The sequence below is a fragment of the Agrobacterium sp. SORGH_AS_0440 genome (assembly GCF_031453135.1).
Lineage (GTDB): Bacteria > Pseudomonadota > Alphaproteobacteria > Rhizobiales > Rhizobiaceae > Agrobacterium > Agrobacterium pusense.
This window is the reverse complement of record NZ_JAVIYR010000002.1, coordinates 1,024,848-1,081,908: the sequence shown is the minus strand read 5'-3', so window position 1 is coordinate 1,081,908 and position 57,061 is coordinate 1,024,848. Positions and strand designations below refer to the sequence as shown.

The following is a 57,061-nucleotide window of genomic DNA, read 5'->3' as shown; positions in this document are numbered from 1 at the left end:
GCGAGACACATCCATGAACTACCGCCACATTTATCACGCCGGCAATTTCGCGGATGTCCTCAAACATGCCGTTCTCGCCCGCCTCGTGCGTTACCTGCAGAACAAGGACAAGGCCTTTCGGGTACTGGACACCCATGCCGGCATCGGTCTTTACGACCTGACGTCTGAAGAGGCGCAGAAAACCGGCGAATGGCAGACCGGCATCGGAAAGCTGATGGAGGGTGATCTGCCCGACCCTATCGCCGAGCTGCTGGAGCCCTATCTTGCCGCAGTAAAGGAACTCAATCCTGAAGGCGGCGTCAAATTCTACCCCGGCTCACCGAAACTCGCGCGTATGCTGTTTCGCCCGCAGGACCGGCTTTCGGCCATGGAACTGCACCCGGATGACAGCCGCGCGCTCGCGTGGCTATTCGAAGGTGACTATCAGGTGCGGGTGACCGAGCTCGATGGCTGGCTGTCGCTTGGCGCGCATTTGCCGCCGAAAGAAAAACGCGGCCTCATCCTCGTTGATCCGCCATTCGAGCTGGAGAATGAATATCAGCGCCTGGCCGATGGCCTGAACAAGGCCTACCGACGTTTTTCCACTGGCACATATTGCCTGTGGTATCCGCTCAAGAAAGGCGCGCCGATCAAGGATTTCCACGAGCGGCTGCAATCCTTCGAGATTCCGAAGATGCTATGCGCGGAACTTTCCGTCAGGAGCGACCGGCTGGATGGGCTGAGCGGCTCCGGCCTCATCATCGTCAATCCGCCCTACACGCTGAAAGAAGAGCTGCACACGTTGCTGCCTTACCTCAAGACAAGGCTGGCGCAGGACAGGTTTGCCTCGCAACGCGCCTTCTGGCTGCGCGGCGAGGAAAAGCCGGAAGACGGCTGAGTTACCTCAACCCTTCCCTTTTCTGCGCCGCGGCCAGCTGTGATCTTTCGAAGAAGAGGATCACGAACAGCGCCATGATGAAGGGGATGATGAGGTAAAACAGGCGGAAGACCAGGAGCGCTGCGATGACGTCGGCCGGGTTCATGTCCGGCAGGCCGGTGACGAAGACGAGTTCCAGCACGCCCAATCCGCCCGGCGCATGCGAAATGAGCGCTGCGGAAAACGACACCAGAAATATGCCGAGAATGACCATATAGCCGGGATTGCCGGCTTCCGGCAGCGCGAAATAGATGATGCCCGCCGCGCCGATCAGCTCGATGGGGCCAATGACCAGTTGCTGCGCCACAAGCTTCGGCGCCGGGTATGGCAACACGAAGGAGCCGATCTTCAGAGGCTTCAGCCTGAGCAGGCTGCCGAGAACATAAAGGCTGACGAAAAAGAGCAGCACGACGCCTGTCGTGGTCGAGGCTTCGACCGGCAGTATGCCCGTGAACCTTTCAGTGATGTCAGGCTCGTAAAGCAGCACCAGTCCGATTAGCATGATCGTGCCGATGAGGAAGGTGAAAGAGCAGAGGCCGACGAGAACGCCCACTTCCGCCACACTTAGTCCCTTCGACGTATACGCCCGATATCGCACCACGGCGCCCGAAAACACCGACGCGCCGACATTGTGGGACAGCGCATAGGTGGTGAAGGAGGTGAGCGTGATGAAGAGCCAGTTCACCTTGCGGCCAAGATGCTGCAACGCGATGCGGTCATAACCGGCAAGCGCGGCATAGGCCAGCAGGGTGGAGAGACCCGAACACAACCAGTCCCGCACCCGAATGGCCTTCAGGCTGTCCCAGAGATCATCGAGCGACAGGCCGCGCAATTCGTGAAAGAGCAACCAGGCGGAAAAACCGATCGTCGCAAAGCCAACGACGGGCCAGATATATTTCTTGAATTTCATGCGGTCATGCCCGCCTATTTCCTCCAGCTTCACCCCAGCCTGTTCCGTCTTTTGCGGAGATTCGTTCGACTCTATTCGTTATGCGGCGAAGCTTTCAACCTTTTCATCAAAGATTGGCGGTTTGCCCCGTTCACAAGTTGATGTAAGACCGGATCGTCGCCTGCCGGCGATATGAGGTCGTCCATTTTCCGGGGAACGTACACGGAATGAAGCGTTATGCCGGTTTCATCGCCCTGGGCCTTCTGTCGCTCGGCGCCTTATGGTTCGCGCAGCAAAATCCGGCCCCAACCACACCGGCCGACCGGCAGACACAACCCCAATCGCAGACCGCCGGCAATTCCGGGCCGGACGCTCCAGGGCGCGCGGTTTCTCAAGCGAAGCCGGATAAGAGGCCTCCGCCGCGCGGAAGCGGCTTCGATTTTTATGTGCTCTCGCTTTCATGGTCACCGGCATTCTGCGCCAGTTCCGAAGGCTCTGGCAACCGACAGCAGTGCGGCAGCGACAGGCGTTACGGATTCGTGGTGCACGGGCTATGGCCGCAGAACGAAAACGGCTATCCCGAATTCTGCCGAAGCGACGAGCCTGAGCGTGTGCCGGACGCGATCGGCCGCACCATGTTCGACATCATGCCCTCCATGGGCCTGATCGGCCATCAGTGGCGCAAACACGGCTCCTGTTCCGGCCTGTCGCAGCGAGACTATTTCTCGGCGACGCGGGCCGCCTTCGAGGCCATCCGGCTGCCGGAGAGAATCGCTTCCGGCGCCGAAACAGCCACGCTTTCCGCCGATGCGATAGAAACCGCCTTTACCGATGCCAATCCCGGCCTGTCGAAACGCGGCATTTCCATCAGCTGCGATGGCAAGCGCCTCGAAGAAGTGCGCATCTGCCTTAACCGGGACATGACATTCCGCGACTGCCCGGAGCTTGACCGCAAGGGCTGCCGCGCGAGTTCAACCGAAATCATCCCCATTCGCTGATCAACCCACAGGGACCCAACCATGGAACTGCTCTATTCGCCCGCCTCCCCCTACTCCGCCAAGGTGCGCATGGCGGCCCGTCATCTCGACATCGACATAACCTCCGTTCGCGTTGACACCAACGCCGAGCCGGCCACGCTGATGGACAATAATCCGCTGGGAAAGATTCCGGTGCTGCTGCTTGATGATGGCGGATCGGTCTACGACAGCGTGGCCATCATGCATTATCTCGACCGTCTTTCAGGCGGCAAACTCTACCCCAAAAAGAACGGCAAGCGCACGGATGTGGAAATTCTGGAGGCGCTGTGCGACGGCATCATGGATTGCCTGCTGGCCATCGTCTACGAGCGCCGTTTCCGACCGGAAGAGAAAATTCACCAGCCCTGGATCGACAAGCAGTGGAGCAAGGTGGTGCGCGGGCTCGACCATCTCAACGCCAACCTGCCGAAGACCGGCAAGAAGCTGCACGGTGGCCATTTCGCGCTGGCTGCGATGATCGGTTATCTAGACCTGCGTTTTGCGGGCGAGTGGGCCGAAGGACGCGATGCGCTGGCGGCGTGGCCGGAAACCTTCGGCAAGCGTTTCGAGGCCTATACGGAAATGAAGGCCGCCGCCTGACGTGACCGCGCAGAACACCCGGCTTTTTGCCGGGCGTTCAACGGCAAATTACAGACACAAAAAAGCCGGGGCATGACCCCGGCTTTTCTTTGACCGATCCGGAAAGGATCAGAACTTGACGCCGATACCGGCCTTGACCGAGTGGTCGTCATAACCGCGCGAGAAGGCGTCGTTGCCGAGCGTGTAGTCCTTCTTCTGGTAATCGCTGTAGCGATATTCCAGACGGGCGGTGATGTTGTCGGTCACCATGGCTTCCACACCGGCACCAACCGTGTAACCGAGAGCCGTGGCGCTGTCCTTGTTGACGCCGTCACGAACCTTGTTGTCGGAGACAGCAAGACCGGCCGTACCATAGAGCAGGAACGGGTTCATGTCGTAACCAACGCGGCCACGCAGCGAGCCATTGACGCCCTGCTTGCCTTCGACCGAGCGACCTGCGACCGTACCGGCGGAACCGCGCTCGTCACCCATGTTGACGTCAGCTTCGGCACCGTAAACGATCTGGCCATTCTGCCAGTTGTAACCGCCGTACAGACCGCCGCCAGCGCCCTTGGCGTCACGGCCGTCGTTGCTGGAGCTGAAACGGCCCCAGTCGTAGTTGACGGTACCACCGAGGTAAGCGCCGGACCAGTCCTTGACCGGTGCTGGCTGGTCGTAGGAAACCGGTGCCTGCGGCACTTCGTTTACGGCGTCAGCGGCGTGAGCAGCCGAAAAGCCAGCGGCGGCCATGGTCGAAGCCATAAGGGTTGCTACGAAAATACGCATGTTATTCTCCTTTCAGGACCGCTCTGCACTCAAAACATTGTTTTCAGACGCGGCATAATTCGTCGGGTTGATCGCCCCTCTGGAAACCGAATTTGATGGGAGAATGCGGAGATCAAAGAGCCAAAATGTGAATTGTTTGGGGCAGACGCGTGACTAGAATTAGACGTTGCCTAATTGCCACAAGGGTTTTATTAACCCTAACAGAAGGCTAAACAAAAATAGATCGCCTTTAAACTTCGTTATATTAAAATTAAACCGAAATTGCATTGTGAATAAAAAATCGCCCAATTCTTTTCGGGCCGAGTGACAGCTTGCGATTTGCATTTATATCCAGCAAATAGGGCGTGTATGAGCAAATGCAGGTCCGCTGTGAAAGAAGATATACCGAAGACAGTCTTGATTACCGGGGCCGCGCGGCGGCTTGGGCGCGCTATCGCCACCGATCTGGCCAGCCACGGCTTTGCGATCGCGGTCCATGCCAATGAATCGATCGCGCAGGCGGAGGAATTCGCTAACGAAATAAGGCAGAAAGGTGGCAGGGCTGCAGCCGTTCAGGCGGACCTGACACAATCAGCCCCGACAGCGGCGCTCATCGAAAAGGCGTCTTCCGCCCTCGGCCCCATCGGCGTCGTCGTCAACAATGCATCTGTTTTTCTCGGCGACACGGCGGAAGCGCCTGACCCTGATATCTTCGATGCGCATTTTGCCGTGCATGTGCGGGCGCCTTCCCTCATCGCCGCCGCCTTTGTCGAACAATTGCCAGCCGATAAATCCGGGCTGATCGTCAACATCATCGACCAGCGTGTGCTTGCGCTCACGCCACGCTTTTATTCCTATACCCTTTCGAAATCAGCGCTTTGGACCGCCACACGGACGATGGCGCAGAGCTTCGCGCCGCGCGTCAGGGTGAATGCCATCGGGCCTGGGCCCACCTTCAAAAGCGAAAGACAGGCGCCCGAGGACTTTCAGGCGCAGATCGACGGCCTTATATTAAAGCGTGGTCCTGCGCCGGACGAGTTCGGGCGGACGATTCGCTTTCTTTACGACACGCCGTCGGTCACCGGACAAATGATCGCGCTCGACGGCGGCCAGCACCTTGGCTGGGAAACCCCTGACGTGGCGGAGATACCTGAATGAACGGAAAGAAGCTGCCTGATGGCGGTATTCTCTTCGATGACACCGACGACGAAGATGACGATGCAAGCCTTGCCGCAACGGAATCGGCCGAGGCTCCGCGCGACGTCGCCGGCATGGACTGGAATGCGGGATGGAAGAACGAATCCGGCCTGAGGGGCATGGACCTCATTGGCGAATTCGTCAAACACCTGCCCAATGCGCCGGGTGTCTATCGCATGTTCAACGAGGCGGGCGACGTGCTTTACGTCGGCAAGGCACGCTCGTTGAAGAAGCGCGTCGGCAATTATGCGCAGGGCCGCGTGCATTCCAACCGCATCGCCCAGATGGTGCGTCATACCACGCACATGGAATTCGTCACCACCCGCACGGAGACCGAAGCGCTTCTTCTGGAAGCGAATCTAATCAAGCGCTTGCGGCCGCGATTTAACGTACTTCTGCGCGACGACAAGTCCTTCCCCTATATTCTCATCACCGCCGACAACCGTGCCCCAGCGATCTTCAAGCACCGGGGAGCAAGGGCGCGCAAGGGCGACTATTTCGGACCCTTCGCGTCCGCCGGCGCGGTTGGCCGCACGATCAATTCGCTGCAGCGCGCCTTCTTGATACGCACCTGCACAGACAGTGTGTTCGAAACCCGCACCCGTCCCTGTCTTCTGTACCAGATCAAGCGCTGTTCCGGGCCCTGTACGCATGAGATCAGCGACGAGGGCTACGCGGAGCTGGTCAAGGAAGCCAAGGATTTCCTGTCCGGCAAGAGCCAGAGCGTCAAGACCGCAATTGCGCGACAAATGAACGAGGCTTCCGAAGACCTCGATTTCGAGCGCGCCGCCATCTATCGCGACCGGCTGGCGGCACTTTCGCACGTCCAGAGCCACCAGGGCATCAACCCCGCCGGCATTGAAGAGGCGGATGTCTTCGCCATCCACCACGAAGGCGGCATTTCCTGTATTCAGGTGTTCTTTTTCCGCACCGGCCAGAACTGGGGCAACCGCGCCTATTTCCCCAAGGCCGATCCTTCCCTGCCCGGCTCGGAAATTCTCAACGCGTTTCTGGCGCAGTTCTACGACGACAAGCCGGTGCCGAAACAGATCCTGCTTTCCGAAACGGTGGAGGAACAGGAACTGCTGGCGGCCGCCCTCGGTGAAAAAGCCGGGCACAAGGTCACGATCAGCGTGCCGCAGCGTGGCGAGAAGAAGGACATTACCGATCACGTGCTTGCCAATGCCCGCGAGGCGCACGGCCGCAAGCTCGCGGAGACCTCGTCTCAGGCGCGGCTGCTGAAGGGCTTTGCCGAGACTTTCGGCCTTGCCTACGTGCCTCGGCGGATCGAAATCTACGATAACTCGCACATCATGGGCACCAATGCGGTCGGCGGCATGGTGGTGGCGGGGCCGGAAGGTTTCGTGAAGAACCAGTATCGCAAGTTCAATATCAAATCGACCGACATCACGCCGGGCGACGATTTCGGCATGATGCGGGAGGTGATGACCCGCCGCTTCTCACGCCTGCTGAAAGAAGAAGGAAAGCCGGATCGCGAGCGCATACCGACAGCAGAAGAAGCTGCCGACATGCCCTTCCCCGCCTGGCCGGACGTGATCCTGATCGATGGTGGTCAGGGGCAGATGACGGCGGTGCGGGCCATCCTCGACGAACTCGGCATTCGCGACTGCGTAACCGCCATCGGCGTCGCCAAAGGCATGGACCGCGAGGCGGGCCGTGAACGTTTCTTCGCGGACGGGCGCAGCGATTTTTCCCTGCCGCCACGTGATCCCGTGCTCTACTTCATTCAGCGCATGCGTGACGAGGCGCACCGTTTCGCGATCGGATCGCACCGGGCCCGGCGCAAGAAGGAAATGGTGCGTAATCCGCTGGACGAAATCTCGGGAATCGGACCGGGGCGCAAACGTTCGTTGCTGCAGCATTTTGGAACCGCCAAGGCGGTTTCCCGCGCGGGCCTCAATGACCTGATGGCCGTCACCGGCATTTCCGAGACGGTGGCGCGGCAAATTTACAATCACTTCCACGAGAGCGGCAGCGATTGACGCAGAACGGCGGGGCTGACCTGCTAAAAAAACATAATCACGTGTTGACGCTATGCCCTAGCGGCGGCATCAAGGCAGCTGATCTCAGACTGACAGGTTTCCCCATGGCTTCGCGCGCATACAGCATTCCCAACCTCCTCACCTATGGCCGGATTCTCGCTGTTCCGGTCATTGTCCTTTGCTTTTACGTTGAAGGAAAACTGGAGAGTTCGGATTTTGCGCGCTGGACGGCACTGTGGCTGTTCATCATCGCCTCGCTGACCGATTTCCTTGACGGTTATCTGGCACGCATCTGGAACCAGACTTCGAATATCGGCCGCATGCTGGACCCGATCGCTGACAAGCTGCTGGTCGCATCCGTCCTGCTTCTGATGGCGGCCGACGGCACCATTGCCGGCTGGTCGCTCTGGGCGGCCATCACCATTCTCTGCCGTGAAATTCTTGTTTCCGGCCTGCGCGAATATCTGGCGGCGCTGAAGGTCAGCGTTCCCGTCACCCGCATCGCCAAATGGAAGACCACCATCCAGATGGTCGCCATCGCTTTCCTGCTCGCGGGTCCTGCCGGCGACAAGGTTCTGCCATACACGACCGAGATGGGCATCACGCTTCTCTGGCTGGCCGCAGCGCTCACCATGTATACCGGTTATGATTACTTCAAGGCTGGCCTCAAGCACATCGTGGACGAAGAATGATGACACGGATCGTTTATTTCGCCTGGGTTCGCGAGAAGATCGGCACGGATGAAGAGGAGCTGGACCTCCCTTCCTCCATCACTACGGCCGGCGAGCTGATTGCCTGGCTTGCGACACGCGGTGAAAATTACGAGGCTGCCTTCGAATTTCCCAATGTCATCCGCGTTGCGGTCAATCAGGAACACGTCGAGCATGATGAAAGCATCGTCGGCGCGCGCGAGATCGGCATATTCCCACCGATGACGGGGGGATGAGCGAATGCAGCCGACCGTCCGTGTCCAGGCAGAGGATTTCGACGCTGCGGAAGAAACCCGCCGGCTGACGGAAGGTGACAGGAGCATCGGCGCGGTTGTCGCCTTCACCGGGCTCTGCCGGGATGATGGCGGCACGCTCGCGGCGCTGGAACTGGAACATTATCCCGGCATGGCGGAAGCGGAAATGACGCGCATCGCCAAGCTCGCGATGGAACGCTTCGGCCTGCTTGGCCTCACCGCCATCCATCGCCACGGCAAGATCGCCACGGGCGAAAATATCGTCCTCGTTATCGCCGCTTCATCGCATCGACAGGCAGCCTTCGATGGCGCGAATTTCGTGATGGATTACTTGAAGACATCCGCGCCGTTCTGGAAAAAGGAACATGGCAAGGATGGAACGGCGGGCGAGTGGGTTGCGGCAAAGACAACCGACGATACCGCCAGGGAAAAGTGGCGATAACGCCTTGTTCTTCCCGCATGGTCCGGTGGAAGCGGGCACCGCTTTCGTCAATGCCCTAAGGCGCTTCAACCCTGCTGCGCATGATAACCAGCCAGCCGACCAGCATCGCGAGGACCATCGCATCCCGCCAGGCGGCCGGTCCGTAACCGACCCAGAAAGTTTCTGCAAAACCGACAGCGGCGGCTCCCAGCCCACAGATGAGCGGACTGGCATAACCGCCTGCCGCAGAAATCAGCACCACCTTCAGGCCAAAGACCAGACCGGCCCCGAAATCCATGGTGCCGTAATAAAATGTGGCCAGCACGCCCGCGATGGCGGCGACGAGACCCGCCGCGCAATAGGACATGAGAAATATCCGGCCTGCATTTACCCCGCACAAGGCTGCAGCAAAAGCATCGTCCGACACTGCCTTCCAGTGCCTGCCGAAAGCGGAGCGGCCAAGATAAAACGATCCGGCGAAAATGAGCAGGCTGAAGGCCGTCGTATTCAGCATTTGCATCGGCGTCAGCGTCACGGCGAAGCCGCCATCGGCCCAGAAACGTATCGGCTCCGATAAAAGCGGCGGAAGCCATAATTGCCGTATATCCGCGGCCAGCCTTGCACTCTCCGTCAGCGCTATCAACACCCCGATGGAAGCGACCGTCACCGCGTTGGGAGAGGCTTTCGCTAACGGCCGCATCACCACCCTGCCGATGAAACCCGCCGCCCACAACCCGCCGAACAGGCCCGCCCCTGCCCCCAGCGCCAATGTCGCCGGCAGAACAAGCCACAGGCGGTTCCAGCCGAAATCGGCAAAAAGCAGGCAGGTCTGGCCAGCAAAGGCGAATATGGCGCCATAGGTGACATCGGCGCGTCTGGTGACTGAAAAGGCGATGGCATAACCAAAGGCCAGAACCGCATAAAGCGCGGCGACCGGCACTGCATTCAGCAATTGTTGCAGGAAATAAGCCAAGCGCGTCCTCCCGCTGTGATTATAACTATTAAAACCAGTTTTGATAGTTATAATGTGCGGCATGACCTTTCGCTGGACAGAACATCGTTTCGCGGGCGGCGCATTGGCGCTGGATGTTGCCAATAGCGTGATCCTGCGTTCAGACGCCGCTAGATCGGTAGACCGCTTCGCCGTGGCCGGGCAGATCGCCACCTTTGCCGAAGCGGCGACACGGCTTGGTGCGGAGCGAGAAAGATTTCCCCCCCTCGTCGCGCCCGATGAAGAGAGACGGCCGGTTCTTTTCGATCTGCGCGAGGCAATCGACGATTATTTTCGTTCTTCCATCGCCGATGGCGGCGAGGACAACGGGAAACTGGCGCAGTTTCTCTTCGCTTGCGGCGCCGCCTTGCGCATGTTCCCGAAGGCAGAACATCTCGCCAATGCCACCGCCCACTCCGCACTGTCGCTGCTTGCGGACGAACCACGGCAGCGGTTGAGGATCTGCGGCAATTGCGGCTGGCTGTTCATCGACCGCAGCAAGAACAGAAGCCGGATCTGGTGCGATATGGCGGTGTGCGGCAACCGGCAGAAAGCCAGCCGGCACTATCACCGCAGGAAGGAGACGCGGTCATGAAAAGAACCGGCCTGCCATTGCTGGCAATGGTGGCGATACTCACCCTTTCCGGCTGTCAGCGCGAAGAACCGCGCGAGGTGGCGAAGGTTTCCGGCCGCATGTTCGTCTTCAACTATCGCGTGGCCATTGCCACCTATCTGGTGACGCTGCAGCGTATTGCCCCCATTCGCGATGGCAGCAGCGTTGAAGCAACATTCGAAAACCCTCGCGGAGGGCCCGACCTCACCACCCTCGAGAAGATTTTTCCGAAGGACGAAAGGATCACCGTTCAGAGCCCGCCGGTCGAATGTGTGAAGCAGGACCGGCCCTACAGGGTCACCGTCCGCATCAAAGGGCCGGATGGCGATATTCTGCAGACGATCGAGACCACCATCCGCTCCGATACCGACCAGTCAGCTCTCCCCGCCAAGCCGCTGGTCGTCGGCCCGCTCTATACGCCCAATCCGGAGGTGTTTAAACCTGACGGAACGATTGATATGCGGCCGGCTCAGGGGTGCCCGGCGTCGTAGGGACTGACGGAGCGAGTGCAACCTCTCCTCGTCCCTGTGCTTGTCACAGGAATGATGATGAAGGCGGGTGCGGCATCCCTTATCGCATCCAAAAACAAAAAACGGAGCCTTTCGGCTCCGCTTCTTCGAGTCTTTTCAGCGGCTTCGAGCAATCGCCTGATAGAGCGATTCAAGCCGTTGAGACTTTGAATCAGCCGACGATTTCGGTTTCGGCGAACCAATAGGCGATTTCCTGAGCGGCGGTTTCCGGAGCGTCGGAACCGTGAACGGAGTTTTCGCCGATGGAAAGCGCGAAGGTCTTGCGGATGGTGCCTTCAGCGGCCTGGGCCGGGTTGGTGGCGCCCATGATTTCGCGGTTCTTGAGGATGGCGTTTTCGCCTTCCAGAACCTGAACGATGGTCGGGCCGGAAGTCATGCCTTCAACGAGTTCGCCGAAGAAGGGGCGCTCCTTGTGGACGGCGTAGAAGCCTTCGGCTTCGCGCTTGCTCATCCAGACGCGCTTGGAGGCGACGACGCGCAGGCCGTTGTCTTCAAATACCTTGGTGATCGCGCCCGTGAGGTTACGCTTGGTTGCGTCCGGCTTGATCATCGAAAATGTGCGTTCAATCGCCATGTGTCCGTTTCCTTTTCCTTCAGAGAAAGTGGGCGGTCTTTACCCGCCCAAAGGCCCGAAAACAAGGGGGATCAATGAGATTGCGGCACTGACGGCAGACATTTCACGCCGCTGTCACACTGCGGCCCCTTGCATCGTAAAGATCGAGGCACCCTTCGAACCAGTCGCGCACAGGGTCATTATCTGAAAACAGATCAGCACCGGTGGTGATCCTCGCCCATTGCAGCGCGCCGAAAACGATGTAATCCGAAAAAAGCGGCGACGTGCCGCCGATGAAGGGCTGAAAACTCAGCATCCGGCGGATGGGAGCGAGCAAGGCAGGAAAGGCGGCGATCTCGTCTTCGCGGTTGGCGACGACATCCTCGAGCGGGCGGCCAAGCGCCCTTGTCCGGCTTTCGCGGAAATAACGACGATCCGGCTCATCCAGCATATTGTGGATATCCAGCACGGCGATACGGACGATGGCCGGATGCAGCTGGGTTTGGGACCAGCTTTCGACAAAGCGCGCCATGGCCTTGCCGCCTTCCCCATCGAACAACGATGGCCGCTCCGGGTAGGCCTCGTCCAGATAAAGGGCAATCTCGAAACTGTCGCTCACCAGGCGGTCGCCGTCCCGCAGGATCGGCACCGTCTTCGAAAAACCATCCTCCACGGTCGGGATGACGGTGAAGGGCAACGGACGCTCTTCGAAATCCAGTCCCTTATGCGCCAACGAAAACACGGTTTTCCAGCAATGGGGGGAAAATGGCCTGGAGACATCGCTTCCGCAGAGCGAATAGAGGGTTCGGGAATTCGTCATGGGCTGCACCTTCTCTGCAATAACGACCAAGCGATATAAAATCGGCGGGAGCCGGAAATCAAATCAGCATTTGTCATGTTATCAATCAAAGGACGTTTGAAAGGTTCCGTTCGCCAAGGGCCGAAATAAAACCTGGAGGTGATGAATTTCGCTCGCAGGTTTAGCCAATTTTAAGCCGTCTCGCCTATGATTTGGCCATTCAGAAAACGGTTATTTCGTTCGATTGATAAGACCATCGATACTGGAGCTGACAGCGATGACATCTGCTGGCGATAAAAAACGCGAACAGGCGAGAAGTAGTCTTGTCCTTACCAAGGTCGCGCAGTTCATCGCCAGGATGAATATTGCACCCTTGCCGCGCAATTACGAATTGATCTATGAAATATTGTCGGGCCATAACCCGGCCATGGGCCGAGACATCCTGGCGCTCGGTAATGCGCCGCAACAGCACGAGATCGATCTTGTTGGCCAGAGGCACAATTTGCCCGGCTTCTCCCGCATCGAAGCGGAACAGATGGCCAGCGAGGCCTTTGAAACGCTGAAACAGATTTCCGCACGGCTGGAAGCTGGCCAGAGGCGCACGGAAGCCTTCATCGGACGCCTTGGCGAAGACGAAACTGTTGGGTCCCCGGCCACCGACCGCGTCGCCCGATTGCTGGACGACATCCACGAGGAACAGACCAGCTTAAGGCATTTCATCTCCATGGGGCTGATGAAAATACATGACGTCGAAAGGCGGCGCGCCGAACTGCAGGCCGGTTCCCTGCGCGACGTGCTGACGGCGCTGCCCAACCGGGCGGCTTTCCTCGAAAAACTCGGAGAGCTTTTTGCCGGAGACAGGGCCGCCTCCGCGACATCGCTGATGCTCCTCAATATTGACCATTTCCGCGAGATCAACGCCAAATACGGCCCCGCCGCCGGAGACAAGGCCCTGCGGCGGCTTGCTGGGCTCTTTCGCAAGACGATCAAGAAGGATGATTTTGTCGCCCGCATCGGCGGCAACGAATTTGCTTTCCTGTTTGCAGGCGTTGCGCAAAACACGGCTGAGGCGATCGCTGAACGTCTGCGGCAAAGCGTCGAAGCCTTGCGCTTCGTGACGAGTGAGGGCGGCGGCGAGCATCTGACTGTTTCAATCGGCGTCGCCTCGGTGGACGGCACCGCAACGCCCGCGGAATTCTTCAGCCAGGCTGAATTGGCCCTGCTTTGCGCCCGGTGCGGCACCCGGAACTGCGTCGTCGGTTATTGCAGGGACCTCGCGCCGCATAATCGCGACAGCTATCTCGCGCAGTTGGGTTGCTAGGACATTTCGGCAAGCCTTCAGGATGGGCTTATATCCGGAAAACGAGCTGCCATCCCGCGCCTTGTCCCCGTTTGCCGCCTCTTCATTTCCGACCTCATAACTGCCGCGGTGTGGCGTGCCTGCTCTTGCCTTGGTCACACAGTTCGGCCAAAACGACGCCATGATTACGATTACCGATCTTTCGGCCCGCATCGCCGGGCGTCTGCTCCTTGACCACGCCAGCGTGACACTTCCCGCCGGTGTGAAGGCGGGCCTCGTTGGCCGCAACGGTGCCGGCAAATCCACCCTTTTCCGCATCATCACCGGCGATCTCGCGGCAGAGGGCGGTTCGGTGACCATTCCGAAACAGGCCCGCATCGGCCAGGTGGCGCAGGAAGCGCCGGGCACGGAGGAATCTCTCATCTCCATCGTGCTTTCCGCTGACAAGGAGCGCAGCGCGCTTTTGGCGGAGGCGGAGACCGCAACCGATCCGCATCGTATCGCAGAGATCCAGATGCGGCTTGTCGATATCGATGCCCATTCGGCGGAAGCGCGTGCATCGAGCATTCTTGCCGGTCTCGGTTTCGATCATGAAGCGCAGCTCCGCCCCGCCTCCTCCTTTTCAGGCGGCTGGCGCATGCGTGTGGCGCTCGCCTCGGTGCTGTTTGCCGAACCCGATCTGCTGCTGCTCGATGAGCCGACCAACTATCTCGACCTTGAGGGCACGCTGTGGCTGGAAGAATATATCCGCCGCTATCCGCACACCGTCATCATCATCAGCCATGATCGCGATCTGCTGAACAACGCCGTCAATTCCATCGTGCATCTCGACCAGAAGAAGCTGGCCTTTTATCGCGGCGGCTACGATCAGTTCGAGCGGCAGAAGGCCGAGGCCGACGAATTGCAGATGAAAGCCAAGGCGAAAAACGACGCCGCGCGCAAGCACCTGCAGAGCTTCATCGACCGTTTCCGCGCCAAGGCCACCAAGGCCCGTCAGGCGCAGAGCCGCATCAAGGCCCTGGAGCGCATGGGCACCGTCGCCGCCGTGATCGAAGATCACGTGCAGCCGATCACGTTTCCCGAGCCGGAAAAACAGCCGGCCTCGCCGATCGTTGCCATCAATGGCGGCGCGGTCGGCTATGAACCGGGCAAGTCCATTCTGAAACACCTCAACCTGCGTGTCGACAATGACGACCGCATTGCGCTGCTCGGCTCCAACGGCAACGGCAAATCCACTTTTGCGAAGTTCATTTCCGGCCGTCTCGCCCCGCAGGCGGGTGATCTTCGCGTCGCGCCCGGCCTCAAGATCGGCTTTTTCGCGCAGCATCAGCTCGACGATCTGGTGCCGGATGAAACTCCGGTCGAACATGTGCGCAAGCTGATGCCGCTGGCACCGGAGGCGCAGGTGCGGTCACGCGTGGCGCAGATGGGGCTTGCGACGGAAAAGATGGCGACGGCTGCCAAAGACCTTTCCGGTGGCGAAAAGGCTCGCCTGCTGATGGGCCTTGCGGCCTTCCACGCACCCAACCTCTTGATCCTCGACGAACCGACCAACCATCTCGATATCGACAGCCGCCGGGCGCTGATCGAGGCGCTGAATGATTATAATGGCGCGGTGATCCTCATTTCCCACGACCGCCATCTTATTGAGGCGACCGTTGACCGGCTGTGGTTGGTGGCCGACGGGACGGTGAAGACCTTCGAAGGCGACATGGAGGAATATCGCGATCTCGTCGTTTCCTCCGGTAAAAAGAAGGACGACAAGAGCGACACCGTTGCCGATCAGGCTTCCAAGGCCGATCAGCGCAAGGCAAGCGCGGAAAAGCGTGCCCAACTCGCGCCGTTGAAGAAAAAGATCAACGAAATCGAATCCCTGACGGCAAAGCTTGAGAAACTGATTCAGACGCTCGACACCGAACTGGCCGACCCGGCACTATATGAAAAAGCCCCTGCCAAAGCCGCTCAGAAAGTCAAGGAGCGTGGCGAAGCCGCTGCCAGGCTATCGGATGCGGAAGAGCAATGGCTGATGCTTTCCAGTGAATACGAGGAAGCAATGGCCGGCTGATGCGCAACGGCACAGGAGCGGCGGCCTCTTGCGAAGCCGCCGTATCGCATTGATGAAACTTACTTCGCGCCGATCGTATTGAGACCTTCACGCGCACATTCGGCATCGATTGCGCCCGACGGCGCGCCTCCAACGCCAATACCGCCGACGAGCGCGTCGCCGATCTTGATCGGCAGCCCGCCTGCCTGAATGACCATGCGCTCATCCATGTTGCGGAGGCCATCATTGGCGGGCTTGGATGCGATGAATTCGGCAATCTCGCCAATATCACGGCCGAGCGATGCGGCAGCGAATGCCTTGCCGGTGGCGCTGGAGACCGTGTGCGGACCTGAACCATCTGCTTTCAGGACCGTCTTTACGGCGCCGTCGCGGGCGACGATGGCAACGGTGACAGCGTTGCCCTTGGCCGAGCAGGCCTGAAGTGCTGCACTGGCCGCCTTTTCCGCCAATTCGAGTGGCAGGTAAGGTGCGGTCGGCAGCGTCTGCGCCAGGGCGACCGAAGGAGCGAGCAGAGTGGAAACAACGAGAAGGTTGCGGATCATGAAAAGGTCCTCTTGCTTGATGAGGACTGCAGTTTAAGCGGATGGCGTTGAGCCGCGAATCCGTAAGACTTCCCGGCTGCTCGGTAGTTCTACCGATCCGCACCCGCTTCCAGCCAAAGTCTTGTCATTTCCGCCTGCGAGGTTGTGCCGAGCTTCAGGCCAATGGCGGCGCGATGGCTGTCTACCGTGCGCGGCGACAGACCAAGTCCGTCTGCGATCTGGCGCGAGGTAAAACCGAGCGCGATGCGTTCAAGTATCTCCCGCTCCCGCGCGGTCAGCAGTGACAGGAGGGCCAAATTCTCCGCCTGCAGCGCTTTTGCGTCAAGCGTGCGGGCCAATATCCGGTGCGCTTTCTGGATCGCCTCAATGAGATCCTGTTCGTCGACCGGCTTGGAGAGAAAATCCACCGCCCCATTGTGGAAGGCTCGGCGGCAGGCTTCGATGTTGCCGTGACCGGAAATGATGATGACCGGCCAGTCTATCCCCTCTTCCGTCAGTTTCTCCTGCAATTTCAATCCGGTTATGGCGGGCATGCGAATATCGAGGATCAGGCAGCCCGGCTCGAGGGCGGCAAGCTGGCTGAGAAACGCCACGGGATCAGCAAAGCCCTTCGCCTTTATGCCGACGGTGGAGAGAAGCAGGATGAGCGCCTTGCGCACGGCGTCATCGTCATCAACCAGATAGACGGGCAGCGTCATGGGTCCCGTGCCTCCGGTGCAAGCGGGAGGACAACCCGGAAATGGGCACCATTCTCACTCGCGACGTATCGGATTTCACCGCTGGCGCGTTCCACCAGCCTCTGGCTGAGGGCAAGCCCCAGCCCCATTCCGTTGTTTTTCGTGGTGGTGAAAGGTGTGAACAACCGGTCGCGCAGCTCGGGCGCTACGCCGGGGCCGTTATCGGCAACATCGAGAACGGCGAAATCACCGTTCCGGCTCAATCTTGCCGTGATCGCACGTCTGCCTTCAATGGCAGTGAGTGCGTCAAGCGCGTTGCGCAGCAAATTGAACATGACCTGTTCTATTTCGACGGGATCGACCCGCACCGGAAGCGGCACTTCCGGCATCGCGATATCAATGCTGGCCTCATGCCGGGCCGCTTCGCCGGCAAGCAGCGCATCGACATTGCGCAGGGCGGCGCGCAGGTCATGCGCCTCGACCGGCTGGCGGTGCGGCAGCGACCAGTTGCGGAACCGGTCGAGCATATTCGCGGCGCACCGCGCCTGATCGATCATATCGTCGAGAGCGCCGGAAAGAGCCGTGACATTCTGACGGGCAAGCAGCCGCCTCCCCGCCTGCGCCTGCGCCAATATCGCCGTCAGGGGCTGCGTAAGCTCGTGGGCAAGGCCGCTCGCCATTTCTCCGAGAGCGTTAACCCGCGAGGCGTGGGTCAGTCTCGCTTCCATGCCGCTCAGTTCGGCCCGTCTTTCGGCGGCGCGCATGCGCGTCCTCTGTCTTGTCATGACGATACAGAGCAAGAAAACGACGCTTGCGCCAGCCACGCCCGCCAGCAGGGCGCGGCCGGGCAAAAGGTCCCACCAGGTGATTGCGAGCGCGACTTCCAGCGTCAGAGGCTGGCTGGCGCTGCTGAGCTGCCGGACATATTGCGGCGCTTCCGGCATCGTGGGTGGGCCGAGAAGGACTGTCCCGCCAGGCATTTTAAGACGGATCACCGCCTGTTTTTCCGACCAGAACGCAGCGTCGGACGCGAGAAGCCGCCCGGCATCGACGGCAAGCACCAGCACCTTCGAGGCCGACCCGCTATTGGGGCTGCGCTTGACGATCATGTAATGGCCGGGTCTGAGATCGCTCGCCACCAGAGCCGGCCGGCCGGTAAAGACCGATGCCGCCTCGCGGATCGTAGCTGCCAGCTCGCTCTCCAGCGGCCGTGTGCCGACAACAGGCCCCGCCTCGTTGAGGGAAACCAGCTGGACCTCGTCAATACGCGGGTAAAATTGCAGAATGGGTGCCGCGACATCGAGCAAGAGGCGATAATCCGCCCCCTGCTGCGCCTGCGCCACCGCCGAAAGCGCCGTCACATGGGCATCATGCTGATCGGCCCGGCGGGATGCCTCAGCCTGCAATGCATCGCTCTGCCGTGCCAATTCGCCGAGCAGGCTGACATATTGATAAGCCGCCAGTGCGGACACGACGGCTGCCATAAGCAGGGCCCAGACCAGAAACAACTTGAGAAACGGCCGCCCCGTCAGCGGCCATGGCGCGTGCGCCATGCGCCGGCTGCCTGAAAGGGAATGGGCGGTGGCATCAAGTGAGCGGCCGGCCGCAGCAGCGCCCCTGGCCGCTTCGTTCGGTCGGCGCTCGACCGGCGTTCCGGGCATGTCGTTCCATGCATCGTTTTTTTCAAGCATCGGCTCGCCCGCATGACCGACCGAGCGGATCATGACATTCGTTCAACAGGTGACTTTTCTCAGCACAGACAGTGAAAACATTCAATCCGGCCCCAGCCGAATTTACTGCTGATCCATCATTGGCGCGGGAAGATGTGAGCGGTGCCCTTGGCGCTAGGCACACGCCCTGCGGGACTGCAGCCGTGCGAGCGGCACGGCGGGGGAATAAAGATAACCCTGCCCGAAGCGAATGCCCATCTGCATGAGAAGCCTGCTCTGCTCCTCGGTTTCTATACCTTCCGTCACCAGCTTAGCGCCATAACGCTCCGCGCTCTCGAAGGCGAGCGCAATGGCCTCCCGGAACCGCGATTGATCCAGCCTCGACGTCATCCAGTGATCGATCTTGACCTCTTCAAACGGGAACCGCGCCAGCAAAGTGAGCGCGGCATAACCGGTCCCGAAATCATCGAGCGCCAGTCGCACGCCGGCGGCGAACAGCGCATCGAAATTCTGCTGCACGACGTCGTTGGTCGGAATCCTGCTCATCTCCGTCACTTCGATCGCCAGGCGGTGCGCCGGCACCGCCATTTCCTGCAGCAGCGCCACGACCCGGTCAGCAAAGTGCACGGTTGCAAAGGACGAAGCGGAAATATTTACCGCGAGATGAAAATCCGCATCGAGATCATGCAGATCACGAAGGTCGTGCACCACGGCTTCGATCGTCGACCATTCGAATTCCGCCAGCAACCGATGACGTTCGGCGATCTCCAGCACATAATAGGGCGAAAGCGCCTGCCCCCGCGCATCGACCGCGCGCAGCAGCGCCTCAGCACCGATCATGCGGCGATTGCGCATTTCGAATTTCGGCTGATAGCAAATGGGCGGCCTGCCGGATTTGATCCAGTTGACGAGCATCTGCCGCACCGTCTCGTCCCGTGTCGCCTTCTCGGCAAAGGAAAAGGGGAAAATCTGCACGGGATGATCGCTTCCCTTGAGCGCCAGGCTGAGATGTCTGAAGAACGAGGCCACGTTCTGCCGGGAAAGCCTGTCCAGACTTGCAGCGCCTATTTTGAGATGCGGTACCGGCCCCGCTTCCGCCGAGCGGCAAAAGGTGCTCAACCCCTCATGCAGATGCATCATGAGTTTCGTACCTTCGGACTTCTCCAGCGAAATCTCCCGCATGACAACTGCAAGTGTCGTATCACCGAACATGAAGCTGCAAGGTGCATGGGCGCTGCACAGCAGGCCGTATTCCCCATCGCAGATTTCCCGCGCCAGCCTGGGCCAGAAAATATCGCTCCAGTCCTCCCCCTCGCAGGCGGCGACATCGGCAATATTGACGATCTCGATCAGAACGAGGGCGTGCGAAACGGCCGGCTCCTGCCGCATGACCGTTTCCATATGGTCCTTGAGGGCGCGCCTGTTGGGCAGTCCGGTCAATGAATCCGTCCGCGCCGCCACCTCGCGTTTCTTTGCCTCGTCGCGCGCGCGCGCCTCGCTGCGCAGCAGGATGAACAGGCAGACGATCATCGGCAGGCCAACGGCGACAGCTCCCAGCGTTCGGCGGCCTATTGCGCTCAAGAACAGCGTCTGGTCGATCAGACCAAACACGAAGGAGATTGTGATGGCAAGCAGCGCGGCCATGAATCTGACGGCGAAGACGGTGAGAATATCCCGAGTTCCCAGATCGGCAAGGCGTCGGTCGCGCATCCAGCCATACATGATGATGCCGCAGGCCGAAATGACGACCATGTCCTGCAGAGCCGCAAAAAACAACACGGGGCCGCCGAACACGAAACGCCCGGCTGCGACGAGGGACAGGCTGATAAGCCCGCCCTGCCATGAGCCCAGCACCCCCGCGAGAAACAGCAGATCGGAGCGGATGTAAGGCTTGGAGGGCAGCTTGATGAATTCGGAAACAAGCAGCGTCAGCAGAAAACCTGTCATTCCGAAGACGAGGCCATAGTAGATTTTATAGCGGGGATCCTCGAGGGCGATGTTCCGCCGCAGAAGGATCAGCACGGACACCATGCCAACCACCGCGGCCGCCTGAAGCAGCAGGAATGGAAGTTCGGCAGCGGACGCTGCCGCTTGTGCGGCGATCAATTCCATCATCTGCATTCCCCGATTATTATATGTTCTTGCCCCGGAATTCCGGTGGCCGGTCTTCAACAATCCCGCTTGCGCGGGGCAAAATTTATGGCGCCGCCAAGCCATCAGCCCTATCCGGACATCATGGCCTCGACCCCGTACAGCTCCGCCGGCATTCCCATATGCCCGGAGGCCAGCACCAGCCGGTCGCGGCCCTGGCGCTTTGCCTCGTAAAGCGCCATATCGGCCCGGTTCACCATCTCGTATATGATTTCCCTGCCGTCGCCGGAAACGGCAATGCCGAGGCTGACGGTGACGATTTTCTGTCTGTCGGGACGGTTGAGATGGGGGATGGCCTCGTCGATTACGGCCAGTCTCAGTCTTTCGCCAATGGCAAGCGCAGCGGAAGCGGTACAATCGGCAAGCAGAACGACAAATTCTTCCCCACCGTAACGGGCTATGAAACTTCTGTCGCCATCGTCCCTGCGCAGGGCGCCACGCAGCCTGCCGGCAATCCTGCGGAGGCAGTCATCGCCGGCGACGTGGCCTTCTGCGTCATTGTAGTTCTTGAAATAATCGACATCGAGAAGGATGAGCGCCCGCGGCCGGCCGCTACCGACCGATGCCTCGTTCGCCGCCTCCTCGAAGCTGCGGCGATTGCGAATTCCGGTGAGCTGGTCGGTATTGGAAAGCTGCTGAAGCTCGTGATTTGCACTTTGAATCCGCTGCAGCAGGGTCTTCTCCCGCAGAGAGGCCAGATAGTCCTTTCTTTCCACCTGCTCGATGCGGTAGGCCGCAAACAGCGAGACGGCGCTGATGCCAGCGGAACACATGATGGCCGGTAGCTTGGCCACCTCGCTCGTGACCGTGACATATTCCATGCCGACGATGAAAACCGCCATGCAGCCAACCGTGCCCATGACCGCAAGCGGAAACGGTTTGCGATGTATCGTATTCATATAAAGGACGACGGTGACGATACCCACGTAATATTCGCTCGCCGACGAGGTTTGCGCATTGGCATAGATGAACATGATCGAGGCGACGACCAACATGCAACCCAGCCCGTGCAGGACCTCATGCGCCACGCCGTCCGGCCGCATCCTGATCGCATAATATCGGGCGGGGAAAAGAAAGAGAAGCGGTGTGATGATCATCAGGCGGACTGTCAGATCCAGCCAGATGATTTCCGGCACCAGACTGATGTCCACGAATACGTAGAGATTGTAGAGGATGATGCCGAAGATCAATCCGTATGTATTGAATTGCCGGCTGCTTTCGTTGACTTTCTGAACGAAGCCAGACAGACGGTCAGCCTTGAATAAAACCACCACGACCCGCTCTTTAAAATATACTCAAGTTAAAAATAAATAAAACTCTAACAAAATGAGAATATACCTAAAAAATTGGATTAAGACAGCCCGGCCATCGAAAACATCACTGAAAATTACAAAGAAATATTTTCATGATCAACCATTACACGATCGATAATGTGTATCGAAAGTTTCCGTGAAGTCATCGGCTGGAAAAGACGCGTCGCGCCGAAACGATCACCTTGCTCCTGCGGGCGTTTCTGCTAAAAACCTGTAAAAATCACACTTTATCTTAGGCAGCACTCACACACGGGTTCCACTTCATGTCAGCCACCAAGCTTGCCATCGTCGGCGTCGGAAAAATCGTTCGCGACCAGCATCTTCCCGCCATTGCAGGCAATCCGGATTTTGAATTGATCTGCACCGCAAGCCGCCATGGCACGGTGGATGGCGTCGCATCCTACGGCACCATCGAGGCGATGCTCGAGGCCGTACCCGATATCAACGCCGTCTCTCTGTGCATGCCGCCGCAATATCGTTATGAGGCAGCCTATGCGGCACTGAATGCCGGCAAGCACGTCTTCCTCGAAAAGCCGCCGGGCGCGACGCTTTCGGAGGTACAGGATCTTGTCCGCCTCGCGGATTCTAAAGGCCTGTCACTGTTTGCAAGCTGGCATTCGCGTTATGCACCTGGCGTCGAGGCTGCCAAGGCGTTTCTAGCCTCCACGACGATCAACAGCGTTCATGTGATCTGGAAAGAAGATGTGCGCCACTGGCATCCGAACCAGGAATGGATCTGGCAGGCGGGTGGTCTCGGCGTGTTCGATCCCGGCATCAATGCGCTTTCCATCATCACCCATATCCTGCCGCGCGCGCTGTTCCTGACCAGGGCGACGCTTGAATTCCCGGAAAACCGCGACGCGCCGATCGCGGCCGACCTGCATTTCTCGGACGTGACAAAAATGCCCGTCCATGCCGAGTTCGACTGGCGTCAGACCGGCAAGCAGAGCTGGGACATCGTGGCCGAGACCGCCGCGGGGCGGATGGTGCTTTCGGAAGGCGGGGCGAAGCTTTCGATCAATGGTGAGGAAAAACTATCCCAGCCGGAACGGGAATATCCGGCCCTTTACGAGCGCTTCGCCGAGATCATCAAGTCAGGCCGCTCGGACGTCGATCTTGCGCCGCTGACCCATGTGGCCGATGCTTTCCTGCTCGGCCGCCACAAATTCGTGGATTCTTTCTACGACTGAGCAGCGAAACGCTTCTCAAGGCAATCTTTCAGAGGGCGCGGCTGACAAACCGGTCGCGCCCCGATTTTTTGGCCTGATACAGGGCTTCATCGACGCTCCGCAGCAGCGTCGCGCGATCCGCGCCCGCCTGCGGCGCGATGGCGCCGCCGATGCTGAGGCGCGCAAGCACGCTCTCACCCTCTACATGAAACGGTTGCCGAAACGCGTGGAGCAGTTTTTCCGCAAGGCCACTGATGAGCATGGATGAATCCGGACGCGGCACGAATATTGCGAATTCGTCGCCCCCCATGCGCACCACCACGTCATCTTCTCTTACAGCATCGCGGATTCGGGTGGATGCCTCGACCAGCACCCTGTCTCCTGCCGCATGGCCAAGCGTGTCATTGATGGTCTTGAAGCCGTCGAGATCGAGATAGAGAACACCGAAAGTGTCCTTCTCGCAAAGCGCGGCGCCAAGTTCCAGATCAACGATCGCGTCCAGAGCCTTGCGATTATAAAAGCCCGTAAGCGGATCAGTCATGGCCGCATCGCGCAGTTCCCGGGCGGCAAGGCTCATGGTGAAGTTCGCTTTCTGCAATCTCAAAAGCGCGCCCGCGAGTGTCGCAAAATACTGGAGATTATCGACCTCCGCAGCGGTGTACTCCCGAACGTGCGGGTCGAGCAGACAAAAAGTCCCGACCACCAGACCCGGTTCGAGTTCGATCGGGGCGCCTGCGTAGGACCGCAGGTCGGGCGCGCCCTTTACATAAGGCAAAGAGCCGAATTCAGGATGAGCGCTCAGATCCGTAACAGTCAGAATATTCTGCGTGACGACCACACGGTCGCAGATCGCAATGTCACGGGGGCATTCCTGGAACTGCAGCCCTGCCTGCTCGGCAATGTGGAGCCAGTCCTCATCCAGAATATGCACGGCCGCGCGTGCCACCCCGAATACGCCCTGCGCCAGTTGCGAGATCGCCTTCAATTCAGCGGTTTCCGCATTCTTGAAAGCCACAACGGACCGCACTGCTACCAGTCGTTCCAGCTCCAGATCCGGTCGTGGCATCATCTGTCCCATCGCATATCCCCTCTGTCTGCTGATAACGCGTCTGAAAGCGTACATGTTGCATGCGTTCATAAAACAACCGCCACGGGCGACACCACATGCGATTTCTTACCGGCCATTTTCCCGTTGCAAAGGTAGTCAGACGGGGGACGGGTCATGCCTTTTTCTGCCAGCGCCCTTCCGGCGATTGCTGCCAGTAGGTCAGCGAATGCCCCTCCGTTTTCAGCCTTTTCCAGTGGTTTCGCGCCATTTCGGTTTGGTAGGCATCGTATCCGTCGAACATGAAGACGATGCGTTCATAAGCCTCCACTGCCGGGGGCTCGGCGCCATCGACGAGAAAACGAACACTCGCGGCGTTGGCGTTCCCGTCCGATGCCGTCAGGAGAATCGGCTGGTTTTGCGGTACTGGCGAAGTGTCGGTGGCGTGCGGAAGGAAGCTGTCGTCGCGGAACGTCCAGAGATGCGTGTCGAGGAAGTCCCGGCGCTCCTCGCCCACTGTCTGGACCGCGACCTTCCAGCCGCGTTCCAGCGATTTCTCGAGCAAGGGCGGCAGCGCGTCCTCCAGCTTCGATTCCGTCAGGTGATAGAACAGAATTTCAGTCATGCGCTGGCGTGCCGCTCCGCTCGTCTCAATCTTCGTAATGGGCGCGAACGAGTTCGTTCAGAAGACGCACGCCGTAACCCGATCCCCAGGACTGGTTGATCTCGGTCAGCGGCGAGCCCATGGCTGTCCCGGCGATATCGAGATGCGCCCACGGTGTTTCACCCACGAAGCGCTTGAGGAACTGCGCAGCGGTGACGGAGCCCGCCAGGCGGCCCGAGCTGTTCTTCATGTCGGCAAATTTGGAATCGATGATCTTGTCGTAATCCTTGTGGAGCGGCATGCGCCACAGTTTTTCAGCCGTCACCTCGCCGGCCTGCGAAAGCCGCGTTGCCAGTTCATCGTCGTTGGAGAACAATCCGGCCTGCAGATTGCCGAGCGCCACGGTGATCGCGCCCGTCAGTGTTGCGAGATTGATCATGAATTTCGGATTGAAACGCTCCTTGGTGTACCAGAGCGCATCGGCCAGAACCAGCCGTCCTTCGGCGTCGGTATTGATGATCTCGATGGTCTGGCCGGACATGGAAGTCACGATGTCGCCGGGGCGCTGGGCGTTGCCATCAGGCATGTTCTCGACAAGGCCGATGACACCGATAACGTTTGCCTTGGCCTTGCGGGCCGCAAGCGCATGCATCAAGCCGGTTACGGCTGCAGCACCACCCATGTCACCCTTCATGTCTTCCATGTTGAGGCCGGGCTTCAGCGAAATGCCGCCGGTATCGAAAACGACCCCCTTGCCGACAAAGGCAACGGGTTCATCCTTTTTGGAGCCGCCGTTCCATTGCATGACCGCAAGCCGCGGCGGACGGGCCGAACCCTGCGCCACGCCGAGAAGGGCATTCATGCCAAGCTTCTTCAGTTCCTTTTCGCCAAGGACCTCCACCTCGACGCCGAGCTTGCGCAACTCTTCCGCCTTTTCGGCGAATTCGACCGGGCCGAGAACGTTCGGAGGGAGGTTGACGAGATCGCGCGCCAGTATAACGCCGCCCGCAACCGCCTCGGAGACGGCAAAAGCCTTTTCCGCTTCCTGATGGGCGGCCGTGACGATGATGATCTCCACCTTCTTCGGCGTCTTTTCGTCCTCGGACTTTTTCTTGGTCTTGTAAGCATCGAAGCTGTAGGCGCGCAGCAGAAGACCAAGCGCGAAATCCGCCGCCGCCTGAGCGCCAACCTCTACGCCCGGCGCATCGAGATAGACAACGACCTTGTCCGCCTTCTTGAAATGGGCAGCCGCCGTACCGCCGGCACGCAGCCAGTCATGGGCGACCAGCTTCGACGGCTTTCCGATTCCGATGACGAGCAGCCGGTCGGCAGCGGAACCCTGCGGCGCGATAACATCGAGCGTCGTCATGGATTTTGCGGAAAACCCCGCGATCTTCGCCGCCCTTTCGATCACACCACCCGGATCGGCTTCGGAAGCACCGGCGACGGCCTTCGCATCACCCGAGGCCTGCAGCATCACGGCCAGGGCATTTTCCAGCGAGGCGGAATTGGCGAAAGATATATCAAATTTGGCGGACATGTTTTCCTGCTCTTCTTCTACGACTTGCACGATGCGCATGATCATGGCCTTTTCGGCCCCGGGCGCAACCCCGCATTCTTTAAAGCCCCACAGCCGTTAAAGGAAATGCATTTTTAGTGAATGCGAACTCACGTCATGAAACCGACAGCTTGTTCCACAAAAAGACACAGGCGGCGGAAAAATTGTCGCGCAAAACATATTTGTGAGCCTGCCGGAATAGCCAATTGCAAACGATGCGATTAGATAGGCGGAAACTCGGCGAGCGATCGCAGGGAAAAACAATGTCGAACAGGGCCGTATGAAGCTTCTCGAGAACTATATCCTGCGGCGGACAACGCAGATGTTTCTGGTCGCGCTGTTGCCGGTGCTGGCCATCATCTGGACCATCCAGGTTCTCCAGAGAATCAATCTCGTGACCGATACGGGCCAGTCGATGGGTTCCTTCATGGCGCTCGCGACGATGATCCTGCCGACGCTCATTCCCGTCGTGCTGCCTTTCGCGCTCGTCATCGGCATCACCCAGATTTTCACGACGATGAACAATGATTCCGAGCTCGCGATCATCGATGCGGCCGGATCTCCGCGTTCGATCATGTATCGCCCGGTTCTCATTCTGGCCGCCGTCCTGAGCGCGCTTTCCTTCACCATCACCAATTTCGTCGAGCCGCCTGCCCGCAGTTCGGCCCGGCAGATGGTGGCTGCGGCCTATGCCGACCTTCTCTCCTCCGTGATCGAGGAGAAGACGTTCCGTACCATCCAGGACGGCCTTTACGTGCAGATTGCCCAACGGCAGGGCCGTATTCTCAAGGGACTGTTCGTTGCCGACCGCCGCGATCCGAATTTCGATCTCATTTATTATGCCAAGGAAGGCATGATCGACGAAAGCGGTACGTCGCTCACCATGCGCGACGGCGAGGTGCAGCAGAAGACGCCTGACGGCAAGGTCTCGATCGTCAAGTTCCTGTCCTATGCCTTCGACCTTTCGACCATGTCGGAAAAGCAGGATTCGGAGCCTTCGCTCTCTCCGGGCGACGCCAGCCTCGGTTTCCTTCTCTCGCCCGATGAAAACAATGCGAGCTCACAAGCGCTCGCCGGAGACGTTCCGCAGCGAATTGCACAAGCGACTGTCGGACTGGATGTTCGCCTTCTCTTTTGCGCTGATATCGCTGGTCATCGCCGCCGACGCCCGTTCGCACCGCGAGGCGCGCATGCATCCGATGGTCGCGGCGCTCGTGACGGCTTTCGTGCTTCGCTGGCTCGGTTTTTACGTCACGAACCAGGTGAAGCAGAGCGCAGCCTTCATTCCTCTGGTCTATGCCGTTCCGGGCCTCAGCGGTGCTGCGGCCGCCTTCGTGCTGATCACCGGCCGTAAACCGAAAATGCCGAGGATGGTAACCGATGCGGCGGGCCGGTTGCGCCGTCTCTTCTCCAGCCGGCTGGCGCGCAATTCGGGGAGCGGCAACGCATGATCTTCAACACGCTCGCTCGGTACTTTCTGAAACGATATCTCATCACGGCCATCTGGTTCGTGATCGGCGTATCCTCGATCATTTACCTTGCCGACTTCAGCGAAACGGCGCGGCGCATGTCCGGCCTGCCCGGCTATTCCGTTCCGGCCGCGCTTGGCCTGACAGCGCTTCGCCTGCCGTTGATCCTGCAGCAGACCATACCATTCATTGCGCTGTTCGTCGGCATGACGACGCTGATCTCGCTCAACCGGCGCTACGAACTGGTCGTGACGCGCGCCGCCGGCATTTCCGCCTGGCAGTTCATTCTCCCCTTCGTGCTCGGCGCGGTCCTCATCGGCATCCTGTCGGTCACTGTCCTGAACCCCATCGCAGCGTGGGGCCAGAACAAGTCGCTCGCCATGGAGGCCGGTCTGCGCAACGAAGCGGGCGGCGGACGCCAGCAGCAGATCATTCCGTGGATGCGCCAGTCGAGCGGCGGCCAGGATACGATCATCGGCGCCAAGAGCTTCGAAGACAACGGAACGATGCTTCTCGACGTGGTTCTCATCGACCTCGACAAGGACGGAAACATCGTCTCACGGAAGGATGCGAAGTCGGCTAAATTGGAAGATGGTTACTGGCTTCTTAACGGCGTTTCTGAAACGCGGGCCGGACATGTGCCAGTTCGGCAAGAGAGCATGCAGATCAGTACCAATCTGAGACGGGAATTCGTCCAAGAGCGCATGACACAGACGGAAACCGTTGCTTTCTTTGACCTTTCTCACAAGATCGAAGTTGCAAAGTCCTTTGGACTATCTTCAAAGGCGCTTGAGACGCAGTATCATTTCCTGCTATCGACGCCCCTGCTTCTGGTTGCGATGACCTTGATCGCCGCGACCGTTTCATTAAAGTTCAGCCGCTTCGCCCAGTCGCGCTCCGTGATTCTGGGTGGAATCGTTTCCGGCTTCGTGCTTTATGTAGTAACCGTGCTCGTAAGGGCATTCGGGAGTGGTGGTGTTGTCCCTCCCACCGTCGCGGTCTGGGTTCCAGTCATCGTGGCGTTGGCTTTGGGGGCAACCATTCTGCTTCATCAGGAGGACGGCTAAGTGGCGGTAATTGACCGCGGGAATATCAGGCGGCTTTGGACGGCCCTTCTGACAGGTGCCGCTGTGTGCGCGTATTTGGCATCCAGCCCGGTCGCTTTCGGCCAGGATGGTTTGCTTGCGTCGGCAAGCCAAGACGATTCGAAACTCCTGCTTACAGCAAATGAACTGACCTATAACCGCGATTCCCAGCGCGTCATCGCGAAGGGCGTGGTTCGCATGAAATATTCGGGCTACCGTATGGTGGCCCAGCAAGTGGAATATAACCAGCAGACCGGTCGCGTGGTCGCCCATGGCAACATCGAGCTGATCGAGCCGGGCGGCAACAAGATCTATGCCGACGAGATGGACGTGACCGACGACTTCGGTCAGGGCTTCGTCAACGCATTGCGCGTCGAGACCACGGACAATACCCGTATTGCCGGGGAAAGCGCCGAGCGCCTTGAAGGCGACCTGATGGTCCTCAACAACGGTGTCTACACCGCGTGTCTGCCCTGCGCCGAGCGCCCGGAAAAGGCGCCGCTGTGGCAGGTAAAGGCCGAGCGCGTCATTCAGGACGGCAAGACCCATACGGTGCGGCTGGAAAAAGCACGTCTGCAGCTTTTCGGCCATTCGATCGCCTATATCCCGTTCCTGACGGTGCCGGACAATACGGTGAAGCGGAAGTCGGGCTTCCTGTTCCCGCAGATGAGCATGACCAACAAGCTCGGCTTCGGTATCGGTGTCCCCTATTTCCAGGTTCTTTCCGATACGTCCGACCTCACGGTCACACCGACCTACTACACAAAACAGGGCCTGCTTCTTCAGGCTGAGTTGCGCCAGCGTTTCGAAACCGGCATGCACACGCTGACGATCGCCGGCATCAGCCAGCAGTCCTCGGATACGTTCATTGCCGGAACGAGTGACGCGCTGAACGATCAGCGCGGCATGGTTGCCAGCAAGGGCGATTTCAGCATCAACCCGCGCTGGGCCTTCGGCTGGGACGCCATGGTGCAGTCGGATAACAATTTTTCGCGTACCTACAGCCTGAAAGGCTACAAGAACGACGTCCAGACCAATCAGATTTATCTGACAGGCACTGGCGAACGTAACAGCTTCGACGCCCGCGGTTATTACTTCAACGTTCAGGACACGGATAATTCCGAGCTCAAGGAACGTAAGCAGGCGATCGTTCATCCGGTCGTTGACTATCGTTACTTCCTGCCGGATCCGATCTATGGCGGCGAGCTCTCGCTGACCACGAACTTCACGAGCATCAGCCGTTCGACGCAGGATTCCTACGCGATGGGCGGCTTCCCGCGCTTCAACGGTCTGGAAGGCTCTTACACGCGCTGGACCACGGAAGCGGAATGGAAGCGCACCATCACGATGGATAGCGGTCTTCAGATCACGCCGATCCTTGCGGCGCGCGGCGACGCGTTGTGGACCGACATGACTGCGGCAAGCTTCACCTCCGGCGGCACATCCTATGCCTATGAAGGCATGATCCATGACGATGCTGCCTTGCGCGGCATGGTCACCGGTGGCCTTGAGGTGCGTTATCCCTGGCTGTTCACGGCTCTCAACAGCAGCCACGTGATCGAGCCCATCGCGCAGATTTTCGTGCGGCCGAACGAGCAATATTCTGGTCGTTTCCCGAACGAGGACTCACAAGCCTTTGTGTTCGACGCCACAAACCTGTTTGAGCGCGACAAATTTTCGGGCTTCGACCGGATCGAAGGCGGCACACGAGCCAATCTCGGCTTCCGTTACAACGGTACTTTCGACAATGGTTACGGTGTTCGCGCCATTGCTGGCCAGTCCTTCCATCTCGCTGGCGATAATTCCTTCGCCTCCTATGATCTTCTGAATGTCGGCGCCGATTCCGGCCTCGAATCCGATCGTTCGGATTATGTCGCCATGGCTGCATTCGATGCACCTATCGGTCTTTCGCTGTCCTCGAGCCTGCGTCTCGACAAGGACAATTTCGAAATCAACCGGTCTGAAACGGGCATCAGCTATTCGGATCGCCGCATCAACGGCAGGCTCAGCTATACGCAGGTCAAGGCGCAGCCGAAATACGGCTATAACGAAGACCGCGATATCATCCAGGCATCCGGTTCACTGCGCATGGACGATAACTGGTCGCTGTTCGGCTCGATCAACTACGATCTGAACGGCAAGTTTGCCGCCGAACGCCGGATTGGCATCGCCTATCAGGACGAATGCACGATCTTGACGGTCAGCTATTCCGACGAAGGCAATGTCAACTCCAGCCGCCAGGCCGCCAATGACTGGTCCATCAACGCCCGTCTTGCCTTCCGTACCCTTGGCGATATCAGCGTCGGCTCCGCGAACGAAGACTGGAACGACATGGATATTGGCTGGAAGCCGAACAATTACTGAGTTTAAAGGCGGGCCGCACAGCATTGTGGCCTGCCTTTTTGCTATCAGACCAGTAGTAGTCACGGTTTTGCCGCAACACCGCGCCAGTGTCGACCCGGCATGACAGTATCGGGTTTCTTTCAACAAACCGACACATTGCCGTTTTGCGGATCACGATGATATATACGTGGCAAATTCGCGGTGCGGATGCACATGTGCAGGTCTGAAAGGCGGGGGAAGGCAAAATCCCTGTTACCAGACGAACAGATTGGCGGGACAGGGCAACAGGACCCTGCCTGACGAAAGGGAGAAGGATATGATGAATTTCGGAAAGTCGGCTTTGCGTGGCGCTGCTTTTGCCTTTGCGATATTCGCCGTTCCCATGGCCATCGTGCCTTATGCCGGTCAGGCCTTTGCCGATAACACCGTGAAGATCGTCGTCAACAAGACCCCGATCACCAATGACGACATTTCCAAGCGCGTCGCCTTCCTGAAGCTGCAGCGCCAGTCCGGCAACCTCAATGAAAAGGCGCGTGAGCAACTCGTCGATGAAGCGCTGAAGCGCGAAGAAATCGCCCGCGTCAAAATGTCGGTCAGTACGGAGGATGTCGATGCTGCCTTCGCGCGATTTGCTGGCAACAACAAGATGAAGCCGGAGCAGTTGACGAAGGTGCTGGCGCAGGCGGGTGTTGGCGCGGACCACTTCAAGGCCTTCATCGCCGTTCAGATGAGTTGGCCGCGCCTTGTGAACGCCCGTTATGGCGCGCGCGGCAAGATGTCAACGCAGGATCTGGTCACCCGCCTGAAGGAGCGAGGCGACAAACCGGTCACCACGGAATATTTCCTGCAGCAGGTTATCTTCGTTATCCCGGAAGCAAAGCGCAACGCCATCACTGGCAAGCGCAAGGCGGAGGCTGAAGCCTCGCGCAAACGTTATCCCGGCTGCGACCAGGCGATGAGCTTTGCCGCGACCATGCGTGATGTGGCAATCAAGGACCTCGGCCGCATTCTGGCGCCTGAGCTGCCGGAAGACTGGAAGGCTCTGGTAGAAAAGACCAAGGAAGGCGGCACCACCGGCACACGCGTGACCGAAAAGGGCGTCGAATATCTGGCCATCTGCAAGCAGCGCCAGGTTTCCGACGACTATGCGGCGGAAATGGTGTTCAAGTCCGAAGACCTGATGAAGGCCAAGGAAGGCGAAAACCCGAACGAAAAGAAGTACATGGATGAGCTGCGCAAGAAGGCGCAGATCGTCAACACCTGATATTGATACAAGAGCCGGGTCTTTCCGTGACATATGCATCCCTGCCGCTTGCCCTGACACAGGGAGATCCAGCCGGTATCGGCCCCGATATCGCCATTACCGCCTGGGCGAAGCGCCGGGAAAACGGTGTGTCCCCCTTCATCTTCATCGGCGACCCCGATGTGGTGGCAAGCCGCGCGGCGCTGATCGGCGTGCCGCTCAATATCGAGACCTGCGATGCGGACAGTGCCGTTGGCCTTTTCGAAAACGCGTTTCCGATCTTACCTCTTTCCGTCGGCTTCGACGTGCAGGCGGGGCAACCGCATGTCGGCGCTGCCCATGCCACAATCAAGGCCATCGAAACCGCCGTTTCGCTGACGGTCGAGGGCAAGGCTGCGGCCGTTGTCACCAATCCCATCGCGAAATCGGTGCTTTACGAGGCTGGCTTCGGTTTCCCCGGTCATACGGAGTTTCTGGCTGATCTCGCCTTCCGCCAGACCGGTGAACAAGTCACGCCTGTCATGATGATCGCCGGCCCCAAGGTCCGTGTCGTGCCGGTGACGATCCATATTCCCGTGAAAGATGTGCCGGCCGCCCTGACGGAAGAATTGATCGTCACGACCTGCCGGATCATCGATGCCGATCTGCGACGGAAATTCGGCATTGAGGCTCCGCGTCTGGCGGTTGCCGGGCTGAACCCGCACGCGGGTGAAGACGGCGCACTCGGCACGGAGGATCGCGATATCGTTCACCCCGCGACCATGCGGCTGCGCAAGGACGGGATCGATGCGTTCGGTCCCCTGCCCGCCGACACCATGTTCCACGATGCCGCCCGCAAGCGTTATGACGTGGCAGTGTGCATGTATCACGATCAGGCGCTCATTCCCGCCAAGGCGCTGGGCTTCGACGATTCGGTCAACGTCACACTCGGGCTGCCCTTCATCCGCACCTCGCCAGACCATGGCACTGCCTTTGGTATTGCCGGCCAGGGCATCGCCAATGAGGCGAGCCTCGTGGCGGCACTCAAGATGGCGGCGGACATTTCCCTTCGCAGCCGGGCCGGCGCATAATGGCGGCCATCGACGGACTACCACCGCTACGGGACGTCATCCAGCGCCACGGGCTCGACGCGAAGAAATCGCTCGGACAGAACTTCCTGTTCGACCTCAACCTTACCCAGAAGATCGCCAGAACGGCGGGACCGCTCGAAGGTGTGACTGTCATTGAGGTCGGGCCCGGTCCCGGCGGCCTCACCCGCGCTATACTTTCGCTCGGGGCGAAAAAGGTCATTGCCGTCGAACGGGACAGTCGCTGCCTGCCGGCACTGGCGGAAATCGAGGCGCATTATCCCGGACGGCTTGAGGTCATAGAGGGAGACGCCCTGCAGACCGATTTCGAGGCTCTGGTCCCCGTCGGCGAGCCGGTGCGCATCATCGCCAACCTGCCTTACAATGTCGGCACGCAATTGCTGGTCAATTGGCTTCTGCCGAAGCAATGGCCGCCCTTCTGGCTCTCCATGACGCTGATGTTCCAGAAGGAAGTCGGGCAGCGCATCGTGGCGGAAGAAGGCGACAACCATTATGGCCGCCTTGGCGTTCTCGCCGGCTGGCGTACGGTTGCCGAAATGGCCTTTGATGTCCCGCCACAGGCCTTCAGCCCGCCACCGAAGGTAACCTCCACCGTCGTGCATCTGCTGCCGAAGGACAAGCCGCTGCCCTGCGATGTCGCCAAGCTCGAAAAAGTGACCGAAGCCGCCTTCGGTCAGCGCCGCAAGATGTTGCGCCAGAGCGTGAAAAGCCTTGGCGGCGAGGCGCTGCTGGAAAAGGCTGGTATCGATCCCACGCGCCGGGCGGAAACGCTCTCAGTGGAGGAATTCGTGACACTGGCGAATTGCCTGTAACATCTGGCAGATGTTCGCCGTTCCGAACGGAAGCAACGGTTCCTGGACACCTGCGAATGGAGGAGCAAGTGCGTGGAGAATGCCGGTTTTCACTATAAGCTTGATATTCCCGCTGAAACGCCGGATTGCGCTGTCATCTTGCTGCATGGATCGGGACGAACGGAAGACGACCTCATTTCTTTTGGCCGCGCCGTCTTTCCCAAGGGGGCGTTATATGCGCCGAGGGGCGCGGTTCCCTGGGAGAATGGTTTCGCATTTTTTCGCAGAAAACCCGACAGAGAACTCGATATCGACGATCTGAAACATCAGGCAACCAGACTGTGCGGCTTTGTTGCCTTTGTATGTCAGCAGACGGCGCAAGAACCCCTTCTCGTCGGATACTCGAACGGCGCGATCATCGCGGCTGAAACCATGTGCCGGGCGCATCATCTGTCGAAAGGCGCCATCCTGCTTCGTCCGTTGTCTCCGAGAAAAGACCAGCCTCTTCCGAACCTCGCGGGGTACCCCGTACTTCTGCTTGCAGGCGTCAACGACGACCGGCGTCACCCCTCCGACGCTCCGCATTTGGCCGAGCAACTGGTCTCAGCCGGCGCTGATGCCGTGCTCGAAACGATCAATACAGGTCATGGCTGGGCGGAAGACGCGGCGGACGAGCGATTGTCACGGCGATGGCTGGCGCGCGGACTCATCGCATAAATCAGAGCTTCGGCTCTTCCTCCAGCAAAGCCCGCACGAAATCGAACATGCCATGGCGGCGGTCTCGGCGGACGCGTTCGGCTTTGACGATTGCTTCGACGGCCTCGAAAGCCGCCTGCAGGTCGTCATTGAGGATGACGTAGTCATAGTCGCGCCAGTGCTCGATTTCGGCGCGGGAATTGAGGAGCCGCGTCTTGATCACCTCTTCGGTGTCTTCGGCGCGGCGGTGCAGGCGCGATTGCAGTTCGGTCATGGTCGGCGGCAGGATGAAGATCGAGACCACGTCTGCCTTCATCTTGTCCTGCAACTGCTCGGCACCCTGCCAGTCGATGTCGAACAGCATGTCGCGGCCGGCGGCCATGGCATCTTCCACCGGCTCGCGCGGCGTGCCGTAGAAATTGCCGTGAACCTCGGCCCATTCCAGCAATTCCTCATTATCACGCATGCGCTCGAAATCGCGCTTGGAGATGAAGTGGTAGTGAATGCCCTCGATCTCGCTCTGCCGGCGAGCGCGTGTGGTGACGCTGACGGAAAGGCTGATATTCTTGTCTTTCTCAAGCAGGTTGCGCGCGATCGTGGATTTGCCCGCGCCGGAAGGCGAAGAAATCACCAGCATCAGCCCCCTGCGGGCGATCGTGACGGGAGAAATATTCACCGGGGCCATGGGTCTACTCCAGATTTTGGACCTGCTCGCGGAACTGGTCGATAACCACTTTCAGCTCTATACCTGCTGCGGTTACCGCACTGGCGTTCGATTTGGAACAGATTGTATTCGACTCACGGTTAAATTCCTGTGCAAGAAAATCGAGCTTGCGGCCAGCCGGACCGCCATTGGCCAAAAGCTCCCGAGAGGCCTGCACATGGGCATGCAGCCGATCGATCTCTTCGCGCAGATCCGCCTTGGTGGCGATCAGCGCCGCCTCGGCATGAAGGCGGTCACGATCAAGCCCGTGCATGCCATCGCCAATCAGCGCAATCTGCTGAGCAAGCCTCGCCGCGATCTGCTCCGGGTGACGGGAGGGATCGCTTTCAATGATGTTCACAAGCTGCTCGATCCGGTCGATATGACCGGAAAGGATGGCGAACAGAGATGCCCCTTCCCGCTCGCGCATGTCCTTCAGCTTTTCGACTGCAACAGCGAAGCCAGCCAGCACATCGCCGTTGCGCGCAGCCAGCGCCTCCGCATCGTCTTCCGCCTCGCGAAAATCGACCAGACCGCGCAACGTAAGCAGCGTATCGAAGCTCAATGGCTTGTCGTCGACGACATCGCCCAGTTCCTTCTTGAGCGCCAGAACCGCGGCGAGAGCATCGCGATTGATGACAGCCTCGAGCCGGTTCTCGGCAACTGAGAGCGCCAGTCCCGCCTGGATATTGCCGCGGGAAAGATGCGCCCCCGCGATTTCCCTCAGCCCGGTTTCCAAAGCTTCCAGACCGGCAGGCAGACGCAGGCGCAGATCCAGCCCCTTGCCGTTTACCGAGCGTAATTCCCACGCCCAGCGGTAGCGGCCGGAGGTGCCTTCGCTGCGCGCGAAGCCGGTCATCGATTGCAACGTCATATATGGAATCCCCCCGTCACGCCGCACGAAACCGGGCCTTGTGGTCACAAGGCCCGGCCGTGATTTATCAGTTAGTTATTGGCCGGTTTTTCCGCCTCTGCACCACCGGGCTGACCATCCACGACAACTTCGGGATTCGCTCCGGCAGCCGCCTTTTCTGCCTCGATTTTGCGCCAGCGGCGCACATTGGCATTGTGCTCGTCCAGCGTCTTTGCGAACACATGACCGCCCGTACCATCGGCCACGAAATAAAGATCATCCGTGCGCCATGGGTTGGCAACCGCCTCCAGTGCGGCCCGGCCGGGATTGGCGATGGGCGATGGTGGCAAGCCTTTGATCACGTAAGTGTTGAACGGCGTCTGTTTCTGGAGATCCGATTGATAAATCGGCCTATCCGAAGGTTTGCCGTCGCCGCCGAACAGACCATAGATGATCGTCGGGTCGGATTGCAGACGCATGCCCTTTTTCAGGCGGTTGTAGAAGACCGAGGCAACATGGGCGCGCTCGTCATCCTTGCCGGTTTCCTTTTCGACGATCGAGGCCAGCGTCACGAACTCCTCGACGGTCTTGATCGGCAGGTCGGGATCACGCCGTTCCCAGATCATGTCGATCAGCTTGTCCTGCGCCGCGCTCATCTGATTGATGATTTCTTCGCGCTTGGTGCCACGGGTGAAGCGGTAAGTATCCGGACGCAGACTACCCTCCGGTGGCAAGGTGGCGGGAAGTTCACCATCCAGAACCTCGTCGGCAGCAAGGCGGGCGAACATCTGCTTGACCGTCAACCCTTCAGGCAGCGACACGGAATAAAGGATCGACTTGCCCGATTCCAGCAGCATCAGGATGTCCTTCATCGATGCGCCGGCCTTGATCTCATATTCGCCGGTCTTCAACGTCTGGTCCTTTTGCAGATAGCTTCCGGCCATCAGACGGAAAACGCGTGCGTTGGAAATGATGTCATTGCGCTCGAGATTATTGGCGATCTCAATGAGACCGGCACCATTACGCACGGTGAAATGTGTATTCGTTTCAAGCGGCCCCGGCTCCTGAAACGCATTGATCATGTAATAAAAGGCGGCGATCGCCAGGACGCAAACGGCAACGGCAAGCGTCATCAGGAAGTTCAGGAAGATGACAAGCTGGCCATGGGCCTTGCGGGAGCGCTTCGGCGGCGCCGGCACCTTTTCCGGCCGCAAGGCTTCCGTCGGGGATTTCGGAATGATCGGACCGCGATTGCCTTCGCCCGCGCCGTTTTGTCCGTATGGTCCCTGGCTGTTCTGGTTCGTGTCGCTCACCGTCGGTCCTTTTCAGTTCGGCGTTGTCAGCGCTTTTTGCGCAGGTAATGCGGCAAAAACAGGTTCGGAATGGCTTCCTGCACCACATAAAGACACCGTGAAGCCTTCTTGTTCTACCTCACGAATATCACCTCGGACAAAGCCGATGGGGGAAAGATACCTGTGGTCCGAAATCGAGCAGACCGGCAAACTCTCCCAATCAATGACTACAATATCGGCGCGAAAACCGGAATGGCTTTCGCAAGCCGAACCACGTTCTTCTAAGGAAAGAACATTCTTTTAAAGCGTCCGGCAGGAGAGCGCCGCACCGCCGGGGACGGTATGCGGCGCGGACGCCATCGCGACGGCCACAGCCGCCGCGACTTACGCTTCGTAACGGCGCAGCACGAGGGAGGCGTTTGTGCCACCGAAGCCGAAGGAATTCGAAAGCGCCACATTGACCTGCCGCTTGCGCGCCTTGTGCGGCACAAGATCGATCTTGGTCTCGACATCGGGATTGTCGAGATTCAGCGTCGGCGGAACGATGTTGTCGCGGATTGCAAGCGTAGCGAAGATCGCCTCTATGGCGCCCGCCGCACCGAGCAGATGGCCGGTGGCCGACTTGGTGGAAGACATGGAAATCTTCGAGGCCGATTCGCCGACAAGACGCTCGACAGCTCCAAGCTCAATGGTATCGGCCATGGTGGATGTGCCGTGGGCATTGATATAGTCGATATCGTCAGGCGTCAGACCCGCCCGCTTCAGCGCCATCGACATGCAGCGGTAGGCGCCTTCGCCATCTTCGGACGGCGCCGTGATGTGATAGGCATCACCAGAAAGGCCGTAACCGACCACTTCCGCATAGATCTTCGCGCCGCGCGCCTTGGCGTGCTCCAGCTCTTCCAGAACGACGATGCCAGCACCCTCGCCCATGACGAAACCATCGCGGTCGCGATCATAAGGGCGCGAGGCTTTTTCCGGATTGTCATTGTGCTGGGTGGAAAGGGCCTTGCAGGCCGCAAAACCGGCAAGCGCGATGCGGCAGACCGGCGATTCGGCGCCACCGGCGACCATGACATCGGCATCGCCGAGGGCGATCAACCGGGCGGCGTCGCCGATAGCGTGCGCCCCGGTCGAGCAGGCCGTCACCACGGCATGGTTCGGTCCGCGCAGTTTGTGGCGGATGGAAACCTGGCCGGATACGAGATTGATCAGGCGGCCGGGAATGAAAAACGGGGAAATGCGACGCGGGCCCTTGTCGCGCAGCGTATAGCCGGCCTCGACGATGCCTTCCAGACCACCGATGCCGGAGCCGATCAGAACGCCGGTCGCGATCTGGTCTTCATCGGTCTCAGGATGCCAGTCTGCATCAGCAAGCGCCATGTCGGCGGCAGCCATGCCATACAGGATGAAGGGATCGATCTTGCGCTGTTCCTTCGGCTCCATCCAGTCATCGGCATTGAAGGTGCCATTGGAACCATCGCCCACGGGAATGCGGCAGGCGATCTTTGCAGGAAGGTCTTCAACTTCGAATTCAGTCACGAGACGGGCGCCGTTCTGGCCGGCCAACAGCCGCTCCCAGGTCACTTCCGTTCCACATCCAAGAGGAGATACCATGCCGGTACCGGTGATAACGACACGCCTCATCGCCAATGCTCCGCCCTTATCCAAATCATCGGTCTTCTGCGACATCGGGCACCACGGGGTGTTCACGCAATGGCGCAGCATTTCAAAATCACGGCATGAGACTCGCGGCTACCGTTCCGGGCCGTAACCTCATGCATCGCCGGAAACGAGCACCTGTCGGAGCACGTGCCACCGGCCGATAAAACATTGGCCCGGACAAGCCGGGCCAAGACGGGAGGATATTGCACCTCCCCATGCGGGTCGATCAGGCCTGGGCCTTTTCGATGAACTTGACAGCGTCGCCGACGGTCAGGATCGAATCCGCAGCGTCGTCGGGAATTTCAACGCCAAATTCTTCTTCGAAAGCCATGACCAGTTCAACGGTATCGAGCGAATCAGCGCCCAGATCGTCAATGAAGCTGGCGCCTTCAACAACCTTGTCGGCGTCAACGCCAAGATGATCAATTACAATTTTCTTTACGCGTTCTGCGATATCGCTCATGTCGGTTTCCTCGACCTTTATTTTGAAGGGAATGCCTCGCGGCACCCTGCCCTGTTAGAAGCCCTCATGCGCCGTTCAAATCCGGCACTGCGGGCAAACCCGTTCAACCCGGTCCAAGCTAGACATCGTCACGCAAAATCGCAACGGCTTCCTGTCTCTCCGGGACGACTGTTCACAGTCTTGGCCCGCTTAACATGGTTTCAATCGGTCGAAAAGCCTGAAAACGCGCTAAGCACAGCGTATGACAGGCAATTTCGCCGAAAACCGGTCAGCGGGGCCTTGCGGCGCCAGCTACCCAAGAAGGTGCTTAAACAGCGCCGCAATCCTTTTCATGACGGACTTGCGTGCCGTCAGATCATCGCCATGCCGCCGTTGACGTGCAGGGTCTGGCCGGTCATGTAGGCCGCCTCGTTGGAAGCGAGATAAAGCACGGCAGAGGCGACTTCGGCACCCGTGCCCATGCGCTTCATGGGAATGGCACCCATGATGGCGTCTTTCTGCTTGTCGTTCAGCTTGCCGGTCATGGCGCTTTCGATGAAGCCCGGAGCTACGCAGTTGACGGTAACGTTGCGGGTGGCGATTTCCTGCGCCAGCGACTTGGAAAAGCCGATCATGCCGGCCTTGGAGGCGCAATAGTTCGCCTGGCCGGGATTGCCGGTAACGCCGACGATGGAGGTGATGTTGATGATGCGGCCAAAACGGCGGCGCATCATCGGATGCGTCAGTTCGCGCGTCAGGCGGAACATCGCCGTCAGGTTCACTTCAATGACGTTGTCCCAGTCCTCGTCGCTCATGCGCACGAAGAGGCCGTCCTTGGTGATGCCGGCATTGTTGACGAGAATATCGACGCCTTCCAGCTCGGCTTCAGCCTTTTCACCGAGTGCCTTGACCTCGGCGCGGTCGGCGAGGTTGGCCGGGAAAATCTTGACGCGGTCGCCAAGTTCCGTCGCCAGCGCCTCAAGCTTTTCAACGCGGGTGCCGTGCAGGCCGACAGTTGCGCCCTGTTTGTGCAGAAGGCGGGCGATTTCTTCGCCAATGCCGCCGGTCGCGCCGGTTACGAGGGCCTTGCGGCCTGTCAGATCAAACATGTCCTATTCCTTCTTTAGAGCTTCGGACTGAAAATGTTGAGCGTTGTTGCGCCCTGAGGAATGCGGCTGCGGGAGAAATCCCGCCTCAGCCGATAAGCGTGGCGAGAAGCTGATCGATATCGGCAGCACCGTTGACGGCAACGCCATTCACCGTCTTGTCGATACGGCGGGCAAGGCCCGTCAGCACCTTGCCGGAACCGATTTCGTAAAGCTGGGTCACGTTGTTGGCGGCGAACCATTCCACCGTCTCACGCCAGCGCACCTGGCCCGTCACCTGCTCGACCAGCAGGCCGGCGATCTCGTTGGCGTCGGAAACGGGGGCGGCACGCACATTGGCGATGACAGGAACGACCGGATTGTGCTTTTCGACTTTGGCCAGCGCCTCGCGCATGGCTTCCGCCGCCGGCGCCATCAGCGCGGAGTGGAAGGGAGCGGAGACCGGCAGCATGATGGCGCGCTTGGCGCCCTTTTCGGAAGCGATTGCCGCTGCCTTTTCGACAGCCGCCTTGCTGCCTGATATAACCAGCTGGCCACCGCCATTGTCGTTGGCGATCTGGCACACGCCGAGAATGCCGGCCTCATCGCAAATGCCGGAAACGGCATCGTGCTCAAGCCCGATGATTGCGGCCATCGCGCCCTCACCCACCGGCACGGCGGCCTGCATGGCATTGCCGCGGATGCGCAGAAGACGGGCGGTATCGGCAACCGAGAAAGTACCGGCGGCACAGAGCGCCGAATATTCGCCGAGGGAGTGGCCCGCGACATAAGAAACAGTATCGGACAGTTTTAATCCACGCGCCTCAAGAACGCGCATGACCGCCATGGAGACGGCCATGAGGGCCGGCTGGGCATTGGCCGTCAGCGTCAGCGTCTCTTCAGGGCCGTTCCACATGATGTCGGAAAGCTTCTGGTCGAGCGCTTCGTCGACTTCCTGAAACACGGCGCGTGCTTCCGGATAGGTATCCGCCAGCTCCTTGCCCATGCCAACAGCCTGGCTTCCCTGACCGGGAAATGTGAATGCAATACCCATGGGATGTCGTCCTTCTTGTCTGGCCTTGCCTTTATTCTTGTCGACTTCCATTCACATTCCCACCAGCGAAGTCAAGGCTTGAGGCCGCCTGCCGGCCCGGTGTGAGGGGTTTTGTCGTGCTGTTTTCCCCTTTCTTTTCATCATATTTTTTCTTGCACTGCGGCAATTCCCCATTACTTTCACACCACCTTCCAAACTATCTGGCCAAGCACCGGGACATTTCCATGAAACAGAGACTATTGGGCCGCACGGATATTTCCGTGTCTGAAATCTGCCTCGGCACCATGACATGGGGCACACAGAATACCGAAGCCGAAGCGCATGCGCAGATGGATTACGCCGTCGAAAACGGTGTGAATTTCTTCGATACGGCAGAGCTTTACCCCACCACGCCCGTTTCCGCGGAGACCCAGGGCCGGACGGAAGATTATATCGGCTCGTGGTTTGAAAAGACCGGAAAGCGCGATCAGGTCGTGCTCGCGACCAAGGTTGCCGGCTCAGGACGCGATTACATTCGTGGCGGTCGCGATATCGACGCAGCCGCAATCCGTGAGGCTGTCGATACCAGCCTCCAGCGCCTGAAGACCGACTATATAGACCTCTACCAAATCCACTGGCCGAATCGCGGCACCTATCATTTCCGCGGCGCATGGAGCTTTGACGCTTCCGGTCAGGACACGGCGCGCACGCTTGCCGAAATCACCGAAAAGCTGGAAACGCTCGGCGAACTGGTAAAGGCCGGAAAAATCCGCGCCATTGGCCTTTCCAACGAAAGCGCCTGGGGCACGCAGAAATATATCGACATCGCCGAAGCCAAGGGCCTGCCGCGAGTCGCCACGATCCAGAACGAATATAATCTGCTCTATCGCAGCTTCGATCTGGACATGGCGGAAGTTGCCCACCATGAAGATGTCGGCCTGCTCGCCTATTCGCCGCTGGCGGCAGGGCTGCTGACCGGCAAATACCAGAACGGCGCTCGTCCCGCCGGTTCACGCGGAACCATCAACAAGGATCTCGGTGGCCGCCTGCAGCCGCTTCAGGAAGCACCGGTCAAGGCCTATCTGGAGCTTGCCGCCGCGCATGGTATCGACCCCGCAAAACTCGCCATTGCCTTCTGCCTGACGCGCCCCTTCATGGCCTCCGTCATCATCGGCGCCACCACGATAGAGCAGCTGAAGGTTGATATTGCGGCAGCGGATGTCACTCTTTCCGAGGACGTGCTGAAGGGAATCGCAGCCATTCACCGGCAATATCCAATGCCGATCTGATGATCGAACGGCGCGCTTTTTCGCCTCTGCCCTTGCATTCCGGGCAAAAATCCGTATAAGCGCGCTGTTCACAACACCCGGTCCAATTGGCTGGTGGCTGAACGGAGGGCTGGTTCCGGTGACGGAACAGCAGGAACCATAAGGTTTTTCCGGCCTCCCGTGTCTCCGCTCTCGACCGTCTCGAACAACGCTTTTCTTGCTTTAAGGCTCACGCCTTTTCAGGAGCAGTCGTTGAGGCTTAGCGCCGTTGCCGGGTGAAGGACGAAACGCAAGAAAGGCAAAGCTTAAATGGCTCTTTACGAACACATCTTCCTTGCCCGGCAGGATATTTCTGCCCAGCAGGTCGACGCACTTGTCGAGCAGTACAAGGGCGTTATCGAATCGTTCGGCGGCAAAGTCGGACGCATCGAGAACTGGGGTCTGAAGTCCCTCACCTACCGCATCAAGAAGAACCGCAAGGCTCACTACGCTCTCATGGACATCGACGCTCCGGCGGCCGCCATCCATGAAGTCGAGCGCCAGATGCGCATCAACGAAGACGTTCTTCGCTACATGACCATCGCCGTCGAAGCCCACGAAGAAGGCCCGTCCGCGATGATGCAGAAGCGCGACCGTGACGACCGTCCGCGCCGCGATGGCGACCGTCCGGACCGTGGCCCGCGTGAAGATCGTGGTCCCCGCGAAGACCGTCCGCGCCGTCCGCGCGAAGACCGTGCATAAGGAGAATTGACCAATGGCTGACGCATCCTCTTCCCAGGCACGCCGCCCGTTCCACCGCCGTCGCAAGACGTGCCCCTTCTCCGGCGCCAACGCTCCGAAGATCGACTACAAGGACGTACGTCTCCTGCAGCGCTACATTTCCGAGCGCGGCAAGATCGTTCCTTCCCGCATCACGGCCGTTTCCCAGAAGAAGCAGCGCGAACTCGCCCAGGCGATCAAGCGCGCCCGTTTCCTCGGCCTGCTGCCCTACGTTGTAGCGTAATGAATTGAAGCGAGGCTGCGTTTAGCGCGGCCTCGCTTTTCCAGATCCTTCCGCGTTGGGCGCGGATCGATACTCTAAATCCCATGTTGGGGATGAGGCTCTCACGAGCAATCCTCTAACTGCTTAGTTTCAGCAGGACAGCGAAGTGCAAAAGTTGAACCAGACAGTGCTGATCTCCGGCGTTCTCGCCGGCATATGCGCCGCGTTTTTAACGCTTGGCGCAACGGCACAGTCGTCCTTTTCCTTCCTGCTCTATGCCGGTTCCGCCATGCCGATCCTGATCGCAGGCATGGGCTGGGGTAATCGCGCCGCCATCGTCGCCATCATCACCACCGCCGTCATCGGTGCGCTGGTCATGTCGCCGCTGTTTGCGCTGACCATCGCGATCTTCACGCTGATCCCGGCGGGCTGGCTTTCGCATCTCGCCAATCTGGCGCGCCCGGCTTCCGAAATCGGCGGCCCGGATGATCTGCTTGCCTGGTATCCGCTCTCCGGCATCGTGCTGCACCTGTGCATTCTGGTTTCGGTCGCCGTCGTCATTCTTGGCTGGATGATCGGTTACGGTCCTGATCTGGTCGCGCGCATGGTCGATATCATGATGACCTCGGTGCAGAACCGCGAACCGCTGTTCGAGCCCAATGCAGAGGCGCTGGCGCAAACGAAATCGCTGCTCGTGCTGATGCTTCCCATTGTTCAGGGTGGTCTCTGGGTCATCCTATTGTTTGGGGCCTATTATTTCGCGACCCGGCTGGTCGGCTCTTTCGGCAAGGGCCTGCGCCCGCGTGAGGACATTCCCTCGGCACTGCGCATGCATCGCAACGCGATCTTCATTTTCCTGGCCGGCATTCTCGCCATGTTCCTTGGCGGCGTGGCGGCCATGATCGGCGCGGTCATCTGCGGCACCTTTGGCGCGGGCTTCCTGATGGCGGGTTATGCCTCGCTGCACAAGCGCGCCCGCGGCAAGGACTGGCGCTTGCCGGTCCTCATTCTCGCATATCTCTCGGCGGTCTTTGTCTTTCCGCTGTTCATCATTCTCGTGTTCGGCCTCAGCGACGTGCGCAGCACGATCTCCCTGACGCCGGCGCGGAAAACCGACACTACGAACGAAACCAAACCATAGAAAGGATCAAGAAGATGGACGTTATTCTTCTCGAACGCATCAACAAGCTCGGCCAGATGGGCGAAACCGTCAAGGTTCGCGACGGCTATGCCCGTAACTTCCTGCTGCCGCAGGGAAAGGCGCTGCGCGCCAACGCCGCCAACAAGACCCGTTTCGAAACCGAGCGTGCAACGCTCGAAGCTCGTAACCTCGAGCGCAAGTCGGAAGCCCAGAAGGTTGCCGAAGCACTCGAAGGCAAGTCCTTCATCGTTGTCCGTTCGGCTGGCGAAACCGGTCAGCTGTACGGTTCTGTTGCCGCCCGCGACGTCGTTGAAATCCTGGCTGCCGAAGGCTTCAACATCGGCCGCAACCAGGTTGAGCTGAACACGCCGATCAAGACCATCGGCCTGCACAACGTTACCCTGCACCTGCACGCCGAAGTCGAGCTGCAGGTCGAGCTGAACGTTGCCCGTTCGGCTGAAGAAGCAGAGCGTCAGGCCAAGGGCGAAAGCCTCACCTCCGCTGACGCCATCTACGGCGTTGACGAAGACGCGCTGCGTCCGGAAGACTTCTTCGATCCGGAAGCTGACCGCGACGGCGACGACGAGTAAGATCTGGCCTAACGGTCAAAGGAAAACCCCGGATGGCGACATCCGGGGTTTTTTGTTTGTTGTGTTGGAGTTTGTGGAGGGCACCCCCCTCTGCCCTGCCGGGCATCTCCCCCACAAGGGGGGAGATCGAATCGTGGCGACCTTCCGGCCATCTTTAACGTAGAAGCTTAGGCGAGGAGCAGGCATCTAGCTGATCTCCCTCCTTGTGGGGGAGATGCCCGGCAGGGCAGAGGGGGGTAAGCCACGCGTACGAGACGTATCGACTACTTCTCCGCCGTCTCCGCCCCATCGGGCGCCTTGCTCTTGTCCACATGCACCACCACAGACATGCCCGGCGAAAGTTCTGCCGCCAGCGGCTGATCCGCGTCGATGGTGATGCGCACACCGAGACGCTGGGCGATTTTCACGAAATTGCCGGTCGCGTTGTCGGGCTTGATGACGGCGAATTCCGAACCCGTGGCGGGCGAAAAACGCTCCACATGGCCGGTCAGTTTGCGGCGATGCAGCGCATCGACGGAAATCGTCACAGGTTGGCCGACCTGCATGCCCGCAAGCTGGGTCTCCTTGAAATTGGCGATAACCCAGACATCATGCGGCACAACGGCCATCAGCTGCGTGCCGGCGGTGACATATTGGCCAGTGCGAACGCCGATTTCGCCGAGCCTGCCATCCACGGGCGCACGGATTTCGGTATTGGCGAGGTCGATCCGGGCAAGCTCGACGGCCGCTTCGGCATTTGCGACCGCAGCCTGCAGCGAACTGCGGTTAACGATGATGGTCTGCAGATCCTGCCGTGAAACCTCAAGGGCGGCTTTTGCCTGCGAGAGCGATGCCCGCGCCTTTTCCAGTGCGGCATGGGCTTCTTCCTGAAGGCTGGAAGTTCCCACACCGCTTTTTATGAGATTATCCTGCCGGTCGGATGCCAGTTGGGCCTGTTTCAGCGAGGCTTCGGCGCTGTCGACCGCGGCCTGGCTGGAAAGAATATGGGCATTGGCTGCATTTTCCTGCTGGCGGGAATTATCGAGAGCCGCCTTTTGCGTATCGAGCGTTGCTTCCGCCTGCGCCTGTTTCTGGCGATAGATGCGGTCATCAATCTTCGCCAGCAAAGCACCCTGCTTCACCTCCTGATAATCCTTCACCGGCACATCCACGACATATCCGCTGACCTGCGGGCTCATGGTCGTGACGTAACCGCGCACGAAGGCGTTGTCAGTCATTTCCACGGTGGAGAGGAAGGGCGGCAGCCGCCAGGCGTAAAGCACGAGCGCAACACCGGCGAAACCGCCGAGCAGCACGAGAATGGAAACGGGAGTAAAAAACTTCTTCAACATTTTGGCACTCTTGGAAGGTTCAAGACTGGGGGGCCGGTGCGGCATCGATGTCCTCCCGGAAAAGGAAGGGGCGGATGCGCAACCATGCGAGGTGGATCAAAAGCGCGGCCAGCGCCAACGCGGAAACGACGGAGATGAGCAGGAACGTGTCATTATAGGCAAGCACATAGGCTTCCCGGCTTACCTGCTGGCCAAGCAGCGACAACCCTTCCGCCTTCAGCAATGCCGGATCGGTGATGACATGGCTGTAAGCACCGGAAAGCTGGGAGACACGCTGGGCAACGAGAGGGTTGGTGAGCAGGATGTTCTCCACCAGCACATTGGAGTGGAATTTCTCCCGCAGCGTTACGAAACTGCCGAGCAGGCCCGTCATCAGCATGGAACCGGTGATCTGCGTAAACAGGAAGATGGTGATGAAGTTCACCAGATAAGGCGCACCCCGGGCCAGTGCTGCGCCGAAACCCTTCGCCATGACAGGCGGCAGGAACATGGCCGCACCGAAGGCGATCATCATCTGGCTGAGATACATCTGTTCGGGGCGGGTGAGGTTCGTCGACTGGCTGTCCATAAATGAACCAGCCGCGATCAGTGTCAACGCAATGACATGGGCGGTTTCGACATATTTCGTCAACATCAGCCATGCGCAGGCCGCCCCGCCAAGAATGGTGGCAAGCAGCACGAGGGCATAAAGCATGGTGGTCTGGTCGTTGAGCAAGCCAAGCTGCTGATAGAAGCTGACCGCGGTGGAGGATTGTTCCGACGAGACCGCCCGGTAGACAAGCAGGACGGCAATGGCGTGCAGGTTGGTTTTGGAGAAAATCCAGCGCAGGTCGAGCAACGGGTTCTTACGCGGCAATTCGATGAAAGCCATCAGTGTCAGAAGCGCGATGGATGTCGCCAGCAGCGCGCCAAGCCACCAGGTTTCGAACCACCAGTAGAACCGGCCGAGCGTCAGCATGACTGCAAGGCAACCGAGACCGCCCGCAAACAGGAGATAGCTGAGGATATCCATACGCTCGATCACCTTCGCACGCGGTGGCGGTGTGACCTTGAGGACGTAAATCATGGCGAAGGAAATCAGCGCAAAACCGACTTCCATCGAATAAAGGGCATTCCAGCCATCGATCGCCAGCAGCGAGGGTGACACCATGCGCGCAAGCGGCGCCGACAACAGCGTACCTGTCAGTGCAATGCTGAATCCCAGCGAGAATTTTCGCGCGGGCGGAAAGGCCTCAAGAATATAGAGAAAGCCGAGCGATGAAATCGGCGCGGCAGCCATGCCGCTGACGAAGCGGATGACGATGGCCGAATGCAGGTCCGTCACGAAGAGGTTGAGGCAGGAAGCAACCACGAAGGCGATGATCGAAAGTTCGGCGAAGGGCCGCAGGCCATATTGCGCGCGCACCTTGAACAAGGCGATGGAAAAGGTGGCATAGGGCGCCATATAGGCAGCGGATAACCAGGCGACCTCGGCCACCGTCGCCGAAAACTCGCCCTGCAGCTGGTAGATATTGGCCATGACGAGGTTCATGCCGAGGCCCTGCGTAATGAAAAACGACAGGCCTGCAAAAATGAAACACAGCCGCAGCCACAATGGCCGCTCCACCGGCTGAGGTGCAGCTGCGGCAGACGGAGCCTGCGTGCCGCTGCCGGCGCCGGCGTCCGGTGATTGAGCCGGGCCCGTCGTTTCTATGGGGCCATTGGCGGGCCTGTCCTTTTCGGCGGCGTCCGACGCTGCCGTTAGCGGTAAAGAGGTGCTCACGATTGCGCCCTCCCCGCTGCAAGATTTTGCAGATTGGCCGAAAGCCGCCGCATGACATCCAGCGCCATTGCCAGCTCCTGCGAGGAGATATCGGCGGCGATTTCCGAACGCAGCGACTTTGCCATTTCCTGCACCGTCTGCGAGGTTTCTTCGCCCTCCGCCGTCATGTGAATACGTTTGGCACGCCGGTCGTTCTCATCGGATCGGCGTTCGATGAGGTTCTGCTTCTCCATGCCATCAAGCACCCGCACCAGTGTCGGTGTCTCAATTTCCATTTCCTCCGCGAGCTCCGTCTGCGTCAACGGTCCGCGCCGCGAGAGCGCGAAAAGTGCACGCGCACGCGCCAGCGTCAGCCCGCTTTCCCCTACCCGCGCATCGAAAAACGCGCGCAGTTTGCGGGTGAAAGCGGAAACTTCATCGAGAAGCTGTTCCTTGTCGGTCTCGCGGGACATGTCAGCAAGCCTTATAATTAGTACACTACTTATTTTCTGCCTATTTATTCGTAAGGCTGACGATTTTCAAGTTTCTTTCGTGCCGGGTCTGCCATGCGGTAAACTCATGGCGGCGAATCACGTTGCCGGGAAATTTCCCGCTTTGTCCCCATCCCGCCTGTGGATTGCTGGGGACAACTGAAGATGTGATCCGACTTCGCTCAGCGGACGTCGGCCTGCCATGGAGTGTTGCAACAATATCATTGACTGCAATGGCACAGAAAGCCAAACCCGAGGTGTAAGAACAGGCAAAGGGAGATCGCGCAAACCATGAACGACGCTGTGAGAAAGATCACCCCCGCGCAACCGGCGGAACCGCATTACCGCGAAGCGCCGAACAATATCGAGGCCGAACAGGCGCTGCTCGGCGCCATCCTCGTCAATAACGACGCCTATTACCGCGTATCGGACTTCTTGAAGCCCGTGCACCTCTACGAACCGCTGCACCGCAAGATTTTCGAGGTGGCAGGCGATATCATCCGCATGGGCAAGACCGCCAATCCGGTGACGATCAAGACCTTCCTGCCGGCCGACGACAAGATCGGCGACCTGACGGTGGCGCAGTATCTCGCGCGTCTGGCGGCAGAAGCCGTGTCGATCATCAACGCGGAAGATTACGGCCGGGCGATCTATGATCTGGCGCTGCGCCGCGCGCTGATCCAGATCGGCGAGGATGTCGTCAACATCGCCTATGACGCGCCGCTCGACATGCCGCCGCAGGCACAGATCGAAGACACCGAACGGCGCCTGTTCGAACTGGCGGAAACCGGCCGTTACGACGGCGGCTTCCAGTCGTTCAACGACGCGGTGGCGCTGGCGATCGACATGGCGGGCGCGGCTTTCGAGCGCGACGGTAACCTCTCCGGCATCTCCACCGGCATCCACTCGCTTGACGCCCGCATGGGTGGCTTGCAGCGTTCCGACCTTATCGTGCTTGCCGGTCGTCCGGGTATGGGCAAGACCTCGCTTGCGACCAACATCGCCTACAATATCGCCGCGTCCTATGAGCAGGAAGTGCAGCCGGACGGCTCGTTCAAGGCAAAAAATGGCGGCGTTGTCGGTTTCTACTCGCTCGAAATGTCCTCCGAACAGCTGGCAACGCGTATCATTTCAGAGCAGACCGAAGTTTCCTCGTCGAAAATCCGTCGCGGTGACATCACCGAGGCCGATTTCGAAAAACTCGTCGCCTGCTCACAGATGATGCAGAAGGTGCCGCTCTACATCGACCAGACCGGTGGTATCTCGATTGCCCAGCTTTCCGCGCGCGCCCGCCGCCTGAAGCGCCAGCGCGGCCTCGATGTTCTGGTGGTCGACTACGTTCAGCTGATGACCGGCTCCGGCAAGAGCGGCGAAAACCGCGTGCAGGAAATCACCCAGATCACCACGGGCCTGAAGGCGTTGGGCAAGGAACTCAATGTTCCGATCATCGCGCTGTCACAGCTCTCCCGTGCGGTGGAGAGCCGCGAAGACAAGCGCCCGCAGCTTTCCGACCTGCGTGAATCAGGTTCCATCGAGCAGGACGCCGACGTGGTGCTGTTCGTGTTCCGCGAGGAATATTACGTCAAGAACATGGAGCCGCGCGATCCTGCCGATCCGAAATATGCCGAGTGGGAAGCGCTGTTCGACAAGGTAAAAGGCACGGCTGACGTCATCATCGCCAAGCAGCGTCACGGACCGACCGGCACCGTGAAGCTTGCCTTCCAGTCCGAATTCACCCGCTTTACGGACTTGGCCGATCCGAGCTTCAGCCAATACGAAGAACATTGAGGCGAGGCAGCCTTCTATCAATAACGCCCCGTCCTGTTTTAGGGATGGGGCGGAGTCTTTTCAACGGCTTGGAACTGATCCCTCAGAACCCGATTCATCGATTATCCCCTTAGGCAATGCAATGACCTGATCGCCGGCGCGAATGCTGCTCTGGCGGTGGGTGATGGCAATGATGGTGATATCGCTGTCGACCCGTCTCAGCTGTTCCATGATTTCCCGCTCCGTCTCCTCGTCCAGCGCCGAGCTTGCCTCATCGAGCAGCAGAATGGCCGGTTCGCCGTAGAGCGCACGGGCAAGGGCAACCCGCTGGCGCTCGCCGCCGGAAAGCTTCAGCCCCCTTTCACCGACAATCGTATCGAAACCCTCCGGCATCGCCTCAATCCTGTCGAGGATGGCGGCCCGCTCGGCGGAGCGGCGCAGTTTTTCCTCATCCAGCGCCCGCCCGAGCACGATATTGCTGCGCAACGTATCGTTCAGCAATTGCACCTCCTGCGGAACGATACCCGCCGCGGCGAACCAGTCGTCCCGGCCGATGGCTGTGAGATCGGCGCCATCGACAGTGATGCGCCCGGATTGCGGCACCACGGTTTTCTGCAAAAGCCGGAAGAGTGTCGATTTGCCGGAGCCGGTCTCGCCGGTAATGAAGGTCAGACGTCCTGGCGTTGCGGTGAAAGAGACGCCTTCAACGCCGCGACCGTTTTCGTAGCGAAAGCCCACCTGATGAAACTCTATCACTCTGCCCGACAGCCGCAACGGGCGTGTATCCGGAGACTCCTTCTGCTCTTCTGGCTCATTCCACATGCGGGCATAGGGCGCGAATTGGGCGAAGGATCGTAGCGCCTCACTGATGGATTGCCCGATCAGTTCGAAAGGCATGTTGAGCTGAAGCAGAAGCGTGTTGAAGAGAACGATATCGCCGATCGAGAGCTCTCCGGCCTCGTAGCGCGGCAGAAGGAGATAAAAGCCTATGATCATCTGCACGGCCAGAGCGAGCGAGATGGTAAAGACAAAACCAATACGGCGCAGGGAATAAAGCCGCCAGTTCCGGTAGATCGAGCCCGCATTCTCCGCAAAGCGACGCTTCATCCACGCCGTGCTGCCCGTGTGCCGCAAGGGCTCGATCATGCTGATGGCGTTTCCAACAAAACCGGCATTCTGCTGTCCGGCTTCGATGGCCTTTTCCAGAAATGGCGAGGTCAGCCGGTTCGAGGCAAGGGTGAGCGCGATGAAGGCCGCACCATAGAGAATGACGATGGCCACCAGATCCGCACTGAGGACCGCCCCCAGCAACAGGGTGCTGAACAGAAACGTGGCGAGGCCCGGAACGAAATAGATAAGACCGATCTGCATGATTGCAGATGCGGCCGAAGCGCCCCTTGTCTGTGCGGCCTGAATTTCCGCCGGGTTGTGATCATTGAAGAATGGCGCGTTTTTATGGACAATGCGCTCGAAGAAGCGCGTCGTAGCCACATATTCCAGCCGTTCCGAATGGATGACCGACATATATTGCGTGGAGCGCTGAATGGCCGTCGCCAATGCCGTCAGGCCGGCATAAAACGAAAATCCAAGCATCCACTGCCGCGGAGCGTCCGGCAGATCGTCGATCAGGCGGGAAAACACATAAGGACCGGCGGAAGCGAGAAGAGACCCGCACAGGATCGTCAGCAGCAAAAACGTGATCGACGGCCATGAGGACTTCAGGTCTTCGGCATAAATCCTGGAAAGCGGCTCGAATGCAACTTCACGAATGCCCGTCATCTCTCTCTCCCGCCGGCCGCTGCGTGACAAATGCCACAGGCCATTGGATAGCCGCCAGATGCCACCTCCTCAACCCCGTCTCAGGGGCTTCGATCTGGATTTGATAGGATGCTGAGACGATATTCTAACGGGCCGGCGCTTCCTGCGGCCCTTTGGAGAGAGTCTTTTCAGCCGGTTGAGGGGATCGCTTCACAAACCGATTCCGCGCAGCAGCGCCACGGCCGCCACGCCGACTGTTGCCGCCGGCAGAAGGCTGAGGCGCAGCGCCGCGACAGCGGTGACCGCGCAGGCGATGGTTTCCGCCGGTCCGCTGGCAAGCGCAGTCGGCGTGACGACGGCCATCAGGACGGCGGGCGGCACTACGCCGAGGGCCTTTTTAAGGCGCGCGGTCAGGGTAAACCGACTGACGAGCAACAGGCCGCCGAGGCGTGTTGCGACGGTTGCCGCCATCATGGCGAGAATCGTCAGCAGCGTATTGAGGTCGAGGGTCATGCCGGCTGCTCCGCCTGTTCATCATGGCCGAAGGCGGCGACAGCGAGGCCCGCGAGCGCACCGGCGGCGATATACCAGGCTCCGGGTACCAGCGCATGGGTGAGACAGGCGGCGGAAGCGCTTGCCAGGAGCACCAAGCCGGTTTCCCGGCCCTTCCAGAACCCCATGAGCAGCACGATAAAGACGGCGGGAAAGGCGAAATCCAGCCCGATGACCGACATGTCGCCCATGACCGAACCCAGCAGAGCACCGGTGAGGGTGGCCAGGTTCCAGACGATATAGATCGACAATGCAGCGCCGGTGAAGAAACCTGCCGTTAGCCTGTTTGCAATGACACGAAACTCCGACAACGCCCAGGATTCATCCGTCAGCACCAGCATGGCCGCATATTTCCGCCAGCCCCGGAAATCGTCCAGCTTGCCGGCGATGGAAGCGCTCATCAGCACGTGGCGCAGATTGACGAGCAGCGCCGCAAAGCCGAGCGCGCTCCAGCTAGCCGGATGGGTCCATAAGTCCATCGCCACGAATTGCGAGCCGCCGGCGAAGACCAGCAGCGACATCAGCGAGGCTTCGAGAGGCGACAGGCCCTTGCCGATGGCGACCGCGCCAAACACGACGCCGATCGGCACCATGGCCACGAGCAATGGCGCGGCGGCCCGTAATCCCGCGACGAATTCCGTCCTTTTGTCCCATATTGACATCGCTTTCTCCCTTTCAGGAGAGCGATTACGCGTAAGACATCCACCGGTCTTGTACGAAAGTGACGTCACACAGGAATGCGTGTGCCGGCATCACCCCATGCGAAACTGGCCCGGGGTAATGCCGGTGCGCGCCTTGAAATGGCGGGTGAAATGCGCCTGGTCCGCAAAACCGCACATCGCCGCCACCTCGGCCGGCATCTCGCCGGCGCGCAGAAGCCGACGCGCCCTGCGGATGCGCACGTCGGTCAGATAGGCGTGCGGGGTGATGTGGAACTCTTTCCTGAAAGCACGGATAAGGTGCGCGCGGCTGAGACCGGCAATGGAAGCCAGTTCCTCAAGGCCGATATCGGTCTCGTAATTGTCGGAAAGATAGTCGCGGGCGGTGTAAACCGCCGTTTTCTCGCGCGTTTCGACCGGCAGGATAATGGCGCTGCCATGCCTGCCGAAAAGGGCGGCGAGAACCGAGAACATGCCTTCATCCGCCTCGAGGGCACCGGATTTCTCCTCCAGACGCCGGTGCGCCATCTGAAAGGCGGCCGCCATCTGCGGATCGCGCGGCAGAAACTTCGGGAATGACGGCGTACCGTGGAAGGCCCTGCCTGTCACATCCTCGATGATATCGCGCAGCAGTGCGGTGTCGGGATAGATCATCCGGTAACGGTAACCGCCGCCGCCCGGTGCACCATCGTGAATCTCGTCGGGATTGATGAGATAGAGATGCCCCGGCCCAGTCTGTTCGGTGGTGCCCTGAATGGTGGAAATCTGCGAGCCGCTTTCGATGGCGCCTATCGAAAACGTGTCATGGGCGTGAGGCGAATATTCATGGGTGAGAAACGTAGCACTCAGGCATTCCATGCCGCCAAAACGTCCGTCCCGCCAGAAACGCGTGGTTTCCGTCGTGGCGACGGGCATGAAATCGAGGGCCTGTTCCTGCGAAACATTGTGCATGAGCGAAGTTTAGAGCATTCGATCCTTACCGTCTTGAACAAAAGTGCTAGGGTCTGGTCGGTTCCAAAATCAACCGGACGCATGGCATGACAGACGACTTCGAGGATACATTCGCTGAAACCGAAACCGACGCTTTCGAACAAGCGCCACTGCGGCTGACCGTCGATCTCGGTGCGCTGGCCGATAATTGGCGGGACATGAGGAGACGCTCCGGCAAGGCGCGGACAGCGGCCGTCGTGAAGGCCGATGCCTATGGCCTCGGCATCGAGGATTGCGGCGCAGCGCTCTACCATGCCGGCGCGCGCGACTTCTTCGTGGCAACGGTTGCCGAGGGTGAGACCCTGCGTTCCTATGCACCTGAAGCACGCATCTTCGTCCTGTCAGGCATCTGGCAGGGCCAGGAACGGCAGGTCTTCGACAATGATCTGGTGCCGGTTCTTGCCTCCGAGGAGCAACTCTCCTTCTGGATGGCGACGGTGGCCGAGCGTGGCGATCACCCCTGCGCACTGCATGTGGACACCGGCTTCAACCGTCTCGGACTGCCGCTCGACGATGCGCTGTTTCTGGCCGACGACGTGACCCGGCCGGCAAGTTTTGACCCGGTTCTGGTGCTGTCCCATCTCGCCTGTGCCGACACGCCCTCCTCGCCCATGAACAGGGCTCAGCTCGAATCATTCCGGACGGTTAGCACTGCTTTCGAAGGTATCGAATCAAGCCTCTCGGCTTCCGCCGGTATCTTTCTCGGCCCGGATTATCATTTCGACCTTACCCGTCCCGGCATAGCGCTCTATGGCGGAGAGGCGGTCAACGACGTTGTAAATCCCATGCGGCCGGTCGCCAAAGCCGAAGCGCGCATCATTCAGATCCGCGATGCGGGCGAAGGCCAGACCGTCAGTTATGGCGGCACCTTTCTGCTGAAACGCGCAAGCCGCCTCGCCATCGCGACTGTCGGTTACGCGGATGGATACCAACGTTCGCTGTCCGGTTCCGGCATTCCGCTGCGCGAAATGGGCCATGGCGGCGCATACGGTGTCGTCAACGGCCACAAGGTGCCGGTTGCTGGCCGCGTCACAATGGACCTCACCATCTTCGACGTGACGGATGTTCCGGCCAATGCCATTCGAACCGGAGACTATGTCGAGCTTTTCGGTCCCAATGTGCCCGTAGACGAGACTGCACGGGCGGCAGGAACGATCGGCTATGAGATGTTGACAGGACTTGGTCTGCGATATGAGCGGCAATATCTGATGGCAGATGACTGAGACGCGCCTTTAGCGCTTGGAAAGCTCACGCGACCTGTGTTAAAAGAGAACAAAAGGAGATCGAAATGCCCGAAATCCATTTGAGCGAGCAGGACGAGAAGTTCATCGAGGAGCAGGTGGCGGCCGGCGTGTATAGCGATGCGGATGCAGTGATTTCTGCTGGACTTCGTTTGCTGGGCAGCGATGAGGGAAAGAAAGCGGCACTCAAGCTGCTGCTGCAGGAAGGAATTGATGATGCTGACGCCGGCCGTGTTCACAGCTATCGGTCGCGAGATGCTTTCCTGAGCGACATCAAGAACCTGTCCGCGCAACAAAAAACGGGGACCGATCATTAATATCCGGGCCGTTATCTGGACCACGCGGGCAAGGCAGGACATCGCTGAAGATCACGCCTATATCGCAGTGGAAAATCCGGCCGCGGCCGACCGTCTCGTGCTTGAAATTTTTGAC

Annotated in this window: 55 protein-coding genes and 1 pseudogene (1 of these 56 running past the window's edge); 29 read left to right on the top strand and 27 right to left on the bottom strand. The window is 59.4% G+C overall.

Translation table 11 applies throughout. The annotated features are described in order from the left end of the window. The first annotated feature begins 13 nt into the window (after positions 1-13). A complete protein-coding gene (locus QE453_RS14600; RefSeq protein WP_309777341.1) occupies positions 14-877 on the top strand; it encodes a 23S rRNA (adenine(2030)-N(6))-methyltransferase RlmJ in 864 nt (287 codons plus the stop codon). 1 nt (position 878) lies between these two features. On the opposite strand, the gene QE453_RS14595 is transcribed toward QE453_RS14600, so the two are convergent. After that, positions 879-1,826 (bottom strand): lysylphosphatidylglycerol synthase domain-containing protein, encoded by a 948-nt coding sequence (locus tag QE453_RS14595; RefSeq protein ID WP_004441121.1) that lies wholly within the window; start codon positions 1,824-1,826, stop codon positions 879-881. 206 nt (positions 1,827-2,032) lie between these two features. Between QE453_RS14595 and QE453_RS14590 the strand changes: the two genes are divergently transcribed. Together QE453_RS14590 and QE453_RS14585 are read left to right on the top strand one after the other, a co-directional pair. Next, positions 2,033-2,803 (top strand): ribonuclease T2 family protein, encoded by a 771-nt coding sequence (locus QE453_RS14590; protein WP_112555077.1) that lies wholly within the window; start codon positions 2,033-2,035, stop codon positions 2,801-2,803. Between the two features lie 21 nt (positions 2,804-2,824). Continuing rightward, a complete protein-coding gene (locus QE453_RS14585) occupies positions 2,825-3,421 on the top strand; it encodes a glutathione S-transferase (RefSeq protein WP_006700180.1) in 597 nt (198 codons plus the stop codon). Positions 3,422-3,529: 108 nt separating this feature from the next. On the opposite strand, the gene QE453_RS14580 is transcribed toward QE453_RS14585, so the two are convergent. Further along, positions 3,530-4,186: an outer membrane protein gene (locus tag QE453_RS14580; protein ID WP_004441118.1), complete on the bottom strand. Its 657-nt coding sequence runs from the start codon at positions 4,184-4,186 to the stop codon at positions 3,530-3,532. A gap of 348 nt (positions 4,187-4,534) precedes the next feature. Here QE453_RS14580 and QE453_RS14575 point away from each other — a divergent pair, with 348 nt between their 5' ends. From QE453_RS14575 to QE453_RS14555, 5 genes are all read left to right on the top strand, one after another. Continuing rightward, on the top strand, positions 4,535-5,323 hold the full coding sequence (locus QE453_RS14575) for an SDR family oxidoreductase (RefSeq protein WP_051634340.1): 789 nt from the start codon (positions 4,535-4,537) through the stop codon (positions 5,321-5,323). Then, complete coding sequence (uvrC, locus tag QE453_RS14570; RefSeq protein ID WP_309777340.1) at positions 5,320-7,365, top strand: excinuclease ABC subunit UvrC; 2,046 nt, start codon at positions 5,320-5,322, stop codon at positions 7,363-7,365. Before QE453_RS14575 ends, uvrC begins: the two co-directional genes overlap by 4 nt. A 104-nt stretch (positions 7,366-7,469) precedes the next feature. Further along, complete coding sequence (pgsA, locus tag QE453_RS14565) at positions 7,470-8,057, top strand: CDP-diacylglycerol--glycerol-3-phosphate 3-phosphatidyltransferase (protein ID WP_004441114.1); 588 nt, start codon at positions 7,470-7,472, stop codon at positions 8,055-8,057. Next, positions 8,057-8,311, top strand: a complete 255-nt coding sequence (moaD, locus tag QE453_RS14560) for a molybdopterin converting factor subunit 1 (RefSeq protein ID WP_006700176.1) — start codon at positions 8,057-8,059, stop codon at positions 8,309-8,311. Before pgsA ends, moaD begins: the two co-directional genes overlap by 1 nt. Before the next feature lie 4 nt (positions 8,312-8,315). Then, complete coding sequence (locus QE453_RS14555) at positions 8,316-8,771, top strand: molybdenum cofactor biosynthesis protein MoaE (RefSeq protein ID WP_022555953.1); 456 nt, start codon at positions 8,316-8,318, stop codon at positions 8,769-8,771. Positions 8,772-8,826: 55 nt separating this feature from the next. Here QE453_RS14555 and QE453_RS14550 read toward each other — a convergent pair whose 3' ends face one another. Then, positions 8,827-9,723 carry a branched-chain amino acid ABC transporter permease gene (locus QE453_RS14550; RefSeq protein ID WP_309777339.1) on the bottom strand — a complete coding sequence of 299 codons (897 nt, stop codon included), beginning with the start codon at positions 9,721-9,723 and terminating at the stop codon, positions 8,827-8,829. Positions 9,724-9,775: 52 nt separating this feature from the next. Between QE453_RS14550 and QE453_RS14545 the strand changes: the two genes are divergently transcribed. Both QE453_RS14545 and QE453_RS14540 read left to right on the top strand, forming a co-directional pair. Continuing rightward, positions 9,776-10,336 (top strand): CGNR zinc finger domain-containing protein, encoded by a 561-nt coding sequence (locus tag QE453_RS14545; RefSeq protein WP_309777338.1) that lies wholly within the window; start codon positions 9,776-9,778, stop codon positions 10,334-10,336. Then, complete coding sequence (locus QE453_RS14540; protein WP_112766984.1) at positions 10,333-10,845, top strand: hypothetical protein; 513 nt, start codon at positions 10,333-10,335, stop codon at positions 10,843-10,845. Before QE453_RS14545 ends, QE453_RS14540 begins: the two co-directional genes overlap by 4 nt. Positions 10,846-11,035: 190 nt before the next feature. Here the strand turns inward: QE453_RS14540 and ndk are convergent, their stop codons facing one another. Continuing rightward, a complete protein-coding gene (gene ndk / locus QE453_RS14535; RefSeq protein WP_003496769.1) occupies positions 11,036-11,458 on the bottom strand; it encodes a nucleoside-diphosphate kinase in 423 nt (140 codons plus the stop codon). Positions 11,459-11,561: 103 nt separating this feature from the next. Beyond that, positions 11,562-12,257, bottom strand: a complete 696-nt coding sequence (locus tag QE453_RS14530; protein ID WP_004441100.1) for a glutathione S-transferase family protein — start codon at positions 12,255-12,257, stop codon at positions 11,562-11,564. Positions 12,258-12,513: 256 nt separating this feature from the next. On the opposite strand from QE453_RS14530, the gene QE453_RS14525 reads away from it, so the two are divergent. Together QE453_RS14525 and QE453_RS14520 are read left to right on the top strand one after the other, a co-directional pair. Further along, entirely contained in the window at positions 12,514-13,557 is a 1,044-nt protein-coding gene (locus QE453_RS14525; protein WP_309777337.1) for a GGDEF domain-containing protein, read from the top strand. A 160-nt stretch (positions 13,558-13,717) separates the two neighbouring features. Further along, positions 13,718-15,601, top strand: coding sequence for an ABC-F family ATP-binding cassette domain-containing protein (locus QE453_RS14520; protein WP_309777336.1), 1,884 nt, complete (start codon positions 13,718-13,720; stop codon positions 15,599-15,601). Positions 15,602-15,660: 59 nt separating this feature from the next. Here QE453_RS14520 and QE453_RS14515 read toward each other — a convergent pair whose 3' ends face one another. The 5 genes from QE453_RS14515 to QE453_RS14495 form a co-directional block, all read right to left on the bottom strand. Next, positions 15,661-16,143, bottom strand: coding sequence for a heme-binding protein (locus tag QE453_RS14515; RefSeq protein WP_004441094.1), 483 nt, complete (start codon positions 16,141-16,143; stop codon positions 15,661-15,663). A gap of 89 nt (positions 16,144-16,232) precedes the next feature. Beyond that, complete coding sequence (locus QE453_RS14510) at positions 16,233-16,841, bottom strand: response regulator transcription factor (protein WP_309777335.1); 609 nt, start codon at positions 16,839-16,841, stop codon at positions 16,233-16,235. Beyond that, on the bottom strand, positions 16,838-18,544 hold the full coding sequence (locus QE453_RS14505; protein WP_309777334.1) for an ATP-binding protein: 1,707 nt from the start codon (positions 18,542-18,544) through the stop codon (positions 16,838-16,840). The genes QE453_RS14510 and QE453_RS14505 overlap by 4 nt, the downstream gene beginning before the upstream one ends. Positions 18,545-18,664: 120 nt before the next feature. Continuing rightward, the gene (locus tag QE453_RS14500) at positions 18,665-20,605 is read right to left on the bottom strand and encodes a GGDEF domain-containing phosphodiesterase (protein WP_278067344.1); all 1,941 of its coding nucleotides are present in this window, start codon (positions 20,603-20,605) and stop codon (positions 18,665-18,667) included. A 107-nt stretch (positions 20,606-20,712) separates the two neighbouring features. Then, positions 20,713-21,915 carry a GGDEF domain-containing protein gene (locus QE453_RS14495; RefSeq protein ID WP_309777333.1) on the bottom strand — a complete coding sequence of 401 codons (1,203 nt, stop codon included), beginning with the start codon at positions 21,913-21,915 and terminating at the stop codon, positions 20,713-20,715. Between the two features lie 302 nt (positions 21,916-22,217). Here QE453_RS14495 and QE453_RS14490 point away from each other — a divergent pair, with 302 nt between their 5' ends. After that, on the top strand, positions 22,218-23,144 hold the full coding sequence (locus QE453_RS14490) for a Gfo/Idh/MocA family protein (RefSeq protein WP_004441083.1): 927 nt from the start codon (positions 22,218-22,220) through the stop codon (positions 23,142-23,144). Between the two features lie 28 nt (positions 23,145-23,172). Here QE453_RS14490 and QE453_RS14485 read toward each other — a convergent pair whose 3' ends face one another. The 3 genes from QE453_RS14485 to QE453_RS14475 all read right to left on the bottom strand — a co-directional run bounded on the left by QE453_RS14485 (position 23,173) and on the right by QE453_RS14475 (position 26,312). Next, complete coding sequence (locus QE453_RS14485; protein WP_004441080.1) at positions 23,173-24,201, bottom strand: diguanylate cyclase; 1,029 nt, start codon at positions 24,199-24,201, stop codon at positions 23,173-23,175. A 142-nt stretch (positions 24,202-24,343) separates the two neighbouring features. Next, positions 24,344-24,793, bottom strand: a complete 450-nt coding sequence (locus tag QE453_RS14480) for a DNA polymerase III subunit chi (RefSeq protein ID WP_004441079.1) — start codon at positions 24,791-24,793, stop codon at positions 24,344-24,346. A 25-nt stretch (positions 24,794-24,818) separates the two neighbouring features. After that, entirely contained in the window at positions 24,819-26,312 is a 1,494-nt protein-coding gene (locus QE453_RS14475; RefSeq protein WP_045534274.1) for a leucyl aminopeptidase, read from the bottom strand. A 298-nt stretch (positions 26,313-26,610) separates the two neighbouring features. Here QE453_RS14475 and QE453_RS14470 point away from each other — a divergent pair. From QE453_RS14470 to QE453_RS14440, 7 genes and pseudogenes are all read left to right on the top strand, one after another. Beyond that, positions 26,611-27,781: pseudogene (locus QE453_RS14470) on the top strand (LptF/LptG family permease). Beyond that, entirely contained in the window at positions 27,778-28,866 is a 1,089-nt protein-coding gene (gene lptG, locus QE453_RS14465) for an LPS export ABC transporter permease LptG (RefSeq protein WP_004441073.1), read from the top strand. The pseudogene QE453_RS14470 and the gene lptG overlap by 4 nt, the downstream one beginning before the upstream one ends. After that, on the top strand, positions 28,867-31,248 hold the full coding sequence (locus tag QE453_RS14460) for an LPS-assembly protein LptD (RefSeq protein WP_045534209.1): 2,382 nt from the start codon (positions 28,867-28,869) through the stop codon (positions 31,246-31,248). 295 nt (positions 31,249-31,543) lie between these two features. Beyond that, a complete protein-coding gene (locus QE453_RS14455; protein WP_006700162.1) occupies positions 31,544-32,491 on the top strand; it encodes a peptidylprolyl isomerase in 948 nt (315 codons plus the stop codon). Between the two features lie 26 nt (positions 32,492-32,517). Continuing rightward, the gene (pdxA, locus tag QE453_RS14450; RefSeq protein ID WP_045534272.1) at positions 32,518-33,540 is read left to right on the top strand and encodes a 4-hydroxythreonine-4-phosphate dehydrogenase PdxA; all 1,023 of its coding nucleotides are present in this window, start codon (positions 32,518-32,520) and stop codon (positions 33,538-33,540) included. Then, positions 33,540-34,370 carry a 16S rRNA (adenine(1518)-N(6)/adenine(1519)-N(6))-dimethyltransferase RsmA gene (gene rsmA / locus QE453_RS14445; RefSeq protein ID WP_004441067.1) on the top strand — a complete coding sequence of 277 codons (831 nt, stop codon included), beginning with the start codon at positions 33,540-33,542 and terminating at the stop codon, positions 34,368-34,370. Before pdxA ends, rsmA begins: the two co-directional genes overlap by 1 nt. Positions 34,371-34,442: 72 nt before the next feature. After that, a complete protein-coding gene (locus QE453_RS14440; RefSeq protein ID WP_184285389.1) occupies positions 34,443-35,066 on the top strand; it encodes an alpha/beta hydrolase in 624 nt (207 codons plus the stop codon). Position 35,067: 1 nt separating this feature from the next. Here QE453_RS14440 and gmk read toward each other — a convergent pair whose 3' ends face one another. The 7 genes from gmk to fabD all read right to left on the bottom strand — a co-directional run bounded on the left by gmk (position 35,068) and on the right by fabD (position 42,139). After that, a complete protein-coding gene (gene gmk, locus QE453_RS14435) occupies positions 35,068-35,730 on the bottom strand; it encodes a guanylate kinase (RefSeq protein ID WP_004441063.1) in 663 nt (220 codons plus the stop codon). 4 nt (positions 35,731-35,734) lie between these two features. Then, positions 35,735-36,622 carry a YicC/YloC family endoribonuclease gene (locus QE453_RS14430; protein ID WP_006700159.1) on the bottom strand — a complete coding sequence of 296 codons (888 nt, stop codon included), beginning with the start codon at positions 36,620-36,622 and terminating at the stop codon, positions 35,735-35,737. 71 nt (positions 36,623-36,693) lie between these two features. Beyond that, entirely contained in the window at positions 36,694-37,914 is a 1,221-nt protein-coding gene (gene mltG, locus QE453_RS14425) for an endolytic transglycosylase MltG (protein ID WP_004441060.1), read from the bottom strand. Positions 37,915-38,277: 363 nt separating this feature from the next. Further along, a complete protein-coding gene (gene fabF / locus QE453_RS14420) occupies positions 38,278-39,540 on the bottom strand; it encodes a beta-ketoacyl-ACP synthase II (RefSeq protein WP_004441057.1) in 1,263 nt (420 codons plus the stop codon). Positions 39,541-39,784: 244 nt separating this feature from the next. Next, positions 39,785-40,021 carry an acyl carrier protein gene (locus QE453_RS14415; protein ID WP_003502080.1) on the bottom strand — a complete coding sequence of 79 codons (237 nt, stop codon included), beginning with the start codon at positions 40,019-40,021 and terminating at the stop codon, positions 39,785-39,787. Positions 40,022-40,371: 350 nt separating this feature from the next. Further along, on the bottom strand, positions 40,372-41,109 hold the full coding sequence (gene fabG / locus QE453_RS14410; RefSeq protein ID WP_037088954.1) for a 3-oxoacyl-[acyl-carrier-protein] reductase: 738 nt from the start codon (positions 41,107-41,109) through the stop codon (positions 40,372-40,374). Between the two features lie 85 nt (positions 41,110-41,194). Further along, the gene (gene fabD / locus QE453_RS14405; RefSeq protein WP_278067341.1) at positions 41,195-42,139 is read right to left on the bottom strand and encodes an ACP S-malonyltransferase; all 945 of its coding nucleotides are present in this window, start codon (positions 42,137-42,139) and stop codon (positions 41,195-41,197) included. A 224-nt stretch (positions 42,140-42,363) separates the two neighbouring features. Between fabD and QE453_RS14400 the strand changes: the two genes are divergently transcribed. The 5 genes from QE453_RS14400 to rplI all read left to right on the top strand — a co-directional run bounded on the left by QE453_RS14400 (position 42,364) and on the right by rplI (position 46,099). Next, on the top strand, positions 42,364-43,407 hold the full coding sequence (locus QE453_RS14400) for an aldo/keto reductase (protein ID WP_035207660.1): 1,044 nt from the start codon (positions 42,364-42,366) through the stop codon (positions 43,405-43,407). 288 nt (positions 43,408-43,695) lie between these two features. Then, positions 43,696-44,127 carry a 30S ribosomal protein S6 gene (gene rpsF, locus QE453_RS14395; protein WP_004441041.1) on the top strand — a complete coding sequence of 144 codons (432 nt, stop codon included), beginning with the start codon at positions 43,696-43,698 and terminating at the stop codon, positions 44,125-44,127. A gap of 13 nt (positions 44,128-44,140) precedes the next feature. Beyond that, on the top strand, positions 44,141-44,389 hold the full coding sequence (gene rpsR / locus QE453_RS14390; protein WP_003502063.1) for a 30S ribosomal protein S18: 249 nt from the start codon (positions 44,141-44,143) through the stop codon (positions 44,387-44,389). A 145-nt stretch (positions 44,390-44,534) separates the two neighbouring features. Further along, positions 44,535-45,509: a DUF2232 domain-containing protein gene (locus QE453_RS14385; RefSeq protein WP_142181584.1), complete on the top strand. Its 975-nt coding sequence runs from the start codon at positions 44,535-44,537 to the stop codon at positions 45,507-45,509. Positions 45,510-45,523: 14 nt separating this feature from the next. Continuing rightward, positions 45,524-46,099 carry a 50S ribosomal protein L9 gene (gene rplI / locus QE453_RS14380; RefSeq protein ID WP_004441037.1) on the top strand — a complete coding sequence of 192 codons (576 nt, stop codon included), beginning with the start codon at positions 45,524-45,526 and terminating at the stop codon, positions 46,097-46,099. A 263-nt stretch (positions 46,100-46,362) separates the two neighbouring features. Here rplI and QE453_RS14375 read toward each other — a convergent pair whose 3' ends face one another. Genes QE453_RS14375 through QE453_RS14365 form a run of 3 tightly spaced genes read right to left on the bottom strand, consistent with a single transcriptional unit; the run spans position 46,363 to position 49,644 of the window. Then, positions 46,363-47,430, bottom strand: a complete 1,068-nt coding sequence (locus tag QE453_RS14375; RefSeq protein ID WP_045534271.1) for an HlyD family secretion protein — start codon at positions 47,428-47,430, stop codon at positions 46,363-46,365. Positions 47,431-47,449: 19 nt separating this feature from the next. Beyond that, the gene (locus QE453_RS14370; RefSeq protein WP_022555929.1) at positions 47,450-49,192 is read right to left on the bottom strand and encodes an MFS transporter; all 1,743 of its coding nucleotides are present in this window, start codon (positions 49,190-49,192) and stop codon (positions 47,450-47,452) included. After that, a complete protein-coding gene (locus QE453_RS14365) occupies positions 49,189-49,644 on the bottom strand; it encodes a MarR family winged helix-turn-helix transcriptional regulator (RefSeq protein WP_004441032.1) in 456 nt (151 codons plus the stop codon). Before QE453_RS14365 ends, QE453_RS14370 begins: the two co-directional genes overlap by 4 nt. Positions 49,645-49,953: 309 nt before the next feature. Between QE453_RS14365 and QE453_RS14360 the strand changes: the two genes are divergently transcribed. After that, positions 49,954-51,450: a replicative DNA helicase gene (locus QE453_RS14360; protein ID WP_004441029.1), complete on the top strand. Its 1,497-nt coding sequence runs from the start codon at positions 49,954-49,956 to the stop codon at positions 51,448-51,450. Between the two features lie 60 nt (positions 51,451-51,510). Here the strand turns inward: QE453_RS14360 and QE453_RS14355 are convergent, their stop codons facing one another. The 4 genes from QE453_RS14355 to QE453_RS14340 all read right to left on the bottom strand — a co-directional run bounded on the left by QE453_RS14355 (position 51,511) and on the right by QE453_RS14340 (position 55,349). Then, a complete protein-coding gene (locus QE453_RS14355; RefSeq protein ID WP_309777332.1) occupies positions 51,511-53,208 on the bottom strand; it encodes an ABC transporter ATP-binding protein in 1,698 nt (565 codons plus the stop codon). 189 nt (positions 53,209-53,397) lie between these two features. Next, complete coding sequence (locus QE453_RS14350) at positions 53,398-53,700, bottom strand: AzlD family protein (RefSeq protein WP_004441027.1); 303 nt, start codon at positions 53,698-53,700, stop codon at positions 53,398-53,400. After that, positions 53,697-54,401: an AzlC family ABC transporter permease gene (locus QE453_RS14345; protein ID WP_045534195.1), complete on the bottom strand. Its 705-nt coding sequence runs from the start codon at positions 54,399-54,401 to the stop codon at positions 53,697-53,699. The genes QE453_RS14350 and QE453_RS14345 overlap by 4 nt, the downstream gene beginning before the upstream one ends. Before the next feature lie 90 nt (positions 54,402-54,491). Further along, positions 54,492-55,349 carry an AraC family transcriptional regulator gene (locus QE453_RS14340; protein WP_042936814.1) on the bottom strand — a complete coding sequence of 286 codons (858 nt, stop codon included), beginning with the start codon at positions 55,347-55,349 and terminating at the stop codon, positions 54,492-54,494. An 86-nt stretch (positions 55,350-55,435) separates the two neighbouring features. Between QE453_RS14340 and alr the strand changes: the two genes are divergently transcribed. The 3 genes from alr to QE453_RS14325 form a co-directional block, all read left to right on the top strand. After that, on the top strand, positions 55,436-56,611 hold the full coding sequence (gene alr / locus QE453_RS14335) for an alanine racemase (protein WP_309777331.1): 1,176 nt from the start codon (positions 55,436-55,438) through the stop codon (positions 56,609-56,611). 65 nt (positions 56,612-56,676) lie between these two features. Continuing rightward, on the top strand, positions 56,677-56,946 hold the full coding sequence (locus tag QE453_RS14330; RefSeq protein WP_006700150.1) for a type II toxin-antitoxin system ParD family antitoxin: 270 nt from the start codon (positions 56,677-56,679) through the stop codon (positions 56,944-56,946). Then, positions 56,939-57,061 carry the 5' portion of a type II toxin-antitoxin system RelE/ParE family toxin gene (locus tag QE453_RS14325; protein WP_309778169.1) on the top strand. Its footprint extends 192 nt past the window's final position, so 123 of the gene's 315 nt are visible here — the first part of the coding sequence; the start codon lies at positions 56,939-56,941; the stop codon falls past the right edge of the window. Before QE453_RS14330 ends, QE453_RS14325 begins: the two co-directional genes overlap by 8 nt.

Bases quoted from the DNA above. Each gene is read 5' to 3' on its own strand.
- QE453_RS14540 (WP_112766984.1), top strand. From the start codon at position 10,333: ATGAAAAGAACCGGCCTGCCATTGCTGGCAATGGTGGCGATACTCACC.
- QE453_RS14375 (WP_045534271.1), bottom strand. From the start codon at position 47,430: ATGTTGAAGAAGTTTTTTACTCCCGTTTCCATTCTCGTGCTGCTCGGC.
- rpsF (WP_004441041.1), top strand. From the start codon at position 43,696: ATGGCTCTTTACGAACACATCTTCCTTGCCCGGCAGGATATTTCTGCC.
- QE453_RS14360 (WP_004441029.1), top strand. From the start codon at position 49,954: ATGAACGACGCTGTGAGAAAGATCACCCCCGCGCAACCGGCGGAACCG.
- QE453_RS14355 (WP_309777332.1), bottom strand. From the start codon at position 53,208: ATGACGGGCATTCGTGAAGTTGCATTCGAGCCGCTTTCCAGGATTTAT.
- QE453_RS14430 (WP_006700159.1), bottom strand. From the start codon at position 36,622: ATGACGTTGCAATCGATGACCGGCTTCGCGCGCAGCGAAGGCACCTCC.
- gmk (WP_004441063.1), bottom strand. From the start codon at position 35,730: ATGGCCCCGGTGAATATTTCTCCCGTCACGATCGCCCGCAGGGGGCTG.
- fabF (WP_004441057.1), bottom strand. From the start codon at position 39,540: ATGAGGCGTGTCGTTATCACCGGTACCGGCATGGTATCTCCTCTTGGA.
- QE453_RS14350 (WP_004441027.1), bottom strand. From the start codon at position 53,700: ATGACCCTCGACCTCAATACGCTGCTGACGATTCTCGCCATGATGGCG.
- QE453_RS14515 (WP_004441094.1), bottom strand. From the start codon at position 16,143: ATGATCCGCAACCTTCTCGTTGTTTCCACTCTGCTCGCTCCTTCGGTC.
- pgsA (WP_004441114.1), top strand. From the start codon at position 7,470: ATGGCTTCGCGCGCATACAGCATTCCCAACCTCCTCACCTATGGCCGG.
- QE453_RS14600 (WP_309777341.1), top strand. From the start codon at position 14: ATGAACTACCGCCACATTTATCACGCCGGCAATTTCGCGGATGTCCTC.
- alr (WP_309777331.1), top strand. From the start codon at position 55,436: ATGACAGACGACTTCGAGGATACATTCGCTGAAACCGAAACCGACGCT.
- QE453_RS14415 (WP_003502080.1), bottom strand. From the start codon at position 40,021: ATGAGCGATATCGCAGAACGCGTAAAGAAAATTGTAATTGATCATCTT.
- QE453_RS14365 (WP_004441032.1), bottom strand. From the start codon at position 49,644: ATGTCCCGCGAGACCGACAAGGAACAGCTTCTCGATGAAGTTTCCGCT.
- rsmA (WP_004441067.1), top strand. From the start codon at position 33,540: ATGGCGGCCATCGACGGACTACCACCGCTACGGGACGTCATCCAGCGC.
- QE453_RS14505 (WP_309777334.1), bottom strand. From the start codon at position 18,544: ATGATCCGCTCGGTCGGTCATGCGGGCGAGCCGATGCTTGAAAAAAAC.
- QE453_RS14530 (WP_004441100.1), bottom strand. From the start codon at position 12,257: ATGACGAATTCCCGAACCCTCTATTCGCTCTGCGGAAGCGATGTCTCC.
- moaD (WP_006700176.1), top strand. From the start codon at position 8,057: ATGACACGGATCGTTTATTTCGCCTGGGTTCGCGAGAAGATCGGCACG.
- rpsR (WP_003502063.1), top strand. From the start codon at position 44,141: ATGGCTGACGCATCCTCTTCCCAGGCACGCCGCCCGTTCCACCGCCGT.
- QE453_RS14585 (WP_006700180.1), top strand. From the start codon at position 2,825: ATGGAACTGCTCTATTCGCCCGCCTCCCCCTACTCCGCCAAGGTGCGC.
- QE453_RS14345 (WP_045534195.1), bottom strand. From the start codon at position 54,401: ATGTCAATATGGGACAAAAGGACGGAATTCGTCGCGGGATTACGGGCC.
- QE453_RS14330 (WP_006700150.1), top strand. From the start codon at position 56,677: ATGCCCGAAATCCATTTGAGCGAGCAGGACGAGAAGTTCATCGAGGAG.
- QE453_RS14500 (WP_278067344.1), bottom strand. From the start codon at position 20,605: ATGATGGAATTGATCGCCGCACAAGCGGCAGCGTCCGCTGCCGAACTT.
- QE453_RS14580 (WP_004441118.1), bottom strand. From the start codon at position 4,186: ATGCGTATTTTCGTAGCAACCCTTATGGCTTCGACCATGGCCGCCGCT.
- QE453_RS14340 (WP_042936814.1), bottom strand. From the start codon at position 55,349: ATGCACAATGTTTCGCAGGAACAGGCCCTCGATTTCATGCCCGTCGCC.
- QE453_RS14510 (WP_309777335.1), bottom strand. From the start codon at position 16,841: ATGACGCTGCCCGTCTATCTGGTTGATGACGATGACGCCGTGCGCAAG.
- rplI (WP_004441037.1), top strand. From the start codon at position 45,524: ATGGACGTTATTCTTCTCGAACGCATCAACAAGCTCGGCCAGATGGGC.
- QE453_RS14400 (WP_035207660.1), top strand. From the start codon at position 42,364: ATGAAACAGAGACTATTGGGCCGCACGGATATTTCCGTGTCTGAAATC.
- QE453_RS14520 (WP_309777336.1), top strand. From the start codon at position 13,718: ATGATTACGATTACCGATCTTTCGGCCCGCATCGCCGGGCGTCTGCTC.
- QE453_RS14480 (WP_004441079.1), bottom strand. From the start codon at position 24,793: ATGACTGAAATTCTGTTCTATCACCTGACGGAATCGAAGCTGGAGGAC.
- QE453_RS14590 (WP_112555077.1), top strand. From the start codon at position 2,033: ATGAAGCGTTATGCCGGTTTCATCGCCCTGGGCCTTCTGTCGCTCGGC.
- QE453_RS14485 (WP_004441080.1), bottom strand. From the start codon at position 24,201: ATGGGACAGATGATGCCACGACCGGATCTGGAGCTGGAACGACTGGTA.
- QE453_RS14475 (WP_045534274.1), bottom strand. From the start codon at position 26,312: ATGTCCGCCAAATTTGATATATCTTTCGCCAATTCCGCCTCGCTGGAA.
- QE453_RS14490 (WP_004441083.1), top strand. From the start codon at position 22,218: ATGTCAGCCACCAAGCTTGCCATCGTCGGCGTCGGAAAAATCGTTCGC.
- QE453_RS14555 (WP_022555953.1), top strand. From the start codon at position 8,316: ATGCAGCCGACCGTCCGTGTCCAGGCAGAGGATTTCGACGCTGCGGAA.
- fabD (WP_278067341.1), bottom strand. From the start codon at position 42,139: ATGGGTATTGCATTCACATTTCCCGGTCAGGGAAGCCAGGCTGTTGGC.
- fabG (WP_037088954.1), bottom strand. From the start codon at position 41,109: ATGTTTGATCTGACAGGCCGCAAGGCCCTCGTAACCGGCGCGACCGGC.
- uvrC (WP_309777340.1), top strand. From the start codon at position 5,320: ATGAACGGAAAGAAGCTGCCTGATGGCGGTATTCTCTTCGATGACACC.
- QE453_RS14525 (WP_309777337.1), top strand. From the start codon at position 12,514: ATGACATCTGCTGGCGATAAAAAACGCGAACAGGCGAGAAGTAGTCTT.
- ndk (WP_003496769.1), bottom strand. From the start codon at position 11,458: ATGGCGATTGAACGCACATTTTCGATGATCAAGCCGGACGCAACCAAG.
- QE453_RS14455 (WP_006700162.1), top strand. From the start codon at position 31,544: ATGATGAATTTCGGAAAGTCGGCTTTGCGTGGCGCTGCTTTTGCCTTT.
- QE453_RS14575 (WP_051634340.1), top strand. From the start codon at position 4,535: ATGAGCAAATGCAGGTCCGCTGTGAAAGAAGATATACCGAAGACAGTC.
- QE453_RS14595 (WP_004441121.1), bottom strand. From the start codon at position 1,826: ATGAAATTCAAGAAATATATCTGGCCCGTCGTTGGCTTTGCGACGATC.
- lptG (WP_004441073.1), top strand. From the start codon at position 27,778: ATGATCTTCAACACGCTCGCTCGGTACTTTCTGAAACGATATCTCATC.
- QE453_RS14545 (WP_309777338.1), top strand. From the start codon at position 9,776: ATGTGCGGCATGACCTTTCGCTGGACAGAACATCGTTTCGCGGGCGGC.